A 57,671-nucleotide genomic window follows, 5' to 3' on the forward strand; every position below is an offset into this window, starting at 1 on the left:
AACCTTGTATTAATTCCCCTCTATGATAGGAAGCTACATCCCAAAAGATAATAATTCTTTTACCTGGATTTATCTTGATTAACTTTTTGAGAAAATCCACTGTGCAATCTCCATTCCCCTGCTTGTATTCTCCAGTGATAATTTCAGGATTTATTAAGTTTAATGCCCCGTGGTATGTTTGACGATTTTTAGGGTTGAGAAGTGGAAGTTTTAGTCTTTTATCTGTCTTCCCCCAAAGATGGCTAATCAAGTCTTCTTCTAGTAGGTGAACTTCGTCAATCGTATATATAACAACATTTTTAGCTTTTATTTCTGGTAATAAACCTGTTATAATATCTTGGATTTTTTGGTTCTTTTTTTTGACCAGTTCTGGGTCTTGAAGAGGATTTTTAGGTTGAGCTTTTCGCCAACTAATTTTCGCTTCTTTTAGCAAACTATAATAGCTCGTTTGAGATTTAAATGCTACCTCAAATTGGTCGATTAAATAGCATTCTAACTCCGATATATCCCAATATTCTTGTTGTTGCAGCCAACTGAAAACTTCTTGTTTTTGCCCTTCATCTAAGTAGCTTTTTGCTCCTTGATATGATAATTTTAATCCGGCGATACCTCGATCTTCAAACTGAGTTTTCCATTTACCAATAAAACTTAGAGAGACATTGAGTATCGGGGCGATCGCTTGATAAGTCCATCCTTGTAAAGATAATTTAACGGCAATAGCTCTTTTTAATTCTCTTGAATCTGGATTCGTTTTAATCCATTTATCTAGTTCCTCGATCTCTTTTTTGATTTTCTGAGCCTTGTCCATAATTAAAATTATTAAAAATACTCCTCTGTAATTTCTAGCTGTAAAATCCTACCTGCTGATAAGGTGTTAGCTCTTTGGCCTTAGTGCAATCGCCGATCTTTTTTGGCCATCGGCCGTCGGCTTTTTTTGATCACTTGCCAAAAAACCCACCTTATCCCCCAAACTAACGCCGCCTCAACAAATTTTTCATCTCTACCCAGATAGAAAGTTGACCACCTAGACTAGAGGGATGAGTGAAAATTCCTTGACGGGGACTGAATAAAAAGGCCAACATAAATAGGGTAAAAGCGACAAGCACGATCGCCGGTCCAGAGGGTAAATTCCAGTAATAACTTAAATACATCCCACTGATACTAGAAATAATACCCACACCCACACCCACACCCATGACTTGATGGAGACGGGTAACTAAAAGATAAGCAGTGGCTGCCGGGGTAATCAAAAGGGACAAAACGAGGATTACTCCCACCGCTTGGAGACTAGCAACGATGGTCAGACCGATCAGGAGCATTAAGCCTAAATCTAATAAATTTACCGGTAAACCCGCCGCTTGCGCCCCGATTTTGTCGAAAGTGTAGAATAATAGTTCTTTATACAGGAGCAAAACGGTTAACAAAACGATAACGGCAATAATTAGGGTATCGCGGATGTCGGCAGCAGTAACACCGAGAATATTGCCGAAGAGAAAGTGATTAAGGTCAATTTTGTTGTTTTTTTGGATGAGAGTGATCAGGGTGATGCCAAGGGCAAAAAAAGCCGAGAAAACGATACCCATGGCCGCATCTTCTTTGATTGGGGAACGATTACGGATCAAGTTAATCAGTAGGGTACTGACCATTGAGGCTAGTAAAGCACCCAGTAGCAGATTAAAATTACCAATAAAAGCGATCGCTAATCCGGGTAGGACCGAGTGACTGATGGCATCGCCCAAGAGGGCCAAACGTTGTACCATCAGGTAGGTTCCCACCACCGCACAGATGATCCCGACGATGATAGCTTCAATTAGGGATCTCTGCATGAAACTATACTGTAAGGGTTCGATTAATCCTGTTAATAGATTGTTGCCCATGAATCTGCCTTGGGGTTAAATTTTTCTGATTCTTGATCGAGGTTTTGCTCCTAGGGTCCATCTTCTAAATCGGGGGAGAAGATAGGTTAGGATAATTAGGATTAATTGTAAGTTTTTTCGCTCCCAACCGCCGCCATGGATACCCCCGTTCTCTCCTCAACTTTTTTTCTGACTCTCCTGCTCATGGTGGGATTATTCTTTTTTATTCGCGGTTCCGTCAAAGAGCGTATCGAACAGCGTGTCTATCTTACCAGTACCAGTGACGACCAACTATTAGAACAACTGCGAGACTATTTTGACCGACGTTCCTATCAAGTCAAGGCGATCGAACCCGAACAGAATATTGTCAGATTACAGGGTTTTGTGCCGCCTAGCCCCTTTCTAGCGATATTTTTGACAATTTTAGCGGCCTTGGGTTTATTTTGCTTCTCACTGGTTTTATCGGTGTTATTTCCTGATACTAATCCCTATATTTTTGCTCTTGTGGGTTTATCTCCCCTCGCCGGTGTTTTCTATTGGCAAAAAGTCGGCCGTTTAGAAGAAGTGGCTTTTAAAGTGGAAAGCAAATCTCAGCAAACGGAATTAACTGTCAAAGCTCATCGGGACGAGTTAAGACAACTACAAGATAGTTTAACCTTTCTAGAAAGACAATAAGCTTTTTATGTCCTACGAGCGCCTAATTTATCTGGCCGATACCGATGCGGCCGGTGTGGTTTACTTTGCCCATCTTCTCTCGATCTGTCATGAAGCCTACGAGTTTTCTTTAGCACAATTTGGCATCAATATCAAGGATTTTTTGAAAGATTATACAGTTGCCCTACCAATTACTCAAGCGGAAATCCAGTTTTTTCGTCCTCTTTTTTGTGGCGATCAAATACAGATTAATTTCACTGCCCGATCCCTAAGCGAAAACGAGTTTGAATTGCAGTATAAAATTTATTTGGCTGAAATCATGGTCGCAAAAGCGAAAACTCGCCATGTGTGCATTGATCCCACCGCTAGAGAAAGAATCCCTTTCCCGGAATCTTTAAAAAATTGGTTAGGATATTTATCAACCTTAGAGGAGACTGGTATTTAAGGGATGATTTGGGCAGATTTAACGATAATTTTAACTAGGGATTGGTGGCACAATGCTTGGCAATTATTTAACCTCAGTACCGCGAGAATTGTCTGGAATTCTTTTCTGGCTTTTATCCCCTTTATCCTCAGCTTTTGGCTATTTCGGATCGCCCTTGATCGTTCCCTACTCTGGTGGTTAATTCTCTTAGTTTTTGTGCTTTTTTTACCCAATGCTCCCTATATTCTCACCGATAGCATTCATTTAATCGCCTATCTTCAGCAGGATTACGCCAAAAGTTTAATTTTTTTAGTTTTAATCCCCCAGTATAGTGTCTTTATTTTTATTGGCTTTCAGCTATACGTTATCTCCTTACTTAATTTAAAAAGTTATTGTCAGCAAAGTCAGCTAAATTCAGCAGTTTTACCCCTAGAAATAGCTCTCCATTTTTTAAGTGCAATCGGTATCTATTTAGGAAGGTTTCTCCGACTGAATAGTTGGTATCTAGTCAGTCAACCGCAGCAACTATTCTGGAGTTTGCAGAATTTACTGACTCAAAAACCTTTGATATTCATCTCTGTCTGTTTTTTAATTATTTGGCTACTATACGAAATCAATAAAAGGCTTTACAATCGATTTTTTGGCTACAATTAACGCCTATCGGGAATTTCGACCCTCTGCTCGTCCCTTTCGGATTGATTAAAAGATAAGTAGGTAGGCGTTAAAAACTATCAGATCCCCCCGCCTATCCGCACCCCCCTTATCAAGGGGGGCAGGGGGGATCGAACCTAAAATCCATTTTTAATTTAATTATAACCAGCTACTTAGTAGGAAGACAGAGATCAATTGGCCGCACCGATATTATGATGATGATCAATATTTTTTCTCTCTCATCGCCATGACGAGCGCAGATCAATCTCAACCCCTGCCTAGGGATGACTGTTTTCACTACCAAAATTGTTGGTATCCTGTGTTATTCGTGCAGGATTGGCAAAAAAATCCCTACTCTTTCTCTCTTTATGGGCAACCATTGCTAATATTTCGCGATCAACAGGGAAAATGGGGCTGTTTGCTTGATCGCTGTCCCCATCGCTTGGCTAAACTCTCCACAGGACAGATGATCGCTGGGCGTTTAGAATGTTTGTACCATGGTTGGCAGTTCGAGACGGATGGAAAATGTTCCCATATTCCCCAACTGCCAGCCAATACCCCGATTCCCCGCAATGCCAAGGTTAAATCCTATCGGGTGATGGAACGTCAGGGAGTCCTCTGGGTTTGGTTAGGAGAAGAGGAAACAGCGAAAGAAAGCGATATTCCTATCATCAAAGACCTAGAAGACCCCAATTGTGTCCATACCGATTATGTCATCGATTTTCCCTACGAACAGGGCTATTTACTCGAAAATCTCCTCGATCCCGCCCATGTTAATATTAGCCATGATCGCAGCGAATTCGGGGCAAAACGGGAAAATGCTCAACCTTTAGCCTTCCAAATCCTCGAAATCTCGGCGCGGGGAATTCGCAGTCAGTGGCGCAATAGCCGCAATCCGCAAGAAAGCTGGAAATATCTGGATTTTATAGCCCCTAATCTCGTTCATTATCGTTTTTCTCTGCCTAATCCCCATTGGTGTGCTGGATTGGCTTTATACGGGATTTCTCTGGGTCAAGGTCGTTCTCGCTTACTGATGCGACGTTACCAAAATTTTGCCGTTAACTCCCGTCAATACCGTTGGCGCTGGTTGGAACATCTGCGTCAAAGTCGCATCCTCGAAGATGATCTACCTTTAATTCAAAGTCAGCAGCAAATGGTGGAAAAGTCAAGAGATAGTTTACAAAAATTATACTTACCCTTAAAAAGTTCCGATGCCTTGGTGATTGAGTTACGTCAATGGTTCGATCGCTATGGGGACTCTTTCCCCTACTATCAAGGCTACACCAGCCAGCGGACAACGGCGATCGATTTATCCGATCCTTTACCCCTCGATCGCTATTCTCGTCACACTGTCCACTGTCGCACCTGTAGCACTGCCCATGAAAACATGGTAAAAACTAAACAAATTGCGATTTTAATGGGGATATTATTAGCTTTACTGGCAATTTTATCCCCAAATCAGTCTATCTATCAAATTACTGCCCTTATTTTCGCAATTTTGGCTTTAGCAATAGCGATCGCTGCCAATTACACCCGCAGAAAATTTGAACGCACCTATGAGAAAAAAGCCCATACCAAACTACAGTAATAATACTAAATCCGTTGAGTATAGGCTACATATCAGGACAGGTAAAAGGCAGCAGGCACTAATGCAAAAGGGTGAATAAATAATCAGTTTTTAATAACCAGATTTAGTATGACTCTTAAATGATGACAAATGTATCAGCAGCTGCCTGTAAGCATCCCACCGAAAAGCTAATGCGCGGGGGGTTTGGGGGCGGCACTTCGACACGCTCAGTGACCGCGCCACGCCCCCAACGGGGGGTTTGGGGGGTAGAACCCCCCAAAAGCTTGGATTGAGTGATAAAATCGGAAGTAATGCCAGATTTTATCAGAGAGTTTTCGCGTAAAAATCCCAACTTGCTAGATTTACAAAAATGAGATGCACCCGAAGTCAGGAGTTAGCGAGATGTGTAATTAATTTTACTTAGGTACTTAACTAAGATTTCTACTACAAAAATCTGCCTAAATCGAATTCGGTTGTGGCAGTAATTTCTCGAAAACGTTCCTGACTGATAATTAACAATAATCTTTCAGTATAATCCACCGCACCGCGCAATTCTCGTTCTAATCTTGCTAAACCAGCGTTGGCATATTCCTCGAAAATTGTTACTCGCAAAGCTTCCGAATCTACCCCGTGGGGAGAAAGAATTTTCGTGTCTTGCAATTCATTAACTGCCAATAATTTGATTAGGGTATCGTAGCCACGAGAAATAAAAATTTCCAGGTTAATAGGTGAGGGTTCCTTCGCTACATTTTCTATGGCTACCCTCTCTTGATATCTTACCCCTAAAGCCGCCGCAAAAGCGATGACATCAGCATAGGTTTGAAAGGGTCCAATTCCCTGATTAAAATTAACTAAGGACTGGACAAATTCCCCTTTATCTCTAGCAATACGCACTCGATGAATGGACATATTTATCAAGTAAAAAGTAAAAAGTTAAAAAGTTTACACAATTCAGAAGATAGAAATCAGGAGTATTTATGAACTAATTGATCTATCCCCTATCCGCTCATAACTGCATTTAAGGATAAGTTTTAATTAGTCCTTTAGCTTGGTAAACATGAAATTGTTCGATGGCGACACCACCGCGCTTGATCGGAATGACAGCTACTTTAGTTATATCTTGGAAATAGGGACGGTAGCGATCAATTATTTCTGGTCTTTCTAGAGAACTATTTGTAGTAATTAATAAACCATTTTTACCGATCCATTCTTGAGGATTAAACCAAATTTGATAACCCCTTTGATCGTTGTTAAAACAGGTGACGGGAATAGGAACTAGGGGATAAAGAGCCATATCTAGCCATGCTGTCACATAAAAACTATGGGTAAAAACGAAGCTAGAATCTTTTAAGAGTGCTAATAATTCGGGCGAATTAGCAAAGTTTTGGCGCAGTTGATCAATATCGACAATTTCCCGAGAAGGGTCCTGTTCTGGGGCAATAATTCCCCCAAAGATTGCGTATTGACTAGGTTTTTGGAAAGTACCAAGCGTAACGTGAAGCATTGCTATAGATAAAAGAGTAACGATAAAAATTCCTGATCCCCATAACCATCTTTTTACCCAGATTCGAGAAGATTGCTGCCAAGTATTGGCCTTTTCTCCTAATAAAATCGTGCAGGACCAGAACCCGGGTAAAATCCAACTAGGGGCGAGATAATGGGAAGCACCCACATAAAGCATTCCCAGGATTAAAGGCAGAGAAACCGAGATAATTAACCATTTTTTTAGTGATTCTTCTTCTCGCTGAAAAAATCTTTTTTTCGAGATAAAGTTAGGAATTTGTTCGGCAAAGCTTTTAAATGTCACCCACCACATCGGCAGACCAAAAGGAGGAAACATCGTGGCGATACTAATGCCAACAACCGAGAGAATACCAAGAATATTAAAGGTTTTCGGTTCTCCAGAAAAACGGTCTTCTAAATGAAAGCGAAAGGAGATCCAATCATGGTTAATATTCCAGTAGATAATCGGCAATAAAGTTACCAAAAAAAGAATAAATCCTAATCCCAACCAAGGGGATCTAAATACAGGCCAATAGCGGGGAGTAGTCAGACAAAATAAAACTAAACCAAAGCCCAAAATAAAGCCGTGATATTTACTTAAAACCGCCAATCCTACGGCAAGTCCAATATAAGCGAGACGATAGCTAGGATGATAGTTTTTTTCCCGAATTGGCCAGAATTCTTGGGCAGCTAAATAGACTGTTAATGACCAAAAAAAGATTAAAGGACTATCTGGCTGCGAGAGAATCCCGAAGACGATCCCATAGATGGGGATCAGAGTGGCGATCGCTAAAGTCATTCTCGCGACCGGCAGACTGAACAATTTTAAAGCTGTCAGATATAGTAAGCAGAGGCTGCCAGTATAGAGGAGGAGAGTACCGAAGCGAATGGTAAATTGATTGACTAATCCCGTGATCCAAGTCCCAAAACCCGTGGAAATCGCTACTATTGGCGGATGATCGAAATAACTCCAATCCAGATTATGGCTGTAAACGTAATAATAGGCCTCATCGTACCCCGGATAAAGCCCCAGGGCGATGATGATTCTAAACAGGAGTCCACCGATGAGCAGATAAACGGCAATGCGATCGCTAAGTATTTTGGTCAAAATTCTTACCTCATTTCATCGCTAAAACTGATGTTAGAGACGGGAGATTTTTGGGTTTGCCAGATTCGAGATTTGTGCATCTATGGCAAGGTTAGATTTAAATGTGATCTTTAGTTACTATATCACCAACTCTGTCATCTCTTAGCCCTTGGCTATCAGCAAACTCTCCCCAGACGTTACTGATTGGGTATATGAACGAGGATTAAGGGAAAGGGGAACTTAGATAAAACTGATGTTAATTAAATAACTTTTGCCGCCATCAAATCAATAATAATCAGGGCTATAGATTGCAGAATTAATAATCTTAAGTAGGTAGGTGTTAAAAGTTGTCAGGCACCCCCCTTATCAAGGGGGGATTAAGGGGGGATCAGCACCCCCCTTATCAAGGGTTGATTCATAGTAGGGTTGATTCATAGTAGGGTTGATTCATAGTAGGGTTGATTCATAGTAGGGTTGATTCATAGTAGGGTTGATTCATGAATCAACCCTACAAAGCACGACGTTTTGAAAAATTTTCAGATCTTTATTCCGATGAGAGAATGAAACGACCCTAGGGGTATCGGGGGAAGTACCCAGAATCTGAGCTGCTTCCCCTATCGCGACTAATCTCTGTGCCTTAACAAAACCCAGTTAAAAACCCCCAACCTAGCTAGGTTGGACGAGATTATTTAAGCCATAAACCACTTTAGCGGTGATAATCTTATCCTTATCGGTAAGTTCTTCTAACACCTCTTTTCCCTGGACTAAATAGCCAAAAACCGAATAACGACCATCCATGAGATTAAACCCCGGAGGAGTTAATTCATTATCGAATTTAAAGAAAAAGAATTGCGAGGAACCTCCGTTAGGATTGGTATCCGGACGCGCTAGGGCCAAGGCACCAAAAGCGTTAAAAGGCAAGGCGAGACTGGGTAAGTAAATCCCTAATTCTTCGAGAGTATTGCCATAAACTGGCTCTTCTTCCCCTTTGATCAAAATTTCTAAGGGAATAGAGCGATATTGCTTAGTTTTCGGGTCAATAAATCCCTCTTCTGCACCGACGGGATCCCCGGTTTGGACAACGAAATTATCTTCGCTGCGAATGAAGGGTAAACCGTCATAAAAACCCCGTTGGACTAAATCCAGAAAGTTACCCCCATTAATCGGAGCGCTGTAACCATCCACAACGATGGTTAAATCTCCTTTGGTGGTCTGCATCTCTACGGTGGCACGTCCTCGCAATTGCGGCAAGTTAGCGTATTCCGGGGGAACGTTAAAGGGAAAACCCACTACCATTAATTCTTCTAAAGCGGTGATATTATTGAGCAATTCTCGTCTGGTTGACCAAACTGCCTCTTTATCCTTCGCTTCTACGGCCGTATCCAGGGCCGCCACTCCCGTTTTCAGTTTTTCGATTAATTCCTCCCCTTGGCTTTTACTTGCTTCGGGAACACTATCTAAGATAGCCTTGCTTTTGGTAGAAAGGGCATAATTGGCATCCTTGACATCTTTTTTAATCGGACTCCAACGCTTGGCCCGCAGATGTTTGGCAATATCTTCGATCGATTGTTGCACTTGACGAATTGGTTTATTATCTATGGGTAAGGCATTGCGTAAAATAGCAGTGGGATCCGTTACCGCGTCACCCTGAGCAAGCACAGCCAAAGCAGGGGCAGTCCCCTTAACCGTGAACAGACTTAAGATTAAAAATAGTGCTAGGGCAATACTAGCGCCGCTTTTTAAGAAAAATTTGCCCCATTCCCGTAATCTTGTCGTTATTTTCATATTTTGGTCGGTTCCTCAATGGTCATACCTATCCAAAATACTTGTAGGCTTTTAGGGGAACCCTTGTCAATAGCTAAGAAAATCGATCGAAGCCATTATCAGTTATCAGTTATCAGTTATCAGTTATCAGTTCACCCATTACTGTTTACTGAAAAAAGGCTCCCCACCTCCCCAATTCCCCAATTCCCCACCTCCCCACCTCCCCACCTCCCCAATTCCCCCGCTCCCAATTCATAATTTATAATTGATAATTCCCACTCCCTTTTTTTTCCTTTTATGACTATTATCGTCGATTATCGCTTTCCTCCCGCTATTAATGCCGAAAAACAGGCAAAAACGATCGCTATCGGTCAAACCGCCGGCACTTGGAGCGATCGCCACAGTCATCGTCAAGAGCAGCTGCAACAACACCTAGCGGAAGTGGTGGGGATCAGGGAGGAAGCCGACGGTTATAAGGTGGCTAGGGTGCGGTTTCCCCAGATAAACGTTGAAAATGACATCGCCAGTCTTTTAACCATGATTTTCGGCAAATATTCCATGGCTGGAGCCGGAAAAGTGGTGGGGGTGTACCTCCCCGAAACCTACGGCACGAAAGCCAAGCTGGGAATCACCGGAATTAGGCAACGTTTGGGGGTTTATGATCGACCTCTAGTCATGGCAATTTTTAAACCCGCTTTAGGACTATCGGCCCAAGATCACGCCGATATCCTGCGAGAAGTGGCTTTTGCTGGCTTAGACGTGATTAAAGATGATGAAATCATGGCGGATCTTCCCGTAGCTCCCACCCACGAGCGCCTAGATTGTTGTCGTCGGGTTTTGGAGGAAGTGCGGCAGCAAACCGGTAGAAATGTTCTCTATGCGGTTAATGTCACCGGAAAAGCGGACGAATTGCAGAGAAAAGCCCGTTTATTGGTGAAACATGGGGCTAATGCCCTGTTATTAAACGTTCTTACCTACGGTTTTTCCGTTTTAGAAGCTTTAGCCAGTGATCCGGCGATCGATGTTCCCATTTTCGCCCATCCTGCCTTTGCTGGAGCGATGTGTGCCGGTAGCGATACGGGATTAGCCTATTCTGTGGTTTTGGGGACGATGATGGCCCACGCAGGAGCCGATGCGGTGCTATATCCCGCCGCTTACGGTAGTTTACCCTTCGATCCGCAGGAGGAAGGCAAAATTCGCGATATTTTGCGCGATAGAAACGTTTTTCCGGTTCCCTCGGCCGGCATTCGTCCAGGTATTGTTCCCCAGGTCCTTGGGGATTACGGACGTAATGTTATCCTCAATGCGGGAACCGGAATTATGGACCACCCATCGGGACCGGCCAGTGGTGTGAGAGCCTTTTTTGAAGCTTTAGCCAGAATAGAAGCGGGTGAGTCCTTTGATCCGGCCAATTTGCCGGAAGGAGCCTTAAAACAGGCAATTCTAGAGTGGGGTTAAGAGCAACTTTTTCAAATGCACTATATAGGGTTTGCGGCAAAAAGTTTTTCTTGGGGGCAGGGTGTGGGGTGTGGGGTGTGGGCTTCGGCCGTGAGCTCAGCCGAACGGGTGTGGGGTGTAGGGTTTTACCGATTTTCAGGACGTTCGGCGAAGCTCAGTCGAGCCGTGGTCAACTACCCAATTTTCAGGGAAAAAGTACCTGAATTTTCCCCCTGATCACTCCCATATCCGGTACTTTTTGATTGACAAAAGGTCTAAAAGTCTTACCCAACAAGGTTTTTAGATTTATTCAGCAAACCCTATATAGACATTTTGTCAAGCATTTTTATCAAAAATTAACAAATAACTTCCCGTTTTAGATAGGGTTGCAGCACTTCCGGCACTTTTACCGTCCCGTCCGGCTGTTGATAATTTTCTAGGACAGCGGCCATAGTACGACCGATCGCTAATCCCGAACCGTTGAGGGTGTGGACAAAATTAGTGCCTTTTTGCCCTTTTTCTTTAAAGCGAATATTTGCCCGTCGTGCCTGGAAGTCTCTAAAATTAGAACAACTGGAAATTTCCCGATAGGTATTAGCCGAAGGTAGCCACACTTCTAAGTCATAACATTTGGCCGCCGAAAAACCCAAGTCACCGCTACACAATTCAATCACCCGATAGGGCAACTGTAAAGCTTGCAGGATTGCCTCCGCATTAGCGACTAAACTTTCGTGTTCCTGAGCAGAAGCGTCAGGATGGACGATTTTGACCATTTCCACCTTATTAAATTGATGCAAACGGATCAAGCCCCTCGTATCTTTGCCATAGCTGCCCGCTTCCCGACGAAAACAGGGAGTATAGGCACAGTGTTTGATCGGTAATTGCTCCGATGAGAGGATTTCATCGCGATAAAGGTTAGTTACGGGTACTTCTGCCGTTGGTGCTAACCAAAGCTCATCATCTCGACATTTAAAGCTTTCTTCCGCGAATTTTGGCAGTTGTCCCGTCCCGCGCAGGGAGTCACTATTAATTAAAATTGGCGGTAAAACTTCTGTATAACCGGCGACAATATGGCGATCGAGCATAAAATTAATTAAAGCTCTTTCTAGGGCTGCCCCGAGGGCGATAAGATTAACAAAACGACTCTGGGCGATCTTTACTGCCCGTTCAAAGTCTAAAATGCCCAATTTTTCCCCAATTTCCCAGTGAGGCAAAATATTCGGGTTGGTGGGTTTATATTCCTCTCCCCAGCGTCTGACTTCGACATTTTCCCGTTCATCCTTACCGATGGGAGTGGTTTCACTAGGTAAATTGGGTAAATCTAAGATTTTTTGGTCAATGGCCACTTTAATGGCTTTTTCCTGCGGTTCTAATTGAGCTAGTTTACTTTTAATCTCGTTTCCTTCTGTTTTCAGCACCAAAATTTCAGGACTGTTGGCATCGCTGCCACTTTTAACTTTTTGTCCTACCAGTTTACCGATTTCGTTACCCCGGGCCTGTAAACTGCTGCGTTCTAACTCTAAAGCCTTCTGTTGTTGATTTAACTGGAGAATAGGGGCAATATCATAACTACCTCCCCGACTATCTAAGCGTTTCTGTACTTCCTCTGGATTTTCTCTAATTTGCTTTAGGTCTAACATGGTACGAGTCAGTAAAAAGTAAAAATTAAGTGGGGGAGTCGGAGAATCGGCAGCCCGAGGGGAAATGTTGTCAACCGCTAACCAATGGTCAATAATAACTCAAAACTTAACTAAAATATCGGTTAAAAGCCGCCGGTAAAATTAGCGGTATATTTAATTGTGGTGTCTGGAGTAAGTCTCATGCTAAAGTATCTGCCTGTTAAATTCCTGCGTTTTTTAGCGATTAGCTGTCTTGTAACGTTAATTTCTCTAGGATTTGACCGTTTACACCCCGTTAAAGCTAATCCCACCCTCATGGCTCAAAATGCTTGGGCCGGGGCCTCCTTTCCCGTGGAAAACTTTCAAACCTATACCTCCGGTTTCGGTTATCGTTTCTCTCCCATGGATGGCAGTCAACAATTTCATGCCGGGTTAGATCTGGCCGCACCCTTAGGCAGTTATATCCGCAATTGGTGGACCGGCAGAATCGTCGAGTTATCGGATAATACAGGCTGTGGCACCATGATTAAGATGCAATCGGGTCAATGGACGCATATTTATTGTCATCTCATGGGTTCGGTTCAATCCGATAGCCGTGGTACTTTTTTGATTGACAGGTCAGGAGGAATCGTCCTTACTCTCGGTCAGGATATACCGGCAGGGGCCCGTATGGCTAGAGTGGGAATGACCGGACGCACCACCGGACCACACCTGCACTGGGGACTGATGTACGGCAATCAATACGTTGACCCCGCTTTGGTTTTAAATGCTATGTACGGTTCTAATCCTTCCGGTAATACTTAAGAGGAAGTCCCGATGCAACAAGTTACAGCGTCAAGCATGAAAGTAGTATCCACTTCCCACTTCCCACTTCCCACTTCCCACTTCCCACTTCCCACTTTCAAGTCAGTCCCGATGAAAAAATTTTCACCCCCACAGGTGAAAGAGCTTTCCTTCCCTACACCCCACACCCGTTCGGCTGAGCTCACGGCCGAAGCCCACACCCTACACCCTACACCCTACACCCTACACCCTCTTTCAAGTCAGGGGGAATTAGAGAATCTGCGATCGCATTCTGTTGAGAAAAAACATAGCTGCCCAGATTTAGTGAATAACGAGGGACACTGCTAAAATTAAGCTGATCGATTCAGGTATATCCAGATAAAATGCGAATATTAACCCTTGTACCGGGAGGAATTAGCAATCAACTGCTGTTTTTTCCCACTCTAGAAACCCTCCAGCAAACTTACCCCCAAGGTACCATCGATGTTTTGGTCGAACCTAGGGCAAAGGCTGCCTATCGTCTCTGTCCCCAGGTTAGGGAAGTGCTTTTATTTGACTATCGAGATCAGTACGGATTAGCGGATTATTTAAATATTTTGGGAGTAATTCGGGACAGGGAGTACGAAATCGCCATTAGTCTCACCAATCGTCCTGCTATCAATCTTTTACTCTGGTTAAATGGTGTTCCTAACCGTATAGGCTACGAAAATAATGGCAGCTGGTTCTTATCGCAACAAGTACCCCAGCCAACGGAAGGCTATCTAGCGGATAATTATCACGCACTGGTCAAAGGTTTAAAGATTGCCGCACCCTGTCCACCTTTAAAACTAACCTTGAATCGCGATGATATCGATTGGGCCGAAATGGAGCAGCAACGCCTCAATATCAAGGATAGCGGCTATATTCTCCTCTACGCCGGCGGTAGCGATCTGAGCATCAGCCAAGGACTGGAAACGCTTTATCCCCTGGAGAGTTGGCTAGAAATTATCCAAGGCATTCGCCATCAACAACCGGATTTGCCAATTGTCGCGATCCAGGGAGAATTGGATGAAGCTTGGGTTTTAGCCCTCAAAGCCATGGATAATAACTTAAAAGTGTCGAGAACGGGCGATATCGGTAAAATGGCGGCTATGATCGCCGGTGCTAATTTATTATTAGCTACCGAAAGTGTCCCTTTACAGTTAGCCGTGGCCGTGGGAACCTATACCCTATCTCTGCTGGTTCCTTCGTTGTCTAAGAGAGTTTTACCGAGTGGGGGAGAGCTGCATCGATATATTGAGGCTAATACGGGAAAAGTCGCCGATATTACCCCCGAAACTGTCCTGAAAAAGATTTGGGGCCGGTAAATAATCGGGTTTCGATCGCTTTTCTTGTGGCTCGAAACCCGAAAAAAATCGGCATCAAGGCTCAATTTTGCGATTGAGATAACTGACTTTTCAAGGATTCTAGGGAGGCCCAACGACCATCGATGGCAGTATTTTCTGGAAGAAAAAAATCGGGTGGTTGACAATTGGCTCCGCAGAGTTGACGGGGGGGCAAAGTTAGACATAACTGCTCGTATAACCACATTTGCGGGTCAAAATCCCCGTTAGGATCGAGGGTTTCCGAGAGGTCTTCGTAGGCTATTTCTCGCTCTAGAGGATAGGAGTTATCGTAGTCTTTATTTTTGTCTAGCCAGATTAATTCGGAAGTGTTTAATTGCAGACGATGATTATATTGTTGTAAACAGCGATCGCAGGTTAAGGTGACGATGGTTTCTGCTTTCACCGATACTTCCAAAAAATTCCCCCCATGTCTAACCAGCAAGGTCCCCCGCACTGGTGTCAAGGTTTCTAGATCGGGGATAAAATTATCGATGATGATCACTCTTTGTCGATCAGGAGATTTGAGGAGGTGGGGGATAAAAATAGTTTCCATAGATAACTCCTGTATCATTTATCGGGTGTCAACTGCGTTAGCGAGTAACGCCACCATAATTGCTCGGTGACAATCTTTCTTTTATTAGTTTATCGCAGCCCTCGCCTCTAGAGACATAGACCAGTCCTAGACTTTGGGGTGTGGGGTGTATTTTCAGTGAACAGTGAACAGTAAACAGTAATCAGTGAACTGAAAACTCACATCTGATAACTGATAACTGATAACTGATAACTGCATTTGACAGGCTGTCTGTTGATCGATCAAGAAAGTTTCCTCAGAATTGGGAGTATATGCACAAAGGTACTCCTATGTCAACGGTTTTGAAAAATTTTCTTCCTCGCCTCGGTGGATTGGTTATGGTTGCACTGCTCTGCTCGCTTGTGCTGGGGGGATGGCCTCGGCAGGGAAAAGCGGCTCAATCAGTACATTCATCCTATTGGTTGCGATCGGGAATTGAACAACTAGAGGCGGGTAATTATCAGCAAGCTTTGCAGGATTTCAATCAGTCGCTGGAACGGGAAAATAACTTGGCCCTAGCCTACAGTAATCGTTGTTTAACTGAGATTTATTTGCAGGATTATCTCCACGCTTGGCAGGACTGCACGCGCTCTTTACAACAGCAATCCGATAATTATCTAGCCTATTTCCATCGGGGTTTAGCTTTTTATCGTTTGGGAGATTATTCACAGGCGCTGACCGATTATAACCAGACTATCCGGCTAAAACCCACCTATTATCAAGCCTATTATAATCGGGGTTTAGTTCAGGCAGCCATGAAAAATTATCCCCTTGCCCTAGCGGATTTTAATCAATCCTTGCGTCAAGTTACTAACCAGCAACCCGACACTTTAGCTACTATTTATAATGATCGAGGTTTATCTCATTTAGCCCTCCGAAATTTTACCTCAGCCAAAGCGGATTTTAATCAAGCTCTCCGGTTAAATAAAAATAACGCCTCAGCCTACTATAATCTAGCTTGTACCGCTCACCAATTAGGTGAATACGACCGCTCGATCGCTCATTTAAATCAGGCGATTGCCATCGATCCTTTTTATGCCGATGCTTATATTAGAAGGGGATTACTGCGGCATCAATTGGGTTATTATCAATCAGCTTTAGCGGATTTAAATCAAGGAGCAAATCACCTCTATCATCAGGGATTGCACCACAATTATCAGCAAATTCTCGCCCTAATCGAGCAGATCCACCAACAGTTACTTTCCCTACCATCTCCCATTGTTTAGAATAGCGATCAATATTACAAAGGAAAGCGCTTCATGGCTGTGACGGCGAGACGGGCATTATCTTTAAGAACTTGGGAAACCCGGGGAATTTGGGGAATTTGCCAGAGAACATCGACGGTGCGTCGTAATAATCGCACTAGATCTCCCTCATCGAGGCTAGTATTTTCGCACAATTCCGGCCAGGATGTCCCCTGGGCCCAACGGGAGGCAATCCCCATCAGTTGGGTTTCTAACCAGACGGGAATAGTGATATCGTAGCGAGATTGAGCTTGATAGAGCAAACGGCGAACTTCTCGCAGACCGGGGGAATTTTCCTCTCCTTGTCGCAAAATATCGATAACTTCTGGCACAGGCGGGTAATTGCACCAAGTATCGGGGCGAGGGGGTTCCGTAATCATAGCGCTGATGGCGGCGGCTAGTTGGCTAGGAGTCAATCGGTCCAAATCTCCGGACATCATCGCTAATCCTAACCAGAGTTCATTTTCCCCGCGAATAGTGGCCGCCGCTTCTCCGAGGGGAGTGGGCAAATAACCTTCTAATGCTTGGAATTCCCGCAAAATCTCGATTAGATTCAGAAATTCTTCCCAGTAGTAGGATTTACGCGATTGTTGTTTTTGGTATTTAATCTGGGTCTTGTGCAACTTATCGCGAGCAATCTCTCGATCGTAGTATAATTTCATCAATCGCCCCGGATTTTTGCGTTTTTGCAGGGGATGAGCGGCAATTTGACTATTGACAATTTCAATTTTTTGTGATTGTGTTGCCAGTTCCGCCACTGGTGGGATGCCCTGCACTTGTTGGGGGATTAAATTGGCGATCGCCTGAGTATTTTCCTCACCCTTGCGCCAACCCCCTAGGGAAACAGCTTCTAGGGAAGGGGGTATCAGTTCGCCTAATGCCGCAGGAGGGAGAAAACCTCGATCGATCTCGCTAATATCGGCATAGGCGGCTAAATACCAGCGATTATCACTGCCTAAACAAACAAGGGTTCGCACCTGACCGGCTCCGTGCAGGGTATTGACAAAGATAGCGGGGACGGGGGCGGGGACCTTAATATGTTTGCCCTTGAGATGGAGGATAGTTCCGACGGGAATATTCGGCAATTTTAGATGTATTTCCTGTCTTTTCTGTGCCTCTGACTGACTAGCGAGGATTTTATACAGTCTTTCTTCTTCCCGCAGTCTTTCCCGTAGCTTTTCGTAACTATAGACCTGCTCCCGTTCGATACCGGCTAACTCCATATCCAACTTGGCTAATTCGGTGGTTAAGGCGGTAATCTGTTGTCGTTCGGGGCTTAACTTCAAACGAGCGAGATATTCCGCGAAACTGCGCTCTAAGAGGTCTTTTACCTCCTCTAGACTGTGTTTTTGCAGGAGATTTAAGACCATGCCGTAACTGGGCGCAAAACAGCTTTGCAGGGGTTCTGGTTGGGCGGTGGCCAGAAAAGCCGCTTCTTTTGCCCCTTCAAAGGGCGTTTGTACTGTCACCACATGGCCCACCGCGTCCATTCCCCGGCGACCGGCCCGGCCGGCAATCTGGACAAATTCCGAGGGAGTCAGCATACTATGGCCATCATCGGTGCGCTTGGAGAGGGCCGAGATAACGGTGGTGCGGGCGGGCATATTAATCCCGGCCGAGAGGGTAGCGGTGGCAAAAACCACCTTAATTAAACCAGCTTCAAAGAGTTGTTCGACTAATTCTTTCCAGAGGGGTAAAATCCCGGCATGGTGAACACCACAGCCCCGGGTGAGGGGTTCCACTTGGTCGGCCCGCACCAATTGGGAAGCACTAGCCAGGAATTCAAACAGTTGGTTTTTCGTCTCGGGGTCGGCGGTTAAGAGGCTGAGGAGTTGATCTTCAGACTGGGGGTTATTAGCGAAAAAAGCCAGTAATTTCTGGTGTAAAGGCGGATTTTCGACGGCAAAGAAGGAAAGGGCGAGTTCTTGCAGATTAGGATTATCTTCCAGGAAGAAAATGAGTAAACGGTAGTAAATAGCTCTAGCTTCTTCTGGATTAACGAGATTGAGGTTTTTTAGCTCTCGAATCGCCTGATCGCAACCTTTGCGGCTGAAAATGACGTAAATGGCCGGGAGCATATCCTTGTCCCGCAGAGTGGTGACAATGGAGGCGATGGTGGGACAATCTTCTCGTTTTAAGCGTCGGGGTTTGCCGTGGCCGACTTTTGAGCGTAGTTTCGGGTTAACTTTGCTCTGTTTTGGGTCGAGCAGCGGGAATAATCCCTCTTTATTGGCGAAATAAAAGCGCAGGGGGACGGGGCGAAAATCGGAGTTAATTAGCTCGCAGCTGGAGGTCTGTTTATTGTCGCTGGGTTGGGGCAGTTGCCGCACCCAGTTAATCCAGTCGGTGAGTTCCCCCGGGTTGCCGATGGTGGCGGAGAGGGCCACTAATTGGATACTAGGGGGACAGTAGATAATTGATTCTTCCCAAACGGTGCCGCGACCTCGATCGCTGATATAGTGACATTCATCGAGAACTAGGGTTTCCACGTTTTCTAGGGAAGTGCCTACCTCACCAATCGGAGTTTGGTACAGCATATTGCGAAAAATTTCTGTAGTCATGACTACAATTAATGCTGAAGGGTTGATCACCACATCGCCGGTAATCAATCCCACTTCGGCAAACAGCAGCGGGGAATCCTCATCGCCATCGGTGGGGGTACGACCGAATTTTTCTTGAAAATCCCGGAATTTTTGGTTAGAAAGAGCTTTCAGGGGAGTGGTGTAGAAAACCCGTTTGCCCCTTTCGAGGGCGCGATAGATAGCGTATTCTCCGATTAAGGTTTTGCCGGAACCCGTGGGAGCGCAGACAACCACTGATTTACCGGCAGCGAGGGCCGCGATTGCCGATTGCTGGAAGTCGTCGAGTTTAAAGGGAAAAATGGTTTTGATATCCAAAGAAGTAGGGTTGAGGGACTCTTTCACGTCAAGTCTAAGAGGAGAAATTTTTTAAGTTGTGGCTATTCTGACTGGCTTTTTTTATTCTAGTCGAAAAAAGCGGACTTCTAGAAACTAGGGATAAGCTTAACCTTTGGGGGCGATGCCCAATCCCATCATACTTCATCTGTATAAGAAATGCTGTATCACTAATAAGTAGGTAGGCGTTAAAAGTTGTCAGATCCCCCCGCCTATCGGCACCCCCCTTATCAAGGGGGGCAGGGGGGATCGAACCTAAAATCCATTTTTAATTTAATTATAACCAGCTACTTAATTGTATCTATATTTTTTCCTTAACTTGATTAATTATATCTACTGATCATGATTAAATTTCGTCCTGAAGACTGTCTAGTTTTATTGGTTGATGATGTCAGTCAAAATCTCCAATTAGCTGTGAAGATTCTTGATTCTGCTGGTTATGCTACCAGTTTTGCTAGTAGTGTTCAACAGGCAATAGAACAAGTAAAAACTGCTAATCCTGACCTAATTCTTCTTGACTTAATGATGCCAGATATGGGGGGAATAGAACTTTGTCGAAGACTAAAAACTGACACTTTATACGCTCATATACCAATTATCTTTGTGACAGATAGTAAGGAAAAAGAAGATATTCTTAATGCTTTTAATTCTGGGGCTGTGGACTATATAAATAAACCCTTTTATAGTTGGGAACTGTTAGCAAAAGTCAAAATTCATTTAGAAATGAAAAAAACTCAAGAAGAACTTAAAAATATCAACTCTCAACTAGAAAAGCTAGTCAGAACTGATAGCCTAACTGGGGTCAATAATCGTCGAGAGATTCTCGCCTTGGGCGAGAAAGAATTTCAACGATGTCATCGTTATCATCGTTATTTTTCGGTTTTAGTCATCGATATAGACTATTTTAAACATATTAACGATACCTTTGGTCATCTCCTAGGAGACAAAACTTTAATTACTGTGGCTGGGGCAATTAAAAACTGTCTGCGTCAAGTGGATAGTTTTGGGCGCTTTGGGGGCGAGGAATTTGTCGCTATTCTCCCAGAAACTAATCTTGAGGATGCCGAAACTTTAGCCCGGCGCATTTGTCAAGTAATTAATAAGTTAAATATTGAAATTGATCGACAAAAAGTGCGAGTTACTGCTAGTATTGGTGTGGCAACATTTAGCCCTCAAGATAATAATCTGGAAGAGGTGATCGAGCGGGCGGATCGTGCTATGTTCGCCGCTAAAAATCAAGGTAGAAATCGAGTTAGTCTAGGTAAAACAGTATGAAAAATTTGTTATTTATTCTTGGTTTTCTGCTCTTAGGTGTAGCCCCAAGTTTTAGCGCCGATCTCGATACAATTATACGCCGGGGAAAATTAATTGTCGCTGTCAAAAATAATCTCCCTCCCCTCGCTTTCCTTGATTCTCAGGGCAATCTGCAAGGATTGGAAATCGACATCGCTAAACGTCTAGCGGCAGAAATTCTCGGTTCTGACAGTGCTATTATTCTCAAACCCGTTAGTAATCAAGAACGTTTACAGGTGGTTATTGATGATCGGGTGGATTTGGCGATCGCTCGTGTGGCGATTACTCCCGCACGTCAGCGCTTAGTGGATTTTAGCCCCTTTTATTACCTCGATAGCAGCGGTTTTGTGACAAAAAACCCGCAATTTCAGCGTTTAGAAGACCTAGCTAACTCTAGAATCGCCGTACTCAACGGCTCGACGACAATCGCCCTTGTGCGTTCCAATTTGCCTAACGCTACCCTGCGCGGGGTTGCTTCCTATCAAGAAGCTTTTAATTTACTGGAAACGGGGGAAATAGACGCTTTTGCGGCTGATAATAGCCTTTTAACCAGTTGGGTGCGGCAATTCCCCAATTATCGTCAATTACCGATCCAGTTGGGGGCGATCGCTTTAGGAGTCGTTCTCCCTAAAGGTTTACAGTACCAAAGTCTCCGAGAACGCGTCAATCAAGCGATCAATCGGCTAGAATCCACCGGCTGGTTAGCAGAACGGGTGAACTATTGGGGCTTACCCCTGAGAATTCGGGAAATGGAGAGATAGGGAGAGGGGTGTGGGGTGTGGGGTGTGGGGAGATGGGAGTTTTTTGCTGTGAGCAGTGAACGGTGAACAGTGAACTGAAAACTCAAATCTGATCACTGATAACTGATCACTGATAACTGACTAAATCCTGCTATAATCTGAGGGAATAAGTATAAAAATATTAATTGCTCGATCGCTAATTATGGAAGATACCCTGCCGCTTATTTACGTTTCTGGATTGCTAATTTTCGTGATTGGTTTAGGAATTTTTGTCATCGTGCAAATCGTTAAAACCCGACGAGTGGAAGGAACCTTTAACAAGCTACAAAAAAAATTGCAAAAAGAAAAAGGTACGGCTAAAGATTACTATGAATTAGGGAGTCTGTATCTGGATAAAAAACTCTATGTTCAAGCATTGAGTTTACTACAAAAGGCTTTAAAAATCTCTGGGGAAGAAAGCATCGAACCAGAAAATCAAGCCCTAATTTATAATGCGCTCGGTTTTTCCTATTTTGCCCAAGAACAATTAGAATTAGCGATTCGTAACTACAAAGAAGCAATTAAACTTTATCCTGAATACTCGATCGCTCTCAATAATCTTGGCAATGTTTACGAAAAGAAACAAATGGCTAAAAAAGCTCTCGAAACCTACGAAGAAACTCTCAAATTTGATCCTAACAATACCGTAGCGAAAAAGCGCGCCGAATCCCTGCGTAAACGCTTCGCCGAATCGAAATAGTTTTGACTACTGATCAAATTCTTTTTAGAGATCGAAGATTCTTCGATCTCTTTCTTTATTTCAATCCATAAAACACCACGATTAAAACTGGGGTTAAAATCGTCAAAATTAAATTTAGGGGCGCACCCAAACGGGTAAAATCGAGGAATTTATAGCCGCCTGGTGCATAAACCATGGTGTTAGTTTGATAGCCAATCGGTGTTAGATAACTATTAGAAGCAGCAAAGGTGACAGCATACATAAAAGCCAAAGGATTTAAACCCAAAGTTTTCGCCACTTCTACGGCGACGGGAATCATTAAAACCACGGCGGCGTTATTAGAGAGGATTTCAGTCAAAACTGAGGTAATTAGATAGAAGAAAACTAAGATCCAAAACCCCGAAAGATGGCCGCCGATAGCCACTAAATTATCTGCTAACCATTTAGTCGTTCCTGAGTTATCCATGGCAGTACCCAGGGGAATTAAACCCGCTAATAAAAAGATAATATCCCAACGAATGGAACCATAGACTTCCCCGGGTTTTAGACAGCCAGTAATTACCATTAAAACCACCCCAACTAAACTGGTGACGAGAATTGGTTGAATATCAAAAGCAGCAATAATAATCACCGACAAAGTAATTATTATTGCAATAATCCCCTTGTCCTTTCGCAGAGATTCGATATCTTTTTCTTCTAAGACTAATAATTCTCGCGTGGTTTGTAAACCAATAAAACTCTGCTTTGGTCCCTGAACCAAGAGCAAATCGCCAAACTTTAAAGGAATTTTCCCCAATCTTCCTTGTAGTAATTCTGAACCACGCCGAATCGCTAAAACCGTTGCGTTATAACGCTGACGGAATTTCAAATCTTTTAAAGTTGTCCCAATTAAACGGGAATTAGATAGAATCAAAACCTCGGCTAATTTTTCCTCACCTGTAGTAATTGTCGATTCAATATCTCCTTTCTGAAATTTGACATCGGCAAAGATTTCTAAGCCTCGTTCATCTTTAATTTTTAATAGTTCTTCCCGACTACTATGAACGATTAAAATATCGCCAGCATTGAGAACTTTATCGGCTAAAGGTTGGGATAAATGTACCTTATTTCTGATTAATTCCAACACATCAAAATTAAACTTTCTTTGTAGTCCACTTTGAGATAAAGTTTGACCGATAAGATTAGAACGAGGGCTAATAATTACCTCACTCAGATATACTTTAGAACCGTAATCATCGTCTAAAAATTCCCCCGTGGAAGATTTGCGATCAGGTAATAATTTGGGGGCAAAAATTGTTAAATAAATCAAACCTGCTAAAAAAGTTACTACTCCTAAAGCAGTGAATTGAAATAAGCTAAATTCCCCATAACCCAGCTTGGCAGAAATACCACTAGCGAGAATGTTTGTAGAAGTTCCTACCACGGTAATCATCCCCGCTAAAACCGTCGCGTAGGAAAGGGGAATTAATAACTTAGAAGGGGAAATTTTTTGTTTTTTACACCAATCTTCAACGATAGGTAAAAAGATCGCCACCACTGCCGTGTTATTAATAAAAGCACTAATTGGCCCCACTAATGCCCCTAGGACAAATACCTGTTGGTGGGGACTTTTGCCCCCCCAAACCAGCAAGCGATCGCGAATCACTTGAATCACTCCCGTGCGGGTAATTCCGGCACTAAGCACAAACATCGCCATCACTGTCACCGTGGCAGAATTACTAAACCCGGCGATACCTTCTTCGGGAGTAACTAAACCCAAAAGAATCAGGACAATCGCCACGCATAAAGCGGTTAAATCTACCGGTAGCCATTCCGCCACGAAAGCGACTAAAGCAACGACTAAAACCGTTAAAGTCAGAATAATTGGTGTTGGCATTGATTTATTTTTTCGTCATGAACCAGCGAATAAATAACTTCTCCAACTCGATCCAAACAAACATTAAGGCACTAAATCCAAAACAGATTAATAATTCCGTGCCACTAATCCATTGAGTGCCGAAGAAGCTTTGTAGAGGAGGAGCATAAATTAACAACAATTGTAGGATCGTTGTCAAGCCCACGGCGGCAATAATGTAAGGATTAGAGAAGGGATTCATTTGCACAGCTAACTGGGTATGGGAACGCACCGCTAAAGCATGACCCATTTGTGCTAAACAGAGGGTAGTAAATACCATGGTTTTCCAGCGTCCGGGATCTCCGATTTCGGGGGTTGCCTGAGTATATTGGTAAGCCCAGTACATCATAATAATGGTCAGAATCGCAAACACCACACCGATGCGAATCATATACCAACCCAAACCGCGAGCAAAAATGCTTTCCCGGGGGCTAAAAGGTGGACGTTTCATCACATTAGGTTCGGCGGGTTCCATTGCCAAAGCCAGAGCCGGTAAACCGTCGGTGACAAGGTTCATCCAGAGGATTTGCAAGGGAGAAAGGGGGACACCGCCTAAACCGAGCAGCGGAGCCGCTGCAATCGTTAAAACCTCGCCAATATTACTGCCGAGAATGTATTTAATAAAGCGCCGAATGTTGCTGTAAACCACGCGCCCTTCTTCGGTGGCGGCGACGATGGTGGCAAAATTATCATCCAGCAAAATCATATCACTGGCTTCTTTGCTGACATCGGTTCCCGTAATGCCCATGGCGATGCCGATATCCGCTTGTTTTAGTGCCGGAGCATCATTGACTCCATCCCCCGTCATGGCGACAAATTTGCCCCGTTTTTGCAAAGCTTGGACGATTCTCAGCTTATGTTCGGGAGAAACGCGAGCATAGACGCTCACACCATCTACCTCTGCCTCTAGGTCATTCTGAGACATTTTTTCTAATTCTTTACCCGTGATTACTCGCTCCCCGGGGGCAGCAATGCCTAATTCAATGGCGATCGCCTTGGCGGTTAATTGGTGATCTCCGGTAATCATAATCGGACGAATTCCCGCTTGACGACAGAGGGCAACCGCTTCTTTAACTTCTTTGCGGGGTGCATCGAGCATTCCCACCAATCCCAACCAAACCAGGGATTGTTCCTCACTATCTTCTCTTTCCGCTTCTGGCACTTCTGTCATCGGTTTATAGGAAAAACCTAAGACTCGTAGGCCATTACCCGCCATTTCGTCATTTTGTGCCAAAATACGGCTTCTTTGTTCAACTGTTAAGGGTTGACTTTCCGCCCCAACTTGGATCAGAGAACAGCGTTCGAGAATTAATTCCGGTGAGCCTTTGGTAAACATTAAATAGGCAGAATCCCCCAAACCTAACTGGGCATTCTCACAGATTACTGACATTCTCTTTCTTTCGGAAGAAAAGGGAAATTCGCCTAAACGAGGGCTTTTTGGTTCCAATGCTTCCCGATATAGTCCTCCTTTACCCGCCAAAGTCAGTAAAGCTCCTTCGGTGGGATCGCCTAAAATTGACCATTCTTGCGCTTTATTTTGCAAAAGTGCATCATTACACAGCACACAAGCCTTTAAAATTGCCTGTAGTTCGGGATCACTTTCACTAGCACCATTAAACTCACCGATAGGCGCGTAACCTTCCCCCGTGACAGTAATTGTCTGCCCGGAAGTATTGACTTTCTGCACCACCATTTTATTTTGAGTTAAAGTTCCGGTTTTATCGGAGCAAATCGTCGTTACCGAGCCTAAAGTTTCCACTGCCGGCAATTTACGAATTAAAGCTTGTCTTCTCACCATTCTTTGGGTTCCAATTGCCAAAGTCACCGTTACCACTGCCGGTAAACCTTCGGGAACAACGGCCACAGCCATACTGAGGGAAGTTTCGAGGAATGATTCAAAAAACTGCCAACCAAAGCGAATTACGCCCCCAAGCACGACTACAGCCACTAAAGCTAGGGAACTACTCACTAAAACGTTACCTAACTGCGACATTCGCTGCTGTAGGGGAGTTGGTTCACTTTCTACTCCTTGCAACAAAGCGGCGATTTTACCGATTTCCGTGTCCATTCCCGTCTTGGTAATCGCCACTTTCCCCCGCCCCTGTACTACCTCTGTACCCTGATAGACGAGGTTAATGCGATCGCCTAAAGAGGCATCTTCAGGTAAAACCTTCTGTGCTTGTTTATTCACCGATTCCGCTTCCCCCGTGAGGGCAGCTTCGCGAATTTGCAGGTTTTGTGCTTCTAATAATCTGCCATCGGCGGCAATTTGTACCCCCGCTTCCAGTAACATGATATCCCCGGGTACAAGTTCCTTAGCCGCCACTTCAAAGGTGCTACCATTACGAATAACCCGGACTTTCGGCGAGGATAACTGCTTAAGGGCTGCTAATGCCTTTTCTGCCCGACTTTCCTGTAAATATCCTAAAATACCGTTTAAAATAACAATCGTAAAAATAGCGATCGCATCTTTGGGAAATTCACCTTTTTTCAGATCCAAAACTGCCGAAACCACCGCCACGGCGATCAGCATCACTAACATAATGTTAGTAAACTGTTCCCAGAGAATCATTAACGGGCTACGTCCCCCCGTTTCTTTTAGTTCATTTAAACCGAAAATATCCTTTCTTTTAACAATTTCAGCCTCGATTAAGCCAGTTTCCCCATTGGTTCTCAGTATTTCTAGGGTTTGTTCCCCAGTTAAATTATGCCAAGCACGATTATTCTCTATTTCCGAGACTTGAGGTGACGTAGTGGGAAAAGTCATAGCGATCGATTGAAGAGGGTGTACGCGTGAACTAAGAAGGTAAGCGAATTAAGCTAATTACATATCACAATATCAGTTATCAGTTATCAGTGACCAGTAAGCAGTTATCAGTGAGCAGTTATCAGTGAGCAGTTATCAGTGAGCAGTTATCAAGGAAGTGGGGAGACCACTTTGTGCGCGTTGCAGGGGGAGAATAAATAAAAATAATCTCCTGCCTCCTGCCTTTTGCCTCTTGCCTCCTGCCTTTTGCCTTTTGCCTCCTGCCTCCTGCCTTTTGCCTCCTACCTTTTGCCTTTTGCCTCCTGCCTTTTGCCTCCTGCCGACCGCCTTCTCGACAATCTGAAAAAAAATGTAACGAAATGTGAAGTATAATAGCGAATGTGATAAAGACAAGACATTAGAGAGTAGATAGGAAACGATGCGAGTTGCGATCGCTGGTGCGGGACTAGCCGGATTATCTTGTGCGAAATACCTTGTCGATGCGGGACATACGCCCATCGTACTGGAACGTCGCGATGTATTAGGGGGAAAAATTGCCGCTTGGAAAGATGCCGATGGGGACTGGTACGAAACCGGTTTACACATCTTCTTTGGCGCTTATCCCAATATGCTGCAATTATTCAAGGAATTAGGCATAGAGGATCGCCTACAGTGGAAAGAACACTCGATGATCTTCAATCAGCCGGAAAAGCCGGGGACCTATTCGCGGTTTGACTTCCCTGATATTCCCGCCCCAATTAACGGTATTGTTGCCATTCTTCGCAATAATGATATGTTAACTTGGGAGGAAAAAATCAAATTTGGACTCGGTTTAATCCCTGCTATTGTTAAAGGCCAAAGTTACGTCGAGGAGATGGATAAATATTCTTGGTCGGAATGGTTAGAGAAACAAAACATCCCCCCTAGGGTAGAAAAAGAAGTGTTTATCGCTATGTCGAAAGCCCTAAACTTTATCGATCCTAACGAGATTTCCGCCACAATTCTACTAACAGCCCTCAACCGCTTTTTACAGGAGAAAAATGGCTCAAAAATGGCTTTTCTCGACGGTTCACCCCCGGAAAGACTCTGCCAACCTTTAGTCGATTACATCAGCGCTAGAGGTGGCGAAGTGCGCTTAAATGCCCCTTTAAAAGAGATACTCTTAAATGAAGACGGCACAGTTAAAGCCTTCTTAATGCGCGGTTTAGACGGTGGGGAAGATTATCTTTTTGAAGCAGATATTTATGTTTCGGCGATGCCAGTAGATCCTCTAAAAGTTTTACTGCCTAAGCCTTGGCAAGAAGATAAATTCTTTCAAAAACTAGAAGGATTAGAAGGAGTTCCCGTCATCAATTTACACCTCTGGTTTGATCGCAAACTAACCGACATCGATCATTTATTATTCTCCCGTTCGCCTTTACTCAGTGTTTATGCTGACATGAGCAACACCTGTAAAGAATACGCTAACCCCGATCGCTCGATGTTAGAATTAGTTCTCGCTCCCGCTCAGGATTGGATTAGCAAATCCGATGAAGAAATTATCGCCGCCACGATGAAAGAACTAGAAAAACTCTTTCCCCAACATTTTACGGGCGATAATCCCAGTCAATTGTTAAAATATCATCTGGTGAAAACTCCCCGATCGGTTTATAAAGCCACCCCCGGCCGACAAGCTTATCGACCTTCTCAGAAAACTCCGATCGAGAATTTTTATCTCGCCGGTGACTATACCATGCAAAAATATTTAGGAAGCATGGAAGGAGCGGTTTTATCGGGGAAATTAGCGGCAGCAGTGATCAGCAAAGATCACCCCGCAGCACCGCTAAACCTGAATAAAATCCAATCTACACCAGTGTCCAGCGCTCGTTAATTCTCTGGCTAGGGACTAATGACGAAAATGGCCTTGAGTGAGACAATGCTATATCATTAGCCACAGTTCGCCGTTAATCTAAGTCAATCATTCCGCCCCAGCAGAATGCTCCAATTGCCAAAACCGACCCACCCCACCAAACCCCTCGTCTCCCTTGCGGAGTCCTACGAACTCTGTCGCCGGATTACAGAGAAGTATTCCAAAACGTTTTATCTCGGTACTCTCCTGATGCCGAAAGCAAAACGTCAAGCGATCTGGGCAATTTATGTCTGGTGTCGTCGTACCGATGAACTGGTCGATGGCCCCCAAGCCCGGTTAACTACACCTGAAACCCTTGATTTATGGGAAAAACAGCTAGAAACCGTCTTTTCTGGGGTTGCCCTTGAGGATGCCGATGTCGCTCTCGTGGATACTCTAGAAAAGTTCCCCATGGATATCCAACCCTTTCGGGATATGATCGCCGGGCAACAGATGGACCTCTATCGCAGTCGTTATCAAACCTTTGATGAACTAAAACTGTACTGCTATCGGGTGGCAGGGACGGTGGGGTTAATGTCCAGCGCGGTGCTAGGATTGGAAGATGGCGATCGCTCGGCTCCTTGGCGGCGCAATCAAAGCGTCTATATTCCCCAAGAAGAAGCGATCGATCTCGGTATTGCCAATCAATTAACCAATATTTTGCGGGATGTGGGGGAAGATGTCCATCGTGGCCGGATTTATCTACCTTTAGAGGATTTAGAGCGTTTTAACTACAGCGAAGACGATTTACTCAAAGGGGTTAATGATCACCGTTGGCAGGCGTTAATGCGCTTCCAAATTGAGCGCGCTCGTTATTACTACGATTCCGCCGAAAGGGGGATTCGCGCCCTTAATCCCGATTCCCGTTGGCCGGTTTGGGCGGCTTTACTGCTTTATCAAGGCATTTTAGACGTAATTGAAGCAAATAACTACGATGTCTTCGCCCGTCGTGCCTTCGTGCCTTTACCCAAGAAAATGCTCTATTTACCCGTGGCTTGGTTGCGATCGCAAGCGTTATAAAAATTCGACGGGTTTTGCTGCTTGCCGACTCCACCCGTCGAGTCTTAACTAGGGTTTGCGGCAAAAAGTTTTTCGTGGGGGCAGGGTGTGGGGTGTGGGGTGTAGGGTTTTACCGATTTTGAGGGGGTCAATTACCCAATTTTCAGGGAAAAAGTCCCTGAATTCTCCCCCCGATCACTCCCATATCCGGTACTTTTCGATTTCCCAAAAGTCTAAAAGTCTTACCCAACAAGGTTTTTAGATTTATTCAGCCAACCCTAACTATTAAGTTTTCCCAATTCAGCTGCTTAACTTGGGTTTGGTTTTTCAGCGCGATTTAGGAGTCACCAACCAGAAGGGTCCAGTTTCCGTGCAGGGAACATCTCGATCGGTTTCGTAAACCACAAGACCATCTTGCCGATCCAAAACTAACGCTTCTCCTAGACGGACGTAGGAGATAAACGGGCCGAGATAGCGGACGACAGGCTCATCGCTACAGGCCGGCAACACCCTCTCGTTAAAATACTCCCATCCCACATCCTCGACGCTTTCATAGTAGCGGATGCTGAGATCATCGATCGCTTTCCCCGGAAAACGTTCTCGGATAGCTGACCGGAGAAATTCTGGCAGCGGTCGATCGGGCGATAATAATGTTCCAGATTTCATGGCTTTTCCCCCTAAAACTAAAGGAAGCGGGAAACTCTGACAAGTGCCTCCCCCATCGGGACTATTCACTTCCGCTCCCCACCCCGTCAATTTTTTACTAGGGATGGAAGCCAGCGCGGGGAGTTCCCTTGTATTCATTGTAACAAATTTCCCCGCAAGGGTTCGGGGCGATACCGTGAAAACAGGTTCTCTGGATTTTTCGTTACAAAGATTGACAAATTTATCCCTTGATTTTGGCGATAATAATAATTACCAGGCGACAAGCCCGAAAAAATAATGGAAATAGGGAAAGACGGACGAGGCTGGGACTAACTAACTGGCAATAATGATAGCGAGAAAAGAAGTGGTTTAGTGGTGCTGAATTCTCGTTCCCGATCATTTAGGAGGTAGGAAAGATGACAATTTATGTCACCCGCGAGGGGGATAAACTGGTGGCCGATTCCCCACTGGAATTGGTGGAAAAATTACAACAATGTCAGGGTACAATGACGGAAACAAGACAGGACTTCATGACTCGGATGGCCAAGAAGATGGTGGCCAGCCAAGGCGTTACCGTTCCTATCACCGACCCGGAGAATTTTATCGCCGAGCTAATCCACAACGATTTTCTGAGCGTGGTGGACAGTATTGATGGCTAAAAGTCGGACGGGGAATTGGCGGCAAAACTTGGCCCCTAGGGTTCCTAATACTTAACCCCACTACCCTAGGTCAAAAAGCAAAATTTCCGAGTCTTCTAGAGATTGAATAGCCAAAGAGGTTTCCTCGCTAATTGCCGCTCCATCCCCCACTTGTAAATGCACGCCATTCACGGTTATTTGCCCTCTAGCCACCTGTAACCAGCCATAACGACGGGGAGCTAAGGAATGGGTGAGGGACTGGTCTAGGGGCAAAATTCCCGCATAGAGATTAACGTCTTGATGGACTTTAACCGCGTTGCCAGCACCGGTGGGAGAGGCGATTAATTGTAGGGTATGGGGAGAAAATTCGATCGCTTTTTGTTCATAACTGGGTTCTAGGTTTTTTTGGTCGGGAATAATCCAAATTTGCAGAAGATGGAGGGGATTAGTGGCAGAATGATTAAATTCACTGTGTTTTATCCCTGTTCCCGCGCTCATCCGTTGAATTTCACCGTGTCGAATCAGGGAACCTGTGCCGAGACTGTCTTGGTGTTCTAGTTCTCCCTCTAAAACATAGGTTAAAATCTCCATATCGTGGTGTCCGTGGGTGTGAAATCCTTTTCCCCCAATCACTTTATCTTCGTTAATAACTCTGAGACTCCTAAAATTAATCTGTTGGGGATCATAATATTGGGCAAAAGAAAAAGTATGATAGGTATCTAACCAACCATAGTTAGCGTGGCCTCTTTCCTCCGCTTTGCGTATAGTAATCATCAGTTTTCCTCTTTTTTATCTCTATATTCCCAGTCTATAAAATATTGCCAAAGTTGCCTATTCTTTAACCGCTTTCGGAGAAACCCTAAAACCGATTATTCTGCCAATGCACCAATTAGGAATTGAGAAAAATACTGGACTTTAAGGTTTTAAATTTCCTCCTCGAATAAACCAAGTAATTGTGGTGCTGGTAAAAGCAGTGATAGCGACAATAGCTATTTGTTTCCAGTTTTTTAATTTCCCAACTTTCTCGATTAAATCGGGAATTTTTTGGGTTAATACTGCTTGGGATTGAATTGTTCCTTCAATTTTAGCTGTGATAATTTTGACTTCCGTGATTTCTTTGTGTAGGTTAATAAATTGCTTGTTATTTTCTTCTCTCAGGGTTTCTATTTGTTGGCGATTATCTTCCTTTAGCGTATCCATTTGCTTGCGGGTGTCTTCTCGCAGGGAAGTCATTTGCTCGCGGGTTTCTTCTCGCAGGGAAGTCATTTGCTCGCGGGTTTCTTCTCGCAGGGAAGTCATTTGCTCGCGGGTGTCTTCTCGCAGGGAAGTCATTTGCTCGCGGGTTTCTTCTCGCAGAGAAATCATTTGCTCGCGGTTTTCCTGTCGCATTGCCGAGAGTAAGTCTTTCAATTCTTGAATATCATTGCTGGTAACAGTAGTCATAGAATTAACCCCAAGAGAATCTATTTAACCAGCATCTTTTAATTTTATTATACTTCACTGACGCTAAAAAGGTCAAATTCATCAAATTTAATTACCTCGGAGTCAGGATAACGAGTATCAAAACGATAACTGCTCACGGTTCCTTTTTCTGTATCTAAAATGCTAAAAACCGTTACATCATTACTGGCAATATAGGGTAAAGGTTGATTAACCCAATCCACTAGAGGAGCAATGTTTGGGATAATTGCTGGTAATCCATTGGGATTACCGATCGTCGCATAATTTCTATCGAGAGGTACAGGACGTTTTTTATCACCTAAATAAGCACCATAACTATTACCAACGTTAGAAGATTCGAGAAAATTCATACCCTTAGGACTAAGAAAACGATTCCATAAATGAGAATGACCATAAAAAACCAAATTAACCTTGGCTGATTCTAATAAGGGAATTAGATCACGAATAATATAATCATTTTCTTGAGGATAATCATAACGTACTGATCTAACTTTTCCCGTGGCATCCCGTTCAATTGTCGGCACGGGATCGGTGTAGGGTGGCACGATATTTCCTCCTAGGGTATGGGGAGGATGATGAAACATAACTACCTTATATTTAGCCTCTTGAAATTCTCGACTATTTAACTCTTTTTCTAACCATTGATATTGAGGACTACCCTGAGCAATTGGCTCAAAAATATGCTGACCGTAACCCCAGCGATCTCGTCTATCTAAGTCTCTTTGATTTTCGTAATATCTTCCCCTTGCACTGGGTTCTAAATTGGGATTTCTCCAGATATTAGTAACATATAAAACCACTAAACGAATATCACCAAAGGTGAGAGAATAATATTTATTTTGAGGCAAAGAAAAAATTTCTTCGTAGGTTTCTAAGTTAAAAGCATTATTTTTTAACCAGGTTTCATTAATTGCTGCTGTTTCCTCTGCTAGTTGTTTAGCAATAAATTCAGGAATAGCATCTTCAAACTGTTCATTTAAACCTGTGGAATTAGAAAATCTGCCCATAACTTCATGATTACCAATAGCAGGAAATAAGGGGGCATTTTGAATAATTTTTCCCCCTTTATAAATACTCTGAATACCATTCTTGGTCAGAGTATAATTAGCACGACCTTGTAAACAGGGAAAAAATGCCCCACCGCGACTATCATCAAACCATTCGGAAGCTCGATCGGGTATATTAACTAAATCTCCTGCTAAAAAAACTGCATCTACCTGTCCAATAGTTTCAATAACTTTTTGTAAATTAGCGGCAGTCATAGGCATTAATTGATGATCGGAAGTGAGCAGAATTTTGAGATTAGTTCCTTTTTTGGGTCTTGGGGTAAGAGTATAAATATCACTTCTAATCGCCCTATTTTCCTGAAAACTGGTGACTTGATAGGGAATCCTTTCCCCTGGATTTAAATCAGTAATTTCGGACTGATGTCGCCAAATTTCTCGATCGCTTAAAGATTGATAAGCTTCAAGGGTTCTCGATTGAGCATCTTCTCTAACTCTAGTTAATTTGCTAGTGCGAGCGGGGGCCATTTTCTCTAGTTTTTCCCCGTAGCGCACCTGATGACCAGTGCCAAAAAATTCCGTAAACCAAATCACTTGTATTGATGTTTCGGTGGGTAATTGTAAAAAAGGTTCGGTTAAAAGTTGATCCTTGTTCATTGTCGCTAAAAGATAACTGCTGTGCTGCATTTAAACAGTCTTAAGGAATAATTGAGATAGTCCACAGATTCACTGGTAATAACTAGCAAATTCCCTATTTTATCGGCTAATCTAAAACCTTAGACTCTAACTGCTGCCGTTGCCAGAGATTTTGATAGACTCCGGGGAATGCGATTAACTCTTCGTGGGTTCCCATCTGGACAATTTCTCCGCGATCCATGACAAAAATGCGATCAGCAGTGGCAGCGGCCAATAATTGATGGGAGATAAAAATCACGGTTTTTTGGCTTTCTTGGCTGAGATTTTCTAAAATAGCCGTGGCCGTTTGATTATCGACGCTAGATAGGGCATCATCAAGGATTAAAATCGGTGCTTGGATGGCTAAAGCGCGCGCTAAAGAGACCCGTTGACGTTGACCCCCGGAAAGAGTAATCCCACGTTCTCCCACTAAAGTTCCGTATTTTTGCGGGAAATTCTCGATTTCATCCTCAATTCTCGCTTGTTTTGCCGCCGATTTCACTGCTGGAAAATTCAGCAGCGGATCGCCGTAACGGATATTATCTTCGATGGTGGCACTAAATAAAAAACTTTCTTGGGGAACATAAGCGATCGCTTTTCGCAGATCTTCAAGAGCAATTTGAGTGACATCTTGATCATCAATAAATAACTGTCCTTCCGCAATATCCAAAAGACGGGGAATAGCGTTAGCAAGGGTAGATTTTCCCGACCTGATCGCACCGACTACCGCTACCATTTCCCCCGGATTAATGGTAAAAGAAAGAGATTTTAAGGCGGGTTCCCTAGCATCAGGATAGGAAAAAGTCAAGGCTTTGGCGGTAATTTTTCCTTGAATATTTTTTAGGTGAATACAATCGGCATTGTCTTTAATTTTAGCCTCGGCTAACAGGATAGTTTCTAGGCGATCAATACTCACTTCTCCCTGTTGGTAGGCAGTAATAGTAAAACCTAATAAAGCAGTAGGAAAAACTAATCTTTCCGCCAAAATTAACAGAGCAATAAAGTCCCCAATGGTGATATTACCCGCTATAATTTGTCTAGTACCCAGGGCAAGCAAGGCCAATAAACTTACATAGGCTAAAGCTTCAATCAGGGGAAAAAGAAAATTACGAGTCTGGACTAAATCTAAATTAGCCTGTAGTAATTCACGATTTCTTTGCTTAAATGCTAGGCGCTCGTTACCTTCTTGGGCATAGATTTTAATCAGAGTAATACCACTCATATCCTCTTGAATTAAATCGCTCAGATGTGAGAGTTTTTCTTGTACTTTTTTCTGTTGCCGCTGGAGACGACCACTAAATAACTGCACAGCAATTAACATCAAAGGATAGACAGAAATGGCGGCGACTGAAAGGGGAATATGAATCGCTAACATCACGGGCAAAGTTAACCCATAGGCAAAAAAAGTATTAGCCAAACTGAGCAAAGCAAAACCCACCAGACGACGGATATTATCCACATCGCTAGTGGCACGGTTGATTAAATCTCCTGAAGTTTGCCGAGAAAAATAGGCGGGTTCAAGGGTTAATAAATGCTGAAAGATTTTTTGTTTAAGATCGAACTCTACCTGACGACCGATCCCGAATAATAACACTCTGGATATCATGCGGATAAACCACATAATCGAGGCTAAAGCGATAATAAAAATCACATAGTAAATGATTTTTTGGAAGTCAAAGGATTTACTTAAATCATCGATGCTATCCCGGATTAAAAGCGGTATATAAACACCCAAAAGATTAACAACAAGCAAAGCAACTACCCCCCAAGTTACTATTTGCCAATGGGGGCGTAGATAATTTGCTAGTTTTTTAATGCGAGAATAAGCCATATTCAGTTATCAGTTATCAGTTATCAGTTATCAGTTATCAGTTATCAGTTAGAACAGGGAACAGGTAAAAGGGGGAATAGCCACCCAAGATTTTATTTTTTCTCCTCGTCCTGATTTAGTGGCGGTTTAACATTAGAACCACCCGTGGGCGGTTTACCGGGGGGTTTATCAATTTTAGCTTGATAGCCGTCGTTTTTCTGAACCTGTCGTTTTTGTTTGTCCGACATTTAAGTTACCTCTGTTTGATGCTGCCAAAATTCAATCAGCTAAGAGGTATTTAAACCGCTTATTCTTAGATTAGCCGAATCTCCCTCAATCCCTTTACTGTTGCCAGAGTGCAAGAGTGCCTCATCTCAACAAGCAATTTAAGTAGGTAAGCGTTAAAAGTTGTCAGATGCCCCCCTTATTAAGGGGGGATTAAAGGGGGGACTAAGGGGGGATCGGCACCCCCCTTATCAAGGGGGGCAGGGGGGATCGAACCTAAAATCCATTTTTAATTTAATTATAACCAGCTACTTAAATACCAGGGCAGCTTATTACATTTTGGGCGCACGCAGTTCGATAAACTCACTGACCACGATGGGCCTCTACCATTGGCGTAATAACTTCTGCTGGTCATCATAACTGGGAGAGATTCACAAATGTGAGATGCACCCAACTGGTAATCATTGAACTGCAAACTCAAATCCGATAACTGAGTCAAGATAGCTAAAAATCCCCATGGCTCTACCATGCGTTTCAGACAAATTTTTATGCTTTTATTACATGGCTGGCAATATTTTGTAACAATCTATACGAATTTTCCTGTTGAAGACTGTAAATTTAAGTTAATTGCTTCGGTAATAACCCTGAAATAAACTGATCTTTCTAGCCCAGATGACCAAAAACCGCCCCTATCTATCTATCCACTCCTCAAAACTGTTATGCTTCTAGAAAAAATCTCTTAGACAAAAACTACTGCTAAATCTCCCCAGATGGAGAAGCAAAAGCGATCAAGAGATAAGAATAGTCAAAGCCTCCTTACTGAATCAACAGTTACTTTCAAGAAATTTTCTCGGTTATCACCGCAGTCAGTTAGGGGAAATAATGAGAATTTTTCACCGTTTCATCACCTTTGTTTAGTTTCTAATCACGATTTTTTAGTCCATGAGTAAACTTTCTAGACGTAGATTTATCTTCACTGCCGGGGCAACTGCCGTAGGAACAGCAATTCTCCACGGTTGCGCCACTCCCAATAATACCGCGACCAGTCCCTCCCCGGCCGGCAGTCCTGCCGCTTCCCCCGTTGCCGGTGGAGAAACTCCCGAAGTCACCACCGCTAAATTAGGTTTTATTGCCCTCACCGACGCTGCCCCCTTAATTATCGCCAAGGAAAAAGGTTTATTCGCTAAACACGGGATGCCCGATGTGCAAGTGATGAAACAAGCTTCTTGGGCTGCAACCCGGGATAACCTCGAATTAGGTTCGGTGGGTAACGGTATCGATGGGGCGCATATTTTATCCCCCATACCCTACCTAATGACCTTGGGCAAAATCACCAAACAGCCCGTACCAATGTATATTCTGGCGCGTTTGAATACCAACGGTCAAGCGATTTCCATTTCTAATGAATACATGGATCTAAAAGTTGCCCTCGATAGCGGTGTACTGAAAGAATCCTTCGCTAAAGCTAAATCTGCGGGCAAAGAAGTTAAAGCCGCCGTAACTTTCCCCGGTGGTACTCACGATCTCTGGATGCGCTATTGGTTAGCCGCCGGCGGCATCGATCCGAATAAAGATCTATCCCTAATTGTTGTTCCTCCACCACAAATGGTGGCTAACATGAAAGTCGGCACTATGCAAGCTTTCTGTGTGGGGGAACCTTGGAACGCCCAATTAGTTAACAAAAAACTCGGTTATTCGGCCCTGATTACTGGGGAACTGTGGAAGGATCACCCCGAAAAAGCTTTCGCTTTACGCGCCGATTGGGTGGATAAAAATCCCAAAGCGGCAAAAGCTTTAACTATGGCTGTTCTAGAAGCGCAGCAATGGTGCAACGATCCCGCTAATGTCAAGGAAATGTGCGAGATTATTTCAGGACGGGAATGGCTGAAAATTGACCCCGCCGATATCTTGGGAAGAATGCAAGGTAATATCGATTTCGGTGATGGTCGCAAAATCGAAAATAGCCCCGTAGCCATGAAATTCTGGGCTGATAACGCTTCCTATCCCTACAAGAGTCATGATACTTGGTTTGTGACTGAAGACATCCGTTGGGGCTATATTCCCGCCGATACGGACATCAAAGCTTTAGTTGATAAGGTTAACCGGGAAGATATCTGGAGAGAAGCCGCCACAGCCCTCAATGTTCCGGCTGATCAAATTCCCACCTCTACCTCTCGCGGTGTGGAAACTTTCTTTGATGGCGTGAAATTTGATCCCGAAAATCCCCAAGCTTACCTGAAATCTCTCAAGATTAAAAAGGTTTAAATTAGTGATCACTAATCAGTAATCAGCGATTCGGTAATCAGTAATCAGTAACCCGTCAACAGTTAAAGATCATTTGCTGATAACTGGTAATTAATAACTGATAACTGATCACTGATGCTGATAACTGAACCACTGATAACTCAACCACTGATAACTGATAACTGATAACTGATAACTGATTATGGCTGTTTCTATTTCTCGTCGTTCTCAAGGTCCGAAATGGGTAAAAGACCTCAAAAAAAAATTACCCAAACTAGCAACTTCGGCGATTGCTTTATTAATTTTCCTCGTCATCTGGCAAATACTCTGTTTTAGTCCCGATGCTCCCCTCCCTAGTCCCACTAAAGTGGTTAGCGATACCTGGGAATTAATTATTAATCCCTTTTTCAATAATGGTGGCACGGATGTGGGGTTATTCTGGCAAATTTTCGCCAGTTTACAACGGGTGGCCGTCGGTTTTACCCTTGCCGCTATTGTTGGCATCGCTGCGGGTATTTTAATCGGTAGCAGCGCCCTAATTTATGATGCGATCGATCCGATTTTCCAAATCCTGCGTACCGTTCCCCCCCTAGCTTGGCTACCCATCTCCCTCGCGGCTTTTCGTAATAACGAACCTAGTGCCATATTTGTAATTTTTATTACAGCAATTTGGCCAATTATTATTAACACGGCTGTGGGAGTACAGCAGGTTCCCCAAGACTATAAAAACGTCTCTAGAGTGCTAAAATTATCCAAAGTTGAATACTTTTTTAATATTCTTTTTCCCGCCACCGTTCCCTACGTTTTCACCGGATTAAGAATCGGTATCGGTTTATCTTGGTTGGCGATTGTAGCGGCGGAAATGCTGATCGGTGGCGTGGGAATTGGCTTTTTTATCTGGGATGCTTGGAATAGTTCCATGATCAGTGAAATTATCCTCGCTCTGATTTATGTGGGTATTGTTGGTTTCCTACTCGATCGCCTCATGGCCTACATCGCTAAATTAGTTGTACCCGAAGAAAATAAATAGGGTTTGCGGCAAAAAATTTTTCGGTGGGGGCAGGGTGTGGGGAGCTTTTTAAGTAAACAGTAAACTAAAAACTCACATCTGATAACTGATAACTGATAACTGATAACTGAAAATGTCTGCATTTATTGAAGTCGATCACATTGATAAGGTTTTCCCTCTCCCCGATGGCCGTCAATATATCGCCCTAAAAAATATCGATCTCAGCGTTACTCAAGGGGAATTTATCTCTTTAATCGGTCACTCCGGTTGCGGGAAATCCACCCTCTTAAATATGGTCGCTGGACTCGATCGCCCGACGGTGGGAGGGGTGATTTTAGAGGGAAGAGAAATTAAAGGTCCCGGTCCCGATCGCATGGTGGTGTTCCAGAATTATTCGCTGCTGCCCTGGTTAACCGTCCGGGAAAATATCGCCCTAGGAGTTAACCGCGTGCTGCGTCATCTACCGGCTGCTGAACGCAAAAGTGTCATCGAACATAGTATCGATATGGTACACCTGCGCCATGCCGCCAACAAACGACCGGGAGAATTATCGGGAGGCATGAAACAACGGGTGGCGATCGCCCGCGCCCTAGCCCTACGGCCGAAAGTCCTCCTACTCGATGAACCCTTTGGGGCGCTGGATGCGTTAACCAGAGGCAATTTACAGGAACGTTTGATGGAAATCGTCGAGGAAAGCCACGTTACCTGTATCATGGTCACGCACGATGTAGATGAGGCACTATTACTATCCGATCGAGTGGTGATGTTAACCACCGGTCCAGAGGCCCATATCGGTCAGATTCTCGATGTTCCCATTCCCCGGCCCCGGCATCGTTTGGAAGTAGTTAATCACCCTAGTTACTACTCCCTCCGTAACGAGATCGTTTATTTCCTCAACCAACAGAAGCGATCGAAGAAAGTCGGCCAACCCACCGAACCAGTGACGGTGATCGGCCAAGCTACCAGACTGAAAACCAATCCCACCATCGGTTTTATCCCCCTCACCGATTGCGCCCCGATTATTATCGCCAAAGAGAAAGGTTTCTTCGCCGAGGAAGGATTAGAGGATGTTATCCTGCAACGGGAACCCAACTGGAAAGCGCTCGCCCAAGGAGTGGCCACCGGTCGTCTCGATGCGGCCCAGATGGTGGCGGGAATGCCCCTGAGCATGACCATTGGGGCTGGAAATAAGCCCTCTGTCCCCGTGATTAGTGCTTTGGTACTCAGTCGCAACGGTAACGCCATCACCCTCAGCAATAAATACAGGGAATTGGGGGTAGAAAAACTGGAGGACTTAAAGGAGGCCCTCCAGCAAAGTCCCGATCAAATCGCCACTTTCGGCATGGTTCACCCCGCTTCCATGCACAATCTGCTGTTACGCTACTGGTTAGCTAGTGGCGGCATCGATCCCGATAGTGATGTCAATTTAGCCGTAATTCCGCCGCCTCAAATGGTTTCCCTACTAAAAGCGGGTAAGATCGACGGTTATTGTGTGGGGGAACCCTGGAACTCCTACGCCGTTCACGAAAAATTAGGCTACGTTATCGCCACCGATCTCGATATTTGGCCCGGACACCAGGAAAAAGTCCTCGGAGTCAAGGAAACTTGGGCAGCGAAACATCCCGAAACCCATATCGCCATGGTGAAAGCTTTAATTAAAGCCTGCGAATACTGCGATGATCAGCGTAATCGAGAACATATCGTTAATATTCTCAGTCAGCCCCAGTATGTGGGTGTGGATAGGGCAATTATCCGCCCCGGTTTCCTCGATGGTTACGATCGCGGTTTAGGAACTGCCCCCGAACCCCTATTCCGATTTAATCAGTTTTACGTCGATCAAGCTAACTGTCCGGGCCGCAGTGAGGCCCTATGGACCCTAACTCAGCTTGCCCGTTGGGGTTACGCACCGTTCCCCCGCAACTGGGTGGAAGTGATTGAACGCGTCCGTCGTCCCGATCTGTTTGGTGAAGCTTGCCGGTCCCTGGGCCTTCCCGATTTGGAACCCGATCGCCACAGTTTTGCCCTCTTTGATCGTCTTATTTTCAATCCTGACGATCCGATCGGCTATCTGGAACGTTTTTCGATCCGTCGCGATTATCGCGTCTCAGAAGTTCTCCTCGATGATCCCGTCGCTAATTAATGGTTGTGGTGGGCTTTGCCCACCTTAAAATAAATCTAGGACGAATATGCAAACTTTTACCGATAAGACCGTGAATTCCAGCACCACCACCCAGCCTTTTTTATTAGTTAGTAATGTTGCCAAAGAATACCCCTCTCCCGAAGGGGTTTACACCGTTTTAGACGGTGTGGAGCTGCAAGTCAACGAGGGGGAATTTGTCTGCATTATCGGTCACTCCGGCTGCGGTAAATCGACCCTTTTAAATATGGTGGCGGGGTTTTCTTCTCCTAGTCGTGGGCAAGTGCTGCTACAGGATAAAGAGGTTAAGGAACCAGGACCGGACCGGATGATGGTATTCCAAAATTATTCGCTTTTGCCCTGGAAAACTGCCTTTGAGAACGTTTATATCGGGGTTAGTTCGGTTTATCCCCAAAAATCTCACGCTGAGAAGGTGAGAATCGTGGAAGAAAATCTATCCTTAGTGGGATTGACAGAAGCAGCCCAGAAAAAACCCCCCCAATTATCGGGAGGCATGAAACAACGGGTTGCGATCGCCCGCGCCCTGGCCATTCGTCCCCAAGTCCTCATCCTCGATGAACCTTTTGGAGCCCTAGATGCGATTACTAAAGAAGAATTACAGGAAGAATTGCTGAAAATCTGGCAAGAACACCAGTTAACCGTGTTGATGATTACCCACGATATTGATGAGGCTTTGTTCTTGTGCGATCGCTTGGTGATGATGACCAACGGCCCAAGCGCTAAAATCGGGGAGGTGTTAAAGATGCCTTTTGCTCGTCCCCGGGTTCATTCCCAAATTACTGAGGATCCCCGTTACTACGAACTTCGCAATGAAGCCCTCGATTTCCTCTACAATCGTTTTGCCCATTCGGAGGATCCCAACGAGGATGCCCCCGAACAACCCCGCACAGAAAATCTCGTGGGTAAAATTGTTACTGCTATTGGTGGCATAGCTTTACTCGCTTTTGTCGGTTTTAGCCTGATACAAATGTTCACTAGCAAGACTGCCAATACTACTAATCCGGCTACCATCGAGGCCCCCAGATAGGTAACAGTTATCAGTTATCAGTTATCAGTTATCAGATTTGAGTTTTAAGTGACAGTATTAAATATAAGTTTCTTACTATCTTTTCACTGATTACTGTTTACTGATTACTGACCAAGAATAAACCAGAAAGAGACAAAGAACAAAAAGCTGAAACCCGATCAGTTTAACTTATATAGTAGTGATCGATCTTTGTGTCCTTTGTGTCTGGAGTGGTTCGTTCCACTCACTTGCCCGCAAGACTGTATCTTAGAATAGATTTTAATCTCTGGAGAGTTTATCAATGATTAAGATGTTCAAAGACCGATTTATCACCGATATCGTTGGGGAGAGGTTGGCTTAATTTTCTCAGAGCAAAGATAACGAATAAAGTCGCCCAGAGAATTAATAGCCCCTTTTCCCAATTTAAGGGCAATATCCCCAAAAGATGACCGAGTAAAAGGGTGGGAACTAGAGGGGTTAAAAGCTTGGTTTCTAGACGATTAAAACAAAAAGCTTCTTTGAAATAAATCCCCGTGAGACTAGCAAAAATAAAGCCGACACCGAATAAACTCACCGGGTGGTTATAGACAAATTCTAGGGGAGAAAGGTGAGAATAGAGGCTGAAAATTAGGGAAGTAATCGCCCCGATTAGCCAAAAAACTTGCAGGAGACGATGGAGGGGAATTAAATATATATGGATAGTCAATAAACTGATGCCTAACCCCAGACAAAAACCAATGTATAAAAGGTTAGTCAGGGGCAGTAATTGCAGTCCGGTGAGAACTATAATTGTAGCGACAGCGAAACTAAAAGCCGCTAAATTTAACCCCAGACGGTAGAGACGCACGCCTAGGCGATCGCTATCCGTAATCGTAAACTCTCCGAATTGACCTTGATAAACTCGATCGACAGCAGGGGAAGTCATAAGCTCTAAAGAAAAAGGGAAGCTTAGAAAAGATTGACTACAAATCATCTTAAGCTTAAATTATGCCAGTAGCCTCACTTCTTCCCCCTCTCGGCCCACTAATTGCGAGTTTAGCAGTCAATCAAGCTAAAAATTATGATTAATTGGGATAAAAAAATATATATGCTATTTTACTGCGTCTTTCTTGTTTTAACTTCTAATTGCTTGTCATTCCAGTAATTCTTTTCGGTGCCAGAGACTTTTATGAACTCAACTAGCGAAATTTTGATCCTGGGCGGTGGTATCATCGGATTAGCGATCGCCGTCGATTTGCAATTGCGCGGGGCAAAAGTTACCCTCCTAGTTCGAGATATAGCTCAGGCCGCTAGTCGTGCGGCTGCGGGAATGTTGGCCCCCCATGCAGAAGGGATTCCCGCGGGTCCGTTTCTCGATCTTTGTTTACAATCGCGCTGGCTATATCCAGAGTGGAGCCGCAAAATCGAGGATTTAACGGGAATAAACAGCGGTTACTATCCCTGTGGTATTCTTGCTCCCGTTTACGAGCTAGATCAGCCCGTTACTACCGAGGAAGTTAATAAAATTTGGTTAGACAGCAATGCAGTTCATCTCTACCAACCCGGACTAGGTAAAGATGTGGTCGGTGGTTGGTGGTATCCCGACGATGGACAAGTGGACAACCGGCAGCTAGTGACTGGGCTGCAACAAGCGGCCGAAAATTTAGGGGTAGAAATTCGCCAAGGGGTAGAAGTCCACGCTATACAACAAAAGCAGGGAAAAGTCAAGAGTATTTATACCTCAATTGGGGAATTAGAAGCAAAAATTTATATTTTAGCGACGGGATCTTGGGCCAGTCAACTTTTACCCCTCCCCATCCATCCCGTCAAAGGTCAAATGGCCGCGGTAAAAATGCCCCCTAACCAGACCTTAACTAGGGTTTTATTCGGTCCCCAAACCTATCTGGTTCCCCGTCGCCATGGTCGTTTAATTATCGGGGCCACTTCTGAAAAAGTCGCCTGGCAAACTGGCAATACACCCCAAGGATTGCAAACCCTTTTTGCGCGTGCTACCCGTCTCTATCCCCCTTTAGCTGACTGGGAAATCGAGGAAATGTGGTGGGGATTCCGCCCGGGTACACCGGATGAATTGCCCATTTTAGGCCGCAGTAGCTGTGATAACCTGATTTTAGCCACGGGTCACTATCGTAACGGCATTTTACTCGCTCCTGTCACTGCTTCCTTGATTGCTGACCTGGTGATTAATGACAAAGTTAATCCCATTTTGACCCATTTTAGCTGCGATCGCTTTAATCAACCATCACCCGTTACTATTCCACCTATGTCCTTAACTATTATTGAGAATAAACCCCAAGCACTTTTATCGCCCCAGAATGATCGCCTCACCATTGCCGGGAAAACCTTTCACTCCCGCTTGATGACTGGGACTGGCAAATATGCCAATCTGACGACTATGCAGGAAAGTATTAGTGCCAGTGAATGTCAGATTGTCACCGTTGCCGTTAGACGAGTACAAACGAACGCACCCGGTCATGAGGGATTAGCAGCGGCGATCGATTGGTCAAAAATCTGGATGTTACCCAACACTGCCGGTTGTCAAACGGCCGAAGAAGCGATTCGGGTGGCTCGTTTAGGACGAGAAATGGCCAAATTATTGGGACAGGAAGACAATAACTTTATTAAACTCGAAGTTATTCCCGATCCTAAATATTTATTACCCGATCCGATCGGAACTTTGCAAGCGGCGGAACAATTAGTTAAAGAAGGTTTTGCCGTACTGCCCTATATTAACGCCGATCCTCTCTTAGCCAAACGTTTAGAGGAAGCCGGCTGCGCCACGGTTATGCCCCTAGGATCGCCGATTGGGTCGGGACAGGGGCTGAAAAATGAGGCAAATATCGCGATTATCATCGAATCGTCCCAAATTCCCGTGGTGGTCGATGCCGGGATCGGTACACCCTCAGAAGCAGCCCGGGCCCTGGAAATGGGGGCCGATGCCTTATTAATTAACAGTGCGATCGCTATGGCGGCCAATCCAGCTATGATGGCCCAAGCCATGGCAATGGCAGCAAAAGCGGGACGTTTAGCCTATTTAGCGGGAAGAATGCCGATTAAGTCCTATGCTAGTCCTAGTTCCCCCTTGACGGGAACGATCGCCTAACCCAGTGATCTATCGAAACTCCTTAAAATAGGGGAGATAGGCAAATCTCCCCCCACACCACACCTCGATAAATCCCACAATTAACGCACTTCAAACAAACGATTGTCTGGTAAATTACTAATCGATCGCTGGAGACTATTCAGGGATCTATTGTAATCAACGATCGCCTGTAGATAACGACTTCTGGCATCGGTTAAATCCCGTTGGGAGTTGATCACGTCCGTTTGGGTTCCCACACCGGCCTGAAAGCGTAAACGGGCTAATCGCAGACTTTCCGTGGCCGATTCAATGCTTTTTTGCGAAGTTTTAATGTTTTCTTGGTTAGAAATCAAATTATAGTAAGATTCCTCCACCTGAAGGCGAATTTCATTGCGACGGAGGGAGAATTCCGTATCGGCGCGATCGATATTTCTTTCCGCTTGACGGGCGCGAGCAAAAGCACGACCACCATCAAAGAAAGTCCAACGAATCCGGCCGCCGACGCTAAAACCATCGCCAAAACCAGCTTCATCACTGAGATCGTTGAGGACATTATACTCGCCCAAAAGGTCCACCTGGGGAATCACCGCCGAAATAGCGATCGAGCGGTCTTCTGCGTTAATTTCCCTCTGTAAGAGTTGTTGTTCTAATTCCGCGCGATTTTTATAGGCTAAAACGATACTATCATCAAGACTTAAGCCCCAAGTTCCCGCCTCGCGAATCTCATCGGCAGCGGTTAACTCGATGTGCTGACCGACACTCAATATCTGTGCCAGTCGCCGTCGGGAAATACGCTGGGTAGAAATCGCCCGGGTTAGGTCTTGGTTAGCGTTAGCGAGGTCAACTTCCGCCTGTAGGACAGCAAATCGGGTTCCTAGTCCCGCTTGTTCCAATAATTGAGCATCGCGCAAACTTTGACTAGCATCTTCGATCGAGGCTTGGGCGATCGCTACCTGAGCGTCACCCCTCTGTAATTCATAATAGGCATCGGTAGCATCAAAACGAGTTTGTTCCGAGACTCGTTCCACCTCTAATTCCCTTTGCCGGATGACTTTTTCGGCCCTTTTGATCTGGGCTGACCGTTCACCCCCTGTATAAACCCCATAGACAATGCGAACACTACCCTGAAAGTTGGTACTATCTTCAGGGTTAAGTGGTGGCCTTCCCTGTTGACGAGCCAAATTATTCTGTCTTTGGGCAGCGGCTGATTGATCTTGAGTGAGACTGGTTTCCGCTTGGGCTGCCGGTAATAAAGCCGCCTGTTGTTCCTTTAATTGGGCGCGAGCGATTTCTAAATCTACCCGGGCTGTCTGTAAGGTCTGATTATTTTTTAAAGCTAATTCGATCGCTTGATTTAAGGTGATCGGTTGTACTACCCTAATTCCCACCTCATCCGGTTTGGTGGGAAAAATTAGGGGATTGCCACTAGGATTAAGATAATTAGGGGCTTTGGGATCCGCTTCCGTGGTTGCCGGTGCCGCCGATGGACCAGGTAATTGAGAAACTGGATTGACAATAGGTTGGGGTTTCTTCAATAAATCGGCAGCGGACTGAGTTTGTGCCTTAACCGAGGATTCAGCCAAGAAAATCAACCCAAGCACCGCACTCACGGTAATACCATAACGCAAGAGCAACATGAGTATCTCAAAAGTAAACAGTAAACGATAAGAAGTAAACAAGCTCACACCACTATGTTGGCCGATTACTAATTACCGATAGTAACACGGGAGTATGAAAGCCACCGTCTTTTAAGCACCGGCTAAAATAAGATTCGATTGATTTTGAACGGGACATCAAAACAGCATTAGATTTAGCCCAAGACTTATAGGAGGTTCTCTATGGCTACAATTCAGACTTATCCTTGGGATGCAGCAGATCATTTGAAAACAAAAGAAGATATCGCCGCTTATCTTGAAGCTGCCCTCGAAGATGGCGATCCTAGCTTAGTAGTGGCAGCATTAGGGGATATTGCCCGTTCTCAAGGGATGACTCGTATTGCTCGTGAGACGGGTTTGGGACGGGAGAGTCTCTACAAATCTTTGTCGAATCAGGGTAATCCAGAGTTTGCTACAGTTCTTAAGGTTTTGCAAGCACTTGGGTTACGCCTGCAAGTTGTACCCATTACCTAAAAATCCCTAATCACTAATCCTACTCCCTCCCGACGCGGATCGCCCGTAGCGGTTAATTCCCCCCGCTCATTCACTGCCACCCCATGCACACCCCCAAAAAACATATTTTGTTCTTGCCACCGGGATACTTGAGTATTTGCGGGTAAAACCAGATTTTCGAGCAGATTTTCCCGATCTTCTAGGGGTTCAATTCCTAATTGTTGATTTTCCCAATGTATGCGCGAGGCAGCGATCGCATCGGCTAAAGATTGCCGAAAATCGATTAAATTGCTAATAACCTGCAAAATAGCGGTGCGAATGCGATTGGAACCCCCAGAACCGAGAACAAATCGCGGCTTTCCTTCCTCTAAAATCATTGTCGGCGACATCATTGAGGATAAACGACGATCAACAGGCCAATTGTGAAAACCAAAGGGATTTAAGTCCGCTTCCCCGATCATATTATTGAGCATAATTCCCGTCCCCGGCACGGTATAAGCTGATCCTTCGCCGTTGGAAAAGGTGGCACTGGCCGCATTACCTTCCCCATCGATAACACTAATATGGGTGGTACTGCCCCATTTATTGGCATATTTGCCTAAAAATTCTGGCGAGAGGAACTCATCTTCGATTCCCTCCTGATGGATAAAATTATCGTAGCCTTGGGCGCGAGCTTGATTGGTTAAGGCCATCACTTCCGTTAAAATTTGCAGATGTTTGGCTCCTAGAGGCTCTAAAGCCGATAAATTGACTGTTTCCAGTAATTTTAGGGCAAAAGCCAGGAGAATTCCTCCAGAACTAGGAGGCGGATTGGTCAGTATTTCGTACCCCCGATATTCGGTTTTTAGGGGTTTTCTCTCAAGGACTTGGTAATGATTTAAATCCTCTAGGGTAAGATAACCGCCGTCCTGCATATCCTTGGCGATTTGGTGGGCGATTTCTCCCTCATAAAAGTCTTTTACGCCTTTTTTGCTTAATTCCTCTAAGCTATTGGCAAAATCCCTCATCACACAGCGATCGCCAGCTTGGAGGAGTTTTCCTTGCGGGGCATAGACTTTTAAGCCCTCTCGATCTTTGAGCAGGATCGAAGATAGTAAACCCAGGCAAAAGCCGTTATATTGGCTCAAAATGTAGCCTTGACGAGCATATTCGATCGCTGGCTCCGCTACCACGGCAAAGGGTAATTTTCCTAGTTTTTTCTGCACTATTTCCAATCCCCGTAACGCCCCCGGAGTCGCGATCGCACCTCGGCCAATGTGAAAATCTTGACTAGCACCACCAAAATCGATCGCCACTGGGTAAAAGTCGATATTTGTCAAGGGTTTTTTAGATTTGGGAGTTTGACAAAAAAAATCAAAAAGGGTATTGACTTTTTCTTTGGTATGTGCTAGTAAAAAACCGCCGCCCCCCGCCGAAGCGAGGGTAAATTCGACCACGAAAGCCGCTAAAATCGAGCCAACAATCCCATCGAAGGCATTGCCGCCCATTTCTAAGATTAATTGTCCAGCTTCGGCAGTTTTTGGATGTCCTGCGGCGATAGCGCCCTTGCTTTTGCGAGTCACTTTGATTCAGTTATCAGTTATCAGTTATCAGTTATCAGTGGGGAGATGGGGGTGTGGGGTGTGGGGTGTGGGGTGTGGGGTGTGGGGAGAAGGGAGAAGGGAGAATAAATAAAAATAATCTCCTGCCTCCTGCCTCCTGTCCCCTGAATAGGGCTATTTTTTCAACTGCTTAACCGCTTGATAGATTTCGGGTAAACGCTTGTAAGCGGCTGCTACCTTGAGGAATAGCTTATGGGGGATAGCGGGAGAGCCAGAAACCACTTCTCCTGCCCCGATATCGTTGTGAATGCCAGCTTGGGCTGTTGCGATCGCACCGTCCCCGATCACTGCTTGATTGGCAATGCCCACCTGTCCCGCTAAAATAACGCGATTGCCCACTTTTACGCCTCCTGCCATGCCCACCTGTCCTGCTAGGGCGCAAGCTTGGCCAATTTGGCAATTATGGGCAATATGGACGAGATTATCGATCTTAGTCTGGCTACCGATGCGGGTTTCTCCCACTGCCGGACGATCCACGGCGCTATTACAGCCAATTTCTACGCCATCTTCTAAGACCACGATACCCGATTGTTCCATCTTAAACCAGCCTTCGGGAACCGGCACAAAACCGAAGCCCTCGGCACCGATAACAGCGCCACTGTGGATAACGCAATCATTGCCGATTTGTACCCGTTCATGGATAGTACAGTTCGCGTGGAGAATTGTGCGATCACCAATATGCACCCCGGGGTAAATAACGGCGTTAGGATGAATGCACACGCCATCACCGAGGATGACATTCGCTTCCACCACCGCATGGGCCCCGATGGCGACTTTATGGCCGATTTTAGCCGATGGATGCACCACGGCGGTGGCGTGAATGTAGGGTTGGGGCTGAAAGGGTTGATAGAATAATTTGATGGCGTGGGCGAATAAAAGTCGGGGATTGGCACTAGCTAACCAAGCGATGCCGCGTTCGTCGGCCTGTTGTTGTAAATTGCTATCCAGGGGCAGAATTAGGGCAGTAGCGTCAGTTTTGGCGACAAAGGAAGCAAATTTTCCCCCTTCGATATAGCTAATGGTATCGACTAGGGCGGTTTCGATGGGAGTTATGGCTTTAATTTGGGGATTTCTGTCGGGATAGGCAGTTAAACTGTGAGCAGAGACTAAAGGGCTTAATTTTTGGGCAATTTCACTAAATTTCATAAATATATACTGCGATCGAGATAGGGCTTATCCTAGGATAGTTTAAAACTATACCGATAATCTTGTCGTTATTATAGTCAAAAAAGTTGCTAGTTTTTTAGGGAATAATCCCTGTTTTCCATTTCAACAAAGCCGATCTCGATCTAGCGCGGTTTTGGAGATAAGTTGGCTCTCTACAAAACCGATTGAGTTGAATTTTTACTACTCGGTCGAGTTAATAAAATTGACCCGAACAGTATTAAGGCACTCGGAGTTGATGGTTCGGGAACTGTTAAAAAATCTAGGTAAAAAATTCCTGACTCTCCCTAACAAACACCAGTATCTACCGGCTTAAGTAGGTAGGCGTTAAAAATTATCAGATGCCCCCCTTATTAAGGGGGATCCACCCGCCTATCGGCACCCCCCTTATCAAGGGGGGCAGGAGGGATCGAACCTAAAATCCATTTTTAATTTAATTATAACCAGCTACTTAAAACTGGCTGAATATTTTGCCAGTCGAGAGACAAAAAACTTCGCTAAAAAGGAGAATTTATCGAAAAATTGTGGTTAAAAATCGGAACCTTGATCGGTTACGGTAATTGAAGATGCAACGGACCGCCATTTTTTACACCTTGTCGTTGAGACTAAACTGGAAACCCTGGCCCAACAATCGGCAATCAGTGGGGATTGCCAACGAGTGCCACCTTCTCAACCTTTGAGCTGCCAGTCATTACCGCCGCAGAGAGCGCAGTGAGTAGATCAAATCTACAATACCAGATTTTCAAGTGGGGAATCTGGGTTAAAATAGACCGAGAAAGTTAACAAAAAAATTGTCTCGCTCAAGTGGGCGAAAATCAGCTTATGACCCTTGCGGTGGCGATCAAAAACTTAAAAAAATCCTACGGTCAGACAGCAGCGGTTAAAGATATCTCCTTTACCGTGGCAGCGGCAGAAATCTTCGGTTTACTCGGTCCCAATGGTGCGGGGAAAACCACCACGATTCGCTGTCTTTGTACCCTTGCTAAACCCGATGGCGGCAAAATCGAGGTGGGGGGTGTCGATGCCCTGAATAACCCCAAATCCGCCCGTAAACGCCTGGGTTACGTTGCCCAAGAAGTCGCCCTTGATAAAATGCTCACGGGCCGGGAACTGTTGCAACTACAAGCGGCTATCTATCACATTCCTGCTCAAAAGTCAAGAGAGCGCATCAAAGAATTAATAAATCTTTTAGGATTAGAGGAATACGCCGACAAAAAAACAGGAACCTATTCCGGCGGCATCAAAAAACGGCTGGATTTAGCGGCGGGATTACTGCATCAGCCAGAAGTTTTGGTGCTGGATGAACCGACTGTGGGACTCGATATCGAAAGTCGTTTGATTGTCTGGGATTTTCTGCGACAATTGCGGGCGGCTGGAACCAGTGTATTAATTACCAGCCATTATCTCGAAGAAATTGACGCCTTGGCCGATAACTTGGCAATTATCGACAATGGTATCGTCATCGCTCGCGGTACCCCCTCACAACTGAAGGAGCAACTGGGTGGCGATCGCATTACCCTAAAAGTGCGAGAATTTTCCCCAGAGGAAGAGGCCCTAAAAGCGAAAGAGTTATTATCCCGTCTGCCTTTTGTCGAGGAAGTGATCGTCAATACCGCCCAGGGTAACTCCCTTAATCTCATCGTCACGGCCAATAGCAATCCTTTAAGCAAAATTGAACAAACCCTAGCCGAATCGGGATTACCCGTGTTTAGCATGGCCCAATCCCGTCCTAGTCTCGATGATGTCTATCTAGCAGCTACCGGACGCACCCTGATGGATGCGGAAATTGCCGCCGCCAGCAGTCGCGACCTGAAGGCGGAGAAAAAACAAGCGATGAAGGAATCCTAGACCGGCGAGAAAGGCGGTAATATTGCCCAATTGCCGGGTTAAATCATCTATAATTGGAGCGATCGACTATCTATCAATCAATATGAAAGATAAACGGGTATTGCTGACCGGCGGTACGGGAGGACTGGGTTTAGGAGTCACTCCGGCGGTTTTACACCATGGCGGTCATCTAACCATGACCTATCGGGAGGAAAGGGAGGTAGCTCGTCTGAAATCTCGGCTGAGTGCGGCGGAATTTGAGCGTATTCGCTTTGTCAGGGTGGATTTAACCCAAGAAACTGCCGTGGCTAGATTAATTGATGATCTCGGTCGGGTCGATGTTTTAATTCATCTAGTCGGGGGTTTTACCATGGGGGCGACGGAGGAGTTTAGCTATGAAGATTGGCTAAAAATGTTCGATTTAAACCTCCATAGCACTTTTTTACTGTGTAAACACTGTTTACGCTCGATGAAACTTCATAATTATGGTCGTATCGTCACTATCGGTTCTCGTGGTGCCGTACAACCGGGGGCAAATTTGGCCGCCTATTGTGCCTCGAAAGCGGCGGTAGTGGCTTTAACCCAAGCGATCGCAGAAGAAACCAAACAGACTAATATTACTGCTAACGTGGTTTTGCCAAGTGTTATCGACACTCCGGGCAACCGGGAAGCGATGGGAGAGGCAAATGCCAAGGACTGGGTAAGTCCCCAATCTCTAGCCGAGGTGATCTGTTTTCTAGCGGGGGAAGGGGCGAAAGACTTGCGCGGGGCGGCAATTCCCGTCTATGGTTCCCTGTGAGTGGTTTTTTGTCTTCAGGCTGATACACTGATGACGGCGCTCGCTCTTGCTAAAAATTGGGTTTAAGCTAAGACGCATTTAACCCGCTTATTCTTAGATTAGCCGAACCTCCCCCAATCCCTTTACTGTTGCCTTTTGCCTTTTCCCTCTTGCCTCGTCTCAACAAGCAATTTAAATTACGAACAGCTTAATTTATGCTTATTCCGATTCTTATCAGTCTTGGTATCTTACTTTTATCCTATCTGCTCGGTTCAATTCCCACGGGTTATTTAATCGGTAAATACAGCAAAGGTATCGATATTCGTGACTATGGTTCCGGTTCCACTGGAGCCACCAATGTGCTAAGAACTCTGGGAAAATCTGCCGGGGCGATGGTGTTATTAATTGATATGTTAAAAGGAATGGCGGCGGTGGCCCTGGTACGCGGGCTATATTTTATTGATGTCAATCCTCTCCCAGAAAGTTGGTATTACTGGTTAATTATCGGGGCAGCATTGGGGGCAATCATCGGTCATAGTAAATCGATTTTCTTGAATTTTAGTGGTGGTAAATCCGTCGCCACCAGTTTAGGGGTTTTATTAGTGATGAATCCCCTAGTGGCTTGCGGAACTTTGGCGAGTTTTTTAGTTATGCTCGCACTTTTCCGGATTGTTTCTTTAGGTTCGATTATCGGGGCGCTGGTGGTGAATATTTTAATGGTTATTTTGGGTCAACCTCTCCCCTATATTTTATTTAGTTTGATGGGGGGAATCTATGTGATTGTTCGTCATCAGGGTAATATTAAAAGATTGTTGGCAGGGACGGAACCAAAAATAGGTCAGAAAGTACAGCCATCATCGGAATTAGGTTACAGCGTTTCTTCTACAGATAAAATGTAACCTAATTTGCTATCATCCCCAGACGACTGGCTAATGTTCCCTGTTCCCTAAAACCAGAGACTTCCTAACTCACCCTTAAGATAACTGGTACTAAATCCATTGAGTATAAGCTACATATCAGGACAGGCAATAGGCAATAGGCAATAGGCAAAAGGGGCAATAAATAATCAGTCTTTAATAACCTGAAAACTGATTATTCACTCCTAATTATTATTTTCCTAAGCCGAGTTTTCTGGTTACTTTTTGCCAAAAAGTTGGGTTCGGTGTTTGATAGGGTTTGGGACTAATCGAAGGGACTATCAAAAGAAATAAAACGGTGGTGCATTCCCATACGATAATATCGGTCAGTTGAGTGCCTTTTTTAACTAGCCATCTCTGCCGCTAGTTTAGAAAATTGGTATAAGTCCCTAAAGATAGTCTCAAGTTTCTCACAACAGAAAGACTACCCGAGCGACTATACCCAAAACCGCTCGATTTAGCGTTTGCGTTTGAGTAATTTAGAAATGCGTCGATCATACCGCAACCAACGCCAAATTTTAATGACTAATTCCTCTACCCATAAAATAATCGCATCTAATCCCTCTAAAATCCGTTCTAAGGGGTGTTTAACGTAGCCGACGGGGGTTGATTCGGTTTCTAACCATTCTTCGTTAATTGGTTGAATTATCTCCTTAGCATAGCGGGCATCTAATTGGGTGGCGGGGGGGGATTCTCTGGCAGTAATTTCAGCAGCGGCCGGGGGGATTTTTTGTAAAGATTTATTTTGTTTTTCTTGACTAAAAGCTTTTTTTGTGCTAAGAGGCTCGGCTGGTGTGCCTGGGGACTGGCTAAGGGAATTAGCGGGGTTAAGGCGGGGTTTTTCGGAGTCTTGGGGAGAAATAGCCGATATATCGGCGGATTCTAGCCAATTTTGCTCGCTGACGGCGGAAAATGTCAGGGATTGGCGAGAGGCAAAGAAGTGATCGATCGCCGCTTGGATGAGTTTGCCGATCGTGAAGGGATCCGCTTGGGTTTGTTTTTCTAGCCAATCCTGGAGACGTTGCTTGAAGGTGATCAGCAGAGAATTAGGAAGACTTAAGGGATATTTTGCCGATAAAGCGGGTGAATCGGCACTATATTCTAAATTGTTCTTTTCTTTTGCCCAGAAATGCTCGATCGCCGCATAAATTAACCAATAAAGTCGCCAGAGATAGGAGGAATTTTTCTCCAGATTCGGGGACTGGTTAACGAGATCAGAAGGGGGTTTAGAGGTGTGGCTCAAACTGCCTGGGATTGCGGGGGAGATAGCCAGAAATTTAGTCTCGAAAATCGCTAATTTTTCGTCAATGACTTCCAAAATCCCTTGAGAATTTAAATTAGGCAGTGGTAAGGAGAGTGGTGTCGGGGTTTTGACGAGATGGGATTCTTGGAATAGATCTATGGCGATCGCTATTTGTCCCTGTTGTTCCCAGCGTAGTAGGTTCCAAAACCAACGGATCGGAGGCAAGACAGGATTTTTGTCGGTAAAATTCGGTAATAAAGGCGGATATTGAGGATTTAATCGCTTAATTTTCCGTTTTTCGAGGGCGTAGTTAGCCAGTGCCGTTCTAATTTGTTTTTCTATTTGTCTTTGGGTTTGATTATCGGTGATTTTAACGGTCTGGTGATCGTTAGTGACGAAAACTAAAGCTTGATCCTCTAGATCGGCTGCTATGCCAATAAATGCCGTTTCTTGGTCGGATAAGCTCTGGAGAAATTCCGCGATCGCATCGGTTCCATCCTTGCCGGGGGGTGATAATTGTTTCTGGAGACTGTTCCCCAATTGATTAGCCGTCACCCGCAGGGATTGTACCAGCAAATAGACGGGATAGAGGGCTATTTGCAGGGCAATAGCGATCGCGTTTTGACCGCGACGGGAGACGCGGCTGAGGTTATCTTTCAGACGGATCAAACGACGGTTGATCAGGTTGAACAGTCGGCTTTTATAGGGATCGGCAGCCATGGATTTTGGGCGATAACATCTTCATTTAGACTATCCTATTGTGCAAGGACGGGATAAAAAAAATTTTGGTCAAAACCCTTGACTCCCAGAAAGATTATTGTTATATTTAAAAAGGTCTGAAATCCAAGCCCCCATCGTCTAGTGGCCTAGGACACCTCCCTTTCACGGAGGCGACAGGGATTCGAATTCCCTTGGGGGTATAAAAAAAGTCAGAGGTGTTAAGCTTCTGACTTTTCGGTTTTTTTCTCCCGTTGATGGCTTTTCGGTAGGGTGACGGTGAAGATTGTTCCTCGATCGATCTGACTTTCGACGCTAATTTGTCCATGATGACTGAGGGTAATCGCTAAAGCGATCGCTAATCCTAATCCTGTTCCCCCAGAAGTGGCAGAATTTTGTCGTGCGGGATCGAGACGATAAAAGCGATCAAAAATATGGGACAAAGCAGCCTCGGGAATACCGATTCCGTTATCTTTGACGCGCACCAGTAACACCGATTGTCGATCGCGTTTACTTTTTTCCAACTCCACTGCTACATTTTTAGGCTCAGATTCGGGCAAAAAAGCGTGTTTTAGGGCATTAGAAATTAAATTTGTGAATAAACGAGCTAATTGATCCCAATCTCCCTCCATAGTAAACATTTCATCGCTGTAGGAAAAATCCTCTTGGTTCGGTTCCACAATCGACAAAGAGAGGCAAATTCCCTGCTTATCGGCGATTAAACGCTGTTCTTCCACCACTTCCATCAATAAAGCATCCAAAGGTACAGCTTGCTCGATCGGTTGGACGATGCCACTATCAGAACGGGCTAAAAAAAGCAGATCATTGACTAAATTGCCCAATCTTTCCGTTAAACGCTCGATCACCTGCAAGCGTTGATCGCCAGTTTGGGGATAAGCGATCGCCATTTGCACGTTAGTTTGAATAGTGGCGATCGGATTGCGTAATTCATGGGAAGCATCGGCGGTAAATTGTTTTAAACTCTGATAGGACTCTTTTACTGGTTGAATGGCTAAACCGGACAAAAACCAACCAATCCCAGCGACACTGGCAATCATCAGGCAAATTCCGACGATTAAATCCAATAATAGCTGTCTAATTGGTTTTGTCACCTCAAACCAAGGATGACTTACCCGCAGATATCCCAAAACATGATGATCGATTTCCACCCTTTCGGTTATTTGTCGCAGCAGACGATCATCGGATAAGCGAATAGTTTCCCCTTGACGGTGGGGATGGAGGGGAATATCTAAGGATTCAGCCAGAGTTGACCAAACTAGATTACCTTGGGGATCGAACCATTCCAAATCTATATGATCGTCCTCCACGGATTTACCCTGACTGGGAAAACTTGCGAGGGGATCGACGCGATAACGTCCTTGGTTCGGGGGAATCGATTCGATCACGAGGGAACGATTTACCACCTCAATGATGTGTTTGAGGGTATCATCAATGCGATCCACTAAGGTATGGCGCACATAAAAATACATTCCCGTAGCGAGAAAGAGCAGTAGTATGGCAGTGACAACAGTGTACCATAAGGCTAAACGGCGGCGAGTGGCTTGGAACACCGATAATCTATGGATTGGCTAGAGATTTTTAGAGCAATGTATCCTATTTTACAGCTTATTTGAGCGATTTAATA

At 44.7% G+C, this 57,671-nt stretch carries 47 protein-coding genes, 1 tRNA gene and 1 pseudogene; 26 read left to right on the forward strand and 23 right to left on the reverse strand.

From position 1 onward, the window contains the following. Both ACOCD9_RS12285 and ACOCD9_RS12290 read right to left on the reverse strand, forming a co-directional pair. Nucleotides 1–808 (reverse strand): IS630 family transposase (locus ACOCD9_RS12285; protein WP_419547602.1); only part of this gene is annotated, 808 nt, incomplete at its 3' end. Nucleotides 809–971: 163 nt separating this feature from the next. Beyond that, entirely contained in the window at nucleotides 972–1,877 is a 906-nt protein-coding gene (locus tag ACOCD9_RS12290) for a metal ABC transporter permease (RefSeq protein WP_287704108.1), read from the reverse strand. A gap of 135 nt (nucleotides 1,878–2,012) precedes the next feature. Between ACOCD9_RS12290 and ACOCD9_RS12295 the strand changes: the two genes are divergently transcribed. The 4 genes from ACOCD9_RS12295 (at nucleotide 2,013) to ACOCD9_RS12310 (ending at nucleotide 5,173) form a co-directional block, all read left to right on the forward strand. Continuing rightward, nucleotides 2,013–2,531, forward strand: a complete 519-nt coding sequence (locus tag ACOCD9_RS12295; RefSeq protein WP_002734244.1) for a cofactor assembly of complex C subunit B — start codon at nucleotides 2,013–2,015, stop codon at nucleotides 2,529–2,531. Nucleotides 2,532–2,538: 7 nt separating this feature from the next. Continuing rightward, nucleotides 2,539–2,955, forward strand: coding sequence for an acyl-CoA thioesterase (locus ACOCD9_RS12300; RefSeq protein WP_419547604.1), 417 nt, complete (start codon nucleotides 2,539–2,541; stop codon nucleotides 2,953–2,955). A 3-nt stretch (nucleotides 2,956–2,958) separates the two neighbouring features. Next, on the forward strand, nucleotides 2,959–3,588 hold the full coding sequence (locus ACOCD9_RS12305; RefSeq protein WP_419547606.1) for a DUF1361 domain-containing protein: 630 nt from the start codon (nucleotides 2,959–2,961) through the stop codon (nucleotides 3,586–3,588). Between the two features lie 244 nt (nucleotides 3,589–3,832). Continuing rightward, the gene (locus tag ACOCD9_RS12310; protein ID WP_419547608.1) at nucleotides 3,833–5,173 is read left to right on the forward strand and encodes a Rieske 2Fe-2S domain-containing protein; all 1,341 of its coding nucleotides are present in this window, start codon (nucleotides 3,833–3,835) and stop codon (nucleotides 5,171–5,173) included. Nucleotides 5,174–5,288: 115 nt separating this feature from the next. Here the strand turns inward: ACOCD9_RS12310 and ACOCD9_RS12315 are convergent, their stop codons facing one another. The 4 genes from ACOCD9_RS12315 to ACOCD9_RS12330 form a co-directional block, all read right to left on the reverse strand. Beyond that, nucleotides 5,289–5,504 (reverse strand): hypothetical protein, encoded by a 216-nt coding sequence (locus ACOCD9_RS12315; RefSeq protein ID WP_287715583.1) that lies wholly within the window; start codon nucleotides 5,502–5,504, stop codon nucleotides 5,289–5,291. A 92-nt stretch (nucleotides 5,505–5,596) separates the two neighbouring features. Continuing rightward, complete coding sequence (locus tag ACOCD9_RS12320) at nucleotides 5,597–6,061, reverse strand: DNA phosphorothioation-associated protein 4 (RefSeq protein ID WP_002738176.1); 465 nt, start codon at nucleotides 6,059–6,061, stop codon at nucleotides 5,597–5,599. A gap of 109 nt (nucleotides 6,062–6,170) precedes the next feature. After that, nucleotides 6,171–7,763: an ArnT family glycosyltransferase gene (locus tag ACOCD9_RS12325; RefSeq protein WP_419547609.1), complete on the reverse strand. Its 1,593-nt coding sequence runs from the start codon at nucleotides 7,761–7,763 to the stop codon at nucleotides 6,171–6,173. A gap of 645 nt (nucleotides 7,764–8,408) precedes the next feature. Continuing rightward, entirely contained in the window at nucleotides 8,409–9,527 is a 1,119-nt protein-coding gene (locus ACOCD9_RS12330; RefSeq protein ID WP_287701618.1) for a peptidylprolyl isomerase, read from the reverse strand. Nucleotides 9,528–9,803: 276 nt separating this feature from the next. Here ACOCD9_RS12330 and ACOCD9_RS12335 point away from each other — a divergent pair, with 276 nt between their 5' ends. Both ACOCD9_RS12335 and ACOCD9_RS12340 read left to right on the forward strand, forming a co-directional pair. Then, nucleotides 9,804–10,964, forward strand: a complete 1,161-nt coding sequence (locus ACOCD9_RS12335; RefSeq protein ID WP_419547610.1) for a 2,3-diketo-5-methylthiopentyl-1-phosphate enolase — start codon at nucleotides 9,804–9,806, stop codon at nucleotides 10,962–10,964. 15 nt (nucleotides 10,965–10,979) lie between these two features. Next, nucleotides 10,980–11,247, forward strand: a pseudogene (locus ACOCD9_RS12340) (hypothetical protein). A 52-nt stretch (nucleotides 11,248–11,299) separates the two neighbouring features. On the opposite strand, the gene serS reads toward ACOCD9_RS12340, so the two are convergent. Continuing rightward, nucleotides 11,300–12,583 carry a serine--tRNA ligase gene (serS, locus tag ACOCD9_RS12345; protein ID WP_419547611.1) on the reverse strand — a complete coding sequence of 428 codons (1,284 nt, stop codon included), beginning with the start codon at nucleotides 12,581–12,583 and terminating at the stop codon, nucleotides 11,300–11,302. Between the two features lie 180 nt (nucleotides 12,584–12,763). Between serS and ACOCD9_RS12350 the strand changes: the two genes are divergently transcribed. Both ACOCD9_RS12350 and ACOCD9_RS12355 read left to right on the forward strand, forming a co-directional pair. Further along, on the forward strand, nucleotides 12,764–13,366 hold the full coding sequence (locus ACOCD9_RS12350) for a M23 family metallopeptidase (RefSeq protein WP_287701612.1): 603 nt from the start codon (nucleotides 12,764–12,766) through the stop codon (nucleotides 13,364–13,366). A gap of 362 nt (nucleotides 13,367–13,728) precedes the next feature. Continuing rightward, nucleotides 13,729–14,691 carry a glycosyltransferase family 9 protein gene (locus tag ACOCD9_RS12355; protein WP_419547613.1) on the forward strand — a complete coding sequence of 321 codons (963 nt, stop codon included), beginning with the start codon at nucleotides 13,729–13,731 and terminating at the stop codon, nucleotides 14,689–14,691. Nucleotides 14,692–14,752: 61 nt separating this feature from the next. Here ACOCD9_RS12355 and ACOCD9_RS12360 read toward each other — a convergent pair whose 3' ends face one another. Beyond that, nucleotides 14,753–15,262 (reverse strand): YceD family protein, encoded by a 510-nt coding sequence (locus ACOCD9_RS12360; protein ID WP_287701608.1) that lies wholly within the window; start codon nucleotides 15,260–15,262, stop codon nucleotides 14,753–14,755. A gap of 290 nt (nucleotides 15,263–15,552) precedes the next feature. On the opposite strand from ACOCD9_RS12360, the gene ACOCD9_RS12365 reads away from it, so the two are divergent. Beyond that, the gene (locus ACOCD9_RS12365) at nucleotides 15,553–16,506 is read left to right on the forward strand and encodes a tetratricopeptide repeat protein (RefSeq protein ID WP_419547614.1); all 954 of its coding nucleotides are present in this window, start codon (nucleotides 15,553–15,555) and stop codon (nucleotides 16,504–16,506) included. Nucleotides 16,507–16,520: 14 nt separating this feature from the next. Here the strand turns inward: ACOCD9_RS12365 and ACOCD9_RS12370 are convergent, their stop codons facing one another. Further along, nucleotides 16,521–19,448, reverse strand: coding sequence for a DEAD/DEAH box helicase (locus ACOCD9_RS12370; protein WP_419547615.1), 2,928 nt, complete (start codon nucleotides 19,446–19,448; stop codon nucleotides 16,521–16,523). Nucleotides 19,449–19,781: 333 nt separating this feature from the next. Between ACOCD9_RS12370 and ACOCD9_RS12375 the strand changes: the two genes are divergently transcribed. The 3 genes from ACOCD9_RS12375 to ACOCD9_RS12385 all read left to right on the forward strand — a co-directional run bounded on the left by ACOCD9_RS12375 (nucleotide 19,782) and on the right by ACOCD9_RS12385 (nucleotide 22,211). Then, entirely contained in the window at nucleotides 19,782–20,714 is a 933-nt protein-coding gene (locus ACOCD9_RS12375) for a diguanylate cyclase (RefSeq protein WP_419547616.1), read from the forward strand. Then, on the forward strand, nucleotides 20,711–21,493 hold the full coding sequence (locus ACOCD9_RS12380; RefSeq protein WP_419547617.1) for a transporter substrate-binding domain-containing protein: 783 nt from the start codon (nucleotides 20,711–20,713) through the stop codon (nucleotides 21,491–21,493). The genes ACOCD9_RS12375 and ACOCD9_RS12380 overlap by 4 nt, the downstream gene beginning before the upstream one ends. 181 nt (nucleotides 21,494–21,674) lie before the next feature. Beyond that, on the forward strand, nucleotides 21,675–22,211 hold the full coding sequence (locus tag ACOCD9_RS12385; protein ID WP_419547619.1) for a tetratricopeptide repeat protein: 537 nt from the start codon (nucleotides 21,675–21,677) through the stop codon (nucleotides 22,209–22,211). Nucleotides 22,212–22,266: 55 nt separating this feature from the next. Here ACOCD9_RS12385 and ACOCD9_RS12390 read toward each other — a convergent pair whose 3' ends face one another. Continuing rightward, nucleotides 22,267–24,066 carry an SLC13 family permease gene (locus tag ACOCD9_RS12390; protein WP_419547620.1) on the reverse strand — a complete coding sequence of 600 codons (1,800 nt, stop codon included), beginning with the start codon at nucleotides 24,064–24,066 and terminating at the stop codon, nucleotides 22,267–22,269. A gap of 4 nt (nucleotides 24,067–24,070) precedes the next feature. Continuing rightward, the gene (locus ACOCD9_RS12395) at nucleotides 24,071–26,851 is read right to left on the reverse strand and encodes a cation-translocating P-type ATPase (RefSeq protein WP_419547622.1); all 2,781 of its coding nucleotides are present in this window, start codon (nucleotides 26,849–26,851) and stop codon (nucleotides 24,071–24,073) included. Nucleotides 26,852–27,269: 418 nt separating this feature from the next. Between ACOCD9_RS12395 and pds the strand changes: the two genes are divergently transcribed. Beyond that, nucleotides 27,270–28,700, forward strand: a complete 1,431-nt coding sequence (gene pds, locus ACOCD9_RS12400; RefSeq protein WP_419547623.1) for a 15-cis-phytoene desaturase — start codon at nucleotides 27,270–27,272, stop codon at nucleotides 28,698–28,700. Between the two features lie 105 nt (nucleotides 28,701–28,805). Then, nucleotides 28,806–29,738: a 15-cis-phytoene synthase CrtB gene (crtB, locus tag ACOCD9_RS12405; protein ID WP_149986705.1), complete on the forward strand. Its 933-nt coding sequence runs from the start codon at nucleotides 28,806–28,808 to the stop codon at nucleotides 29,736–29,738. Between the two features lie 306 nt (nucleotides 29,739–30,044). On the opposite strand, the gene ACOCD9_RS12410 is transcribed toward crtB, so the two are convergent. Further along, complete coding sequence (locus ACOCD9_RS12410) at nucleotides 30,045–30,521, reverse strand: hypothetical protein (protein ID WP_287701591.1); 477 nt, start codon at nucleotides 30,519–30,521, stop codon at nucleotides 30,045–30,047. A 257-nt stretch (nucleotides 30,522–30,778) separates the two neighbouring features. Here ACOCD9_RS12410 and ACOCD9_RS12415 point away from each other — a divergent pair, with 257 nt between their 5' ends. Further along, nucleotides 30,779–31,021 (forward strand): hypothetical protein, encoded by a 243-nt coding sequence (locus tag ACOCD9_RS12415; RefSeq protein WP_008206005.1) that lies wholly within the window; start codon nucleotides 30,779–30,781, stop codon nucleotides 31,019–31,021. A 60-nt stretch (nucleotides 31,022–31,081) separates the two neighbouring features. Here the strand turns inward: ACOCD9_RS12415 and ACOCD9_RS12420 are convergent, their stop codons facing one another. After that, nucleotides 31,082–31,774 carry a pirin family protein gene (locus ACOCD9_RS12420; protein ID WP_419547625.1) on the reverse strand — a complete coding sequence of 231 codons (693 nt, stop codon included), beginning with the start codon at nucleotides 31,772–31,774 and terminating at the stop codon, nucleotides 31,082–31,084. A 43-nt stretch (nucleotides 31,775–31,817) separates the two neighbouring features. On the opposite strand from ACOCD9_RS12420, the gene ACOCD9_RS12425 reads away from it, so the two are divergent. Next, complete coding sequence (locus ACOCD9_RS12425; protein WP_353737354.1) at nucleotides 31,818–31,919, forward strand: winged helix-turn-helix transcriptional regulator; 102 nt, start codon at nucleotides 31,818–31,820, stop codon at nucleotides 31,917–31,919. Here ACOCD9_RS12425 and ACOCD9_RS12430 read toward each other — a convergent pair. The 4 genes from ACOCD9_RS12430 to ACOCD9_RS12445 form a co-directional block, all read right to left on the reverse strand. Beyond that, a complete protein-coding gene (locus tag ACOCD9_RS12430; RefSeq protein WP_419547627.1) occupies nucleotides 31,916–32,443 on the reverse strand; it encodes a hypothetical protein in 528 nt (175 codons plus the stop codon). The two genes, ACOCD9_RS12425 and ACOCD9_RS12430, sit on opposite strands and share 4 nt — an antisense overlap. A 47-nt stretch (nucleotides 32,444–32,490) precedes the next feature. Continuing rightward, the gene (locus tag ACOCD9_RS12435; RefSeq protein ID WP_419547629.1) at nucleotides 32,491–34,152 is read right to left on the reverse strand and encodes a metallophosphoesterase; all 1,662 of its coding nucleotides are present in this window, start codon (nucleotides 34,150–34,152) and stop codon (nucleotides 32,491–32,493) included. A gap of 76 nt (nucleotides 34,153–34,228) precedes the next feature. After that, nucleotides 34,229–35,971: an ABC transporter ATP-binding protein gene (locus ACOCD9_RS12440; RefSeq protein ID WP_419547631.1), complete on the reverse strand. Its 1,743-nt coding sequence runs from the start codon at nucleotides 35,969–35,971 to the stop codon at nucleotides 34,229–34,231. Between the two features lie 92 nt (nucleotides 35,972–36,063). After that, nucleotides 36,064–36,198: a hypothetical protein gene (locus tag ACOCD9_RS12445; protein ID WP_287701580.1), complete on the reverse strand. Its 135-nt coding sequence runs from the start codon at nucleotides 36,196–36,198 to the stop codon at nucleotides 36,064–36,066. A gap of 919 nt (nucleotides 36,199–37,117) precedes the next feature. Here ACOCD9_RS12445 and ACOCD9_RS12450 point away from each other — a divergent pair. The 4 genes from ACOCD9_RS12450 to ACOCD9_RS12465 all read left to right on the forward strand — a co-directional run bounded on the left by ACOCD9_RS12450 (nucleotide 37,118) and on the right by ACOCD9_RS12465 (nucleotide 42,613). Beyond that, complete coding sequence (locus ACOCD9_RS12450; RefSeq protein WP_419547633.1) at nucleotides 37,118–38,440, forward strand: CmpA/NrtA family ABC transporter substrate-binding protein; 1,323 nt, start codon at nucleotides 37,118–37,120, stop codon at nucleotides 38,438–38,440. Between the two features lie 181 nt (nucleotides 38,441–38,621). Continuing rightward, complete coding sequence (gene ntrB / locus ACOCD9_RS12455; RefSeq protein WP_103112161.1) at nucleotides 38,622–39,449, forward strand: nitrate ABC transporter permease; 828 nt, start codon at nucleotides 38,622–38,624, stop codon at nucleotides 39,447–39,449. Nucleotides 39,450–39,561: 112 nt separating this feature from the next. Continuing rightward, on the forward strand, nucleotides 39,562–41,568 hold the full coding sequence (locus ACOCD9_RS12460) for a nitrate ABC transporter ATP-binding protein (RefSeq protein WP_272104223.1): 2,007 nt from the start codon (nucleotides 39,562–39,564) through the stop codon (nucleotides 41,566–41,568). 46 nt (nucleotides 41,569–41,614) lie between these two features. Next, entirely contained in the window at nucleotides 41,615–42,613 is a 999-nt protein-coding gene (locus ACOCD9_RS12465; RefSeq protein ID WP_419547635.1) for an ABC transporter ATP-binding protein, read from the forward strand. A 277-nt stretch (nucleotides 42,614–42,890) separates the two neighbouring features. On the opposite strand, the gene ACOCD9_RS12470 is transcribed toward ACOCD9_RS12465, so the two are convergent. Further along, complete coding sequence (locus tag ACOCD9_RS12470) at nucleotides 42,891–43,517, reverse strand: DUF2301 domain-containing membrane protein (RefSeq protein ID WP_419547636.1); 627 nt, start codon at nucleotides 43,515–43,517, stop codon at nucleotides 42,891–42,893. 243 nt (nucleotides 43,518–43,760) lie between these two features. On the opposite strand from ACOCD9_RS12470, the gene thiO reads away from it, so the two are divergent. Continuing rightward, on the forward strand, nucleotides 43,761–45,692 hold the full coding sequence (thiO, locus tag ACOCD9_RS12475) for a glycine oxidase ThiO (protein ID WP_419547637.1): 1,932 nt from the start codon (nucleotides 43,761–43,763) through the stop codon (nucleotides 45,690–45,692). 80 nt (nucleotides 45,693–45,772) lie between these two features. Here thiO and ACOCD9_RS12480 read toward each other — a convergent pair whose 3' ends face one another. Beyond that, entirely contained in the window at nucleotides 45,773–47,308 is a 1,536-nt protein-coding gene (locus ACOCD9_RS12480) for a TolC family protein (RefSeq protein WP_287704178.1), read from the reverse strand. Nucleotides 47,309–47,509: 201 nt separating this feature from the next. Here ACOCD9_RS12480 and ACOCD9_RS12485 point away from each other — a divergent pair, with 201 nt between their 5' ends. Next, nucleotides 47,510–47,800 (forward strand): addiction module antidote protein, encoded by a 291-nt coding sequence (locus tag ACOCD9_RS12485; RefSeq protein ID WP_287704180.1) that lies wholly within the window; start codon nucleotides 47,510–47,512, stop codon nucleotides 47,798–47,800. On the opposite strand, the gene ggt is transcribed toward ACOCD9_RS12485, so the two are convergent. After that, a complete protein-coding gene (ggt, locus tag ACOCD9_RS12490; protein ID WP_419547638.1) occupies nucleotides 47,797–49,341 on the reverse strand; it encodes a gamma-glutamyltransferase in 1,545 nt (514 codons plus the stop codon). The two genes, ACOCD9_RS12485 and ggt, sit on opposite strands and share 4 nt — an antisense overlap. A gap of 153 nt (nucleotides 49,342–49,494) precedes the next feature. Continuing rightward, complete coding sequence (gene lpxD, locus ACOCD9_RS12495) at nucleotides 49,495–50,526, reverse strand: UDP-3-O-(3-hydroxymyristoyl)glucosamine N-acyltransferase (protein WP_287704184.1); 1,032 nt, start codon at nucleotides 50,524–50,526, stop codon at nucleotides 49,495–49,497. A gap of 840 nt (nucleotides 50,527–51,366) precedes the next feature. On the opposite strand from lpxD, the gene ACOCD9_RS12500 reads away from it, so the two are divergent. The 3 genes from ACOCD9_RS12500 (at nucleotide 51,367) to plsY (ending at nucleotide 54,048) form a co-directional block, all read left to right on the forward strand. Further along, a complete protein-coding gene (locus ACOCD9_RS12500; protein WP_419547639.1) occupies nucleotides 51,367–52,392 on the forward strand; it encodes an ATP-binding cassette domain-containing protein in 1,026 nt (341 codons plus the stop codon). Nucleotides 52,393–52,474: 82 nt separating this feature from the next. Continuing rightward, complete coding sequence (fabG, locus tag ACOCD9_RS12505; protein WP_287704187.1) at nucleotides 52,475–53,170, forward strand: 3-oxoacyl-ACP reductase FabG; 696 nt, start codon at nucleotides 52,475–52,477, stop codon at nucleotides 53,168–53,170. Nucleotides 53,171–53,364: 194 nt separating this feature from the next. Further along, the gene (gene plsY / locus ACOCD9_RS12510; protein WP_419547640.1) at nucleotides 53,365–54,048 is read left to right on the forward strand and encodes a glycerol-3-phosphate 1-O-acyltransferase PlsY; all 684 of its coding nucleotides are present in this window, start codon (nucleotides 53,365–53,367) and stop codon (nucleotides 54,046–54,048) included. A gap of 475 nt (nucleotides 54,049–54,523) precedes the next feature. Here the strand turns inward: plsY and ACOCD9_RS12515 are convergent, their stop codons facing one another. Further along, entirely contained in the window at nucleotides 54,524–56,029 is a 1,506-nt protein-coding gene (locus tag ACOCD9_RS12515; protein ID WP_419547642.1) for a hypothetical protein, read from the reverse strand. A gap of 127 nt (nucleotides 56,030–56,156) precedes the next feature. Here ACOCD9_RS12515 and ACOCD9_RS12520 point away from each other — a divergent pair. Further along, a tRNA-Glu gene (locus tag ACOCD9_RS12520) sits at nucleotides 56,157–56,229 on the forward strand. Nucleotides 56,230–56,247: 18 nt separating this feature from the next. Here the strand turns inward: ACOCD9_RS12520 and ACOCD9_RS12525 are convergent. After that, a complete protein-coding gene (locus ACOCD9_RS12525; protein WP_287704191.1) occupies nucleotides 56,248–57,597 on the reverse strand; it encodes a sensor histidine kinase in 1,350 nt (449 codons plus the stop codon). Nucleotides 57,598–57,671: the final 74 nt, after the last annotated feature.

The sequence above is a fragment of the Microcystis sp. genome, from assembly GCF_048564745.1.
In the GTDB taxonomy this organism is placed as follows: domain Bacteria; phylum Cyanobacteriota; class Cyanobacteriia; order Cyanobacteriales; family Microcystaceae; genus Microcystis; species Microcystis ichthyoblabe_A.

What these genes read in the sequence shown, in the direction of transcription:
- ACOCD9_RS12480 (WP_287704178.1), bottom strand. Translation starts at nt 47,308, where the DNA reads ATGTTGCTCTTGCGTTATGGTATTACCGTGAGTGCGGTGCTTGGGTTG.
- thiO (WP_419547637.1), top strand. Translation starts at nt 43,761, where the DNA reads ATGAACTCAACTAGCGAAATTTTGATCCTGGGCGGTGGTATCATCGGA.
- crtB (WP_149986705.1), top strand. Translation starts at nt 28,806, where the DNA reads ATGCTCCAATTGCCAAAACCGACCCACCCCACCAAACCCCTCGTCTCC.
- serS (WP_419547611.1), bottom strand. Translation starts at nt 12,583, where the DNA reads ATGTTAGACCTAAAGCAAATTAGAGAAAATCCAGAGGAAGTACAGAAA.
- ACOCD9_RS12385 (WP_419547619.1), top strand. Translation starts at nt 21,675, where the DNA reads ATGGAAGATACCCTGCCGCTTATTTACGTTTCTGGATTGCTAATTTTC.
- ACOCD9_RS12335 (WP_419547610.1), top strand. Translation starts at nt 9,804, where the DNA reads ATGACTATTATCGTCGATTATCGCTTTCCTCCCGCTATTAATGCCGAA.
- plsY (WP_419547640.1), top strand. Translation starts at nt 53,365, where the DNA reads ATGCTTATTCCGATTCTTATCAGTCTTGGTATCTTACTTTTATCCTAT.
- ACOCD9_RS12460 (WP_272104223.1), top strand. Translation starts at nt 39,562, where the DNA reads ATGTCTGCATTTATTGAAGTCGATCACATTGATAAGGTTTTCCCTCTC.
- ACOCD9_RS12330 (WP_287701618.1), bottom strand. Translation starts at nt 9,527, where the DNA reads ATGAAAATAACGACAAGATTACGGGAATGGGGCAAATTTTTCTTAAAA.
- ACOCD9_RS12515 (WP_419547642.1), bottom strand. Translation starts at nt 56,029, where the DNA reads ATGGCTGCCGATCCCTATAAAAGCCGACTGTTCAACCTGATCAACCGT.
- ACOCD9_RS12485 (WP_287704180.1), top strand. Translation starts at nt 47,510, where the DNA reads ATGGCTACAATTCAGACTTATCCTTGGGATGCAGCAGATCATTTGAAA.
- ACOCD9_RS12365 (WP_419547614.1), top strand. Translation starts at nt 15,553, where the DNA reads ATGCACAAAGGTACTCCTATGTCAACGGTTTTGAAAAATTTTCTTCCT.
- ACOCD9_RS12420 (WP_419547625.1), bottom strand. Translation starts at nt 31,774, where the DNA reads ATGATTACTATACGCAAAGCGGAGGAAAGAGGCCACGCTAACTATGGT.
- ACOCD9_RS12465 (WP_419547635.1), top strand. Translation starts at nt 41,615, where the DNA reads ATGCAAACTTTTACCGATAAGACCGTGAATTCCAGCACCACCACCCAG.
- ntrB (WP_103112161.1), top strand. Translation starts at nt 38,622, where the DNA reads ATGGCTGTTTCTATTTCTCGTCGTTCTCAAGGTCCGAAATGGGTAAAA.
- ACOCD9_RS12430 (WP_419547627.1), bottom strand. Translation starts at nt 32,443, where the DNA reads ATGACTACTGTTACCAGCAATGATATTCAAGAATTGAAAGACTTACTC.
- ACOCD9_RS12360 (WP_287701608.1), bottom strand. Translation starts at nt 15,262, where the DNA reads ATGGAAACTATTTTTATCCCCCACCTCCTCAAATCTCCTGATCGACAA.
- lpxD (WP_287704184.1), bottom strand. Translation starts at nt 50,526, where the DNA reads ATGAAATTTAGTGAAATTGCCCAAAAATTAAGCCCTTTAGTCTCTGCT.
- ACOCD9_RS12375 (WP_419547616.1), top strand. Translation starts at nt 19,782, where the DNA reads ATGATTAAATTTCGTCCTGAAGACTGTCTAGTTTTATTGGTTGATGAT.
- ACOCD9_RS12410 (WP_287701591.1), bottom strand. Translation starts at nt 30,521, where the DNA reads ATGAATACAAGGGAACTCCCCGCGCTGGCTTCCATCCCTAGTAAAAAA.
- ACOCD9_RS12440 (WP_419547631.1), bottom strand. Translation starts at nt 35,971, where the DNA reads ATGGCTTATTCTCGCATTAAAAAACTAGCAAATTATCTACGCCCCCAT.
- ACOCD9_RS12355 (WP_419547613.1), top strand. Translation starts at nt 13,729, where the DNA reads ATGCGAATATTAACCCTTGTACCGGGAGGAATTAGCAATCAACTGCTG.
- ACOCD9_RS12395 (WP_419547622.1), bottom strand. Translation starts at nt 26,851, where the DNA reads ATGACTTTTCCCACTACGTCACCTCAAGTCTCGGAAATAGAGAATAAT.
- ACOCD9_RS12380 (WP_419547617.1), top strand. Translation starts at nt 20,711, where the DNA reads ATGAAAAATTTGTTATTTATTCTTGGTTTTCTGCTCTTAGGTGTAGCC.
- ACOCD9_RS12305 (WP_419547606.1), top strand. Translation starts at nt 2,959, where the DNA reads ATGATTTGGGCAGATTTAACGATAATTTTAACTAGGGATTGGTGGCAC.
- ACOCD9_RS12295 (WP_002734244.1), top strand. Translation starts at nt 2,013, where the DNA reads ATGGATACCCCCGTTCTCTCCTCAACTTTTTTTCTGACTCTCCTGCTC.
- ACOCD9_RS12310 (WP_419547608.1), top strand. Translation starts at nt 3,833, where the DNA reads ATGACGAGCGCAGATCAATCTCAACCCCTGCCTAGGGATGACTGTTTT.
- ACOCD9_RS12290 (WP_287704108.1), bottom strand. Translation starts at nt 1,877, where the DNA reads ATGGGCAACAATCTATTAACAGGATTAATCGAACCCTTACAGTATAGT.
- ACOCD9_RS12390 (WP_419547620.1), bottom strand. Translation starts at nt 24,066, where the DNA reads ATGCCAACACCAATTATTCTGACTTTAACGGTTTTAGTCGTTGCTTTA.
- pds (WP_419547623.1), top strand. Translation starts at nt 27,270, where the DNA reads ATGCGAGTTGCGATCGCTGGTGCGGGACTAGCCGGATTATCTTGTGCG.
- ACOCD9_RS12435 (WP_419547629.1), bottom strand. Translation starts at nt 34,152, where the DNA reads ATGCAGCACAGCAGTTATCTTTTAGCGACAATGAACAAGGATCAACTT.
- ACOCD9_RS12300 (WP_419547604.1), top strand. Translation starts at nt 2,539, where the DNA reads ATGTCCTACGAGCGCCTAATTTATCTGGCCGATACCGATGCGGCCGGT.
- ACOCD9_RS12320 (WP_002738176.1), bottom strand. Translation starts at nt 6,061, where the DNA reads ATGTCCATTCATCGAGTGCGTATTGCTAGAGATAAAGGGGAATTTGTC.
- ACOCD9_RS12450 (WP_419547633.1), top strand. Translation starts at nt 37,118, where the DNA reads ATGAGTAAACTTTCTAGACGTAGATTTATCTTCACTGCCGGGGCAACT.
- ACOCD9_RS12445 (WP_287701580.1), bottom strand. Translation starts at nt 36,198, where the DNA reads ATGTCGGACAAACAAAAACGACAGGTTCAGAAAAACGACGGCTATCAA.
- ACOCD9_RS12500 (WP_419547639.1), top strand. Translation starts at nt 51,367, where the DNA reads ATGACCCTTGCGGTGGCGATCAAAAACTTAAAAAAATCCTACGGTCAG.
- fabG (WP_287704187.1), top strand. Translation starts at nt 52,475, where the DNA reads ATGAAAGATAAACGGGTATTGCTGACCGGCGGTACGGGAGGACTGGGT.
- ACOCD9_RS12470 (WP_419547636.1), bottom strand. Translation starts at nt 43,517, where the DNA reads ATGACTTCCCCTGCTGTCGATCGAGTTTATCAAGGTCAATTCGGAGAG.
- ACOCD9_RS12350 (WP_287701612.1), top strand. Translation starts at nt 12,764, where the DNA reads ATGCTAAAGTATCTGCCTGTTAAATTCCTGCGTTTTTTAGCGATTAGC.
- ACOCD9_RS12415 (WP_008206005.1), top strand. Translation starts at nt 30,779, where the DNA reads ATGACAATTTATGTCACCCGCGAGGGGGATAAACTGGTGGCCGATTCC.